This is a genomic window from Staphylococcus sp. Marseille-Q1834 (assembly GCF_916858875.1).
Taxonomy (GTDB): Bacteria; Bacillota; Bacilli; order Staphylococcales; family Staphylococcaceae; genus Staphylococcus; species Staphylococcus pragensis.
The window spans coordinates 1499458-1557128 of sequence record NZ_CAKASN010000001.1 but is presented as its reverse complement, the minus strand read 5'-3'; the positions used below and the strand labels follow the sequence as shown (position 1 = coordinate 1557128).

The 57671-nt window shown below is 33.6% G+C and carries 58 protein-coding genes and 1 pseudogene (2 of these 59 only partly in view); 26 read left to right on the top strand and 33 right to left on the bottom strand.

Features of this window, described 5'->3' with window-relative positions; all coding sequences use genetic code 11:
- The 5 genes from LIX58_RS07615 to LIX58_RS07595 form a co-directional block, all read left to right on the top strand.
- Positions 1 to 140, top strand: the 3' portion of a protein-coding gene (locus tag LIX58_RS07615; protein WP_126565843.1) for a DUF4870 domain-containing protein. The gene continues 289 nt to the left of window position 1, outside the view; the window shows 140 of its 429 coding nt (coding positions 290-429); its start codon lies off the left edge, out of view; it ends in the stop codon at positions 138 to 140.
- Between the two features lie 325 nt (positions 141 to 465).
- Positions 466 to 1176 (top strand): CHAP domain-containing protein, encoded by a 711-nt coding sequence (locus LIX58_RS07610; RefSeq protein WP_154837727.1) that lies wholly within the window; start codon positions 466 to 468, stop codon positions 1174 to 1176.
- A gap of 146 nt (positions 1177 to 1322) precedes the next feature.
- A complete protein-coding gene (locus LIX58_RS07605) occupies positions 1323 to 1652 on the top strand; it encodes a DMT family transporter (protein ID WP_126565845.1) in 330 nt (109 codons plus the stop codon).
- A gap of 1 nt (position 1653) precedes the next feature.
- Positions 1654 to 1968, top strand: coding sequence for a DMT family transporter (locus LIX58_RS07600; protein ID WP_154837730.1), 315 nt, complete (start codon positions 1654 to 1656; stop codon positions 1966 to 1968).
- Positions 1969 to 2046: 78 nt separating this feature from the next.
- Positions 2047 to 3003 (top strand): 2-hydroxyacid dehydrogenase family protein, encoded by a 957-nt coding sequence (locus LIX58_RS07595; RefSeq protein ID WP_154837732.1) that lies wholly within the window; start codon positions 2047 to 2049, stop codon positions 3001 to 3003.
- Positions 3004 to 3066: 63 nt separating this feature from the next.
- On the opposite strand, the gene LIX58_RS07590 is transcribed toward LIX58_RS07595, so the two are convergent.
- The 7 genes from LIX58_RS07590 to LIX58_RS07560 form a co-directional block, all read right to left on the bottom strand.
- The gene (locus tag LIX58_RS07590; RefSeq protein ID WP_154837734.1) at positions 3067 to 4191 is read right to left on the bottom strand and encodes an FAD-dependent monooxygenase; all 1125 of its coding nucleotides are present in this window, start codon (positions 4189 to 4191) and stop codon (positions 3067 to 3069) included.
- A 161-nt stretch (positions 4192 to 4352) separates the two neighbouring features.
- Positions 4353 to 5138 (bottom strand): N-acetylglucosaminidase, encoded by a 786-nt coding sequence (locus LIX58_RS07585; protein WP_154837736.1) that lies wholly within the window; start codon positions 5136 to 5138, stop codon positions 4353 to 4355.
- A 24-nt stretch (positions 5139 to 5162) separates the two neighbouring features.
- Positions 5163 to 5384 carry a hypothetical protein gene (locus LIX58_RS07580; RefSeq protein ID WP_126565852.1) on the bottom strand — a complete coding sequence of 74 codons (222 nt, stop codon included), beginning with the start codon at positions 5382 to 5384 and terminating at the stop codon, positions 5163 to 5165.
- Between the two features lie 174 nt (positions 5385 to 5558).
- A complete protein-coding gene (locus LIX58_RS07575) occupies positions 5559 to 6032 on the bottom strand; it encodes a DUF1641 domain-containing protein (protein ID WP_126565850.1) in 474 nt (157 codons plus the stop codon).
- Entirely contained in the window at positions 6032 to 8986 is a 2955-nt protein-coding gene (gene fdhF, locus LIX58_RS07570) for a formate dehydrogenase subunit alpha (RefSeq protein ID WP_154837738.1), read from the bottom strand. The genes LIX58_RS07575 and fdhF overlap by 1 nt, the downstream gene beginning before the upstream one ends.
- 312 nt (positions 8987 to 9298) lie before the next feature.
- Positions 9299 to 10246 carry an LCP family protein gene (locus LIX58_RS07565; protein WP_154837740.1) on the bottom strand — a complete coding sequence of 316 codons (948 nt, stop codon included), beginning with the start codon at positions 10244 to 10246 and terminating at the stop codon, positions 9299 to 9301.
- 115 nt (positions 10247 to 10361) lie between these two features.
- Entirely contained in the window at positions 10362 to 11153 is a 792-nt protein-coding gene (locus LIX58_RS07560) for an inositol monophosphatase family protein (protein WP_126566445.1), read from the bottom strand.
- A 553-nt stretch (positions 11154 to 11706) separates the two neighbouring features.
- Between LIX58_RS07560 and LIX58_RS07555 the strand changes: the two genes are divergently transcribed.
- From LIX58_RS07555 to LIX58_RS07530, 6 genes are all read left to right on the top strand, one after another.
- Complete coding sequence (locus LIX58_RS07555; protein ID WP_154837742.1) at positions 11707 to 12396, top strand: helix-turn-helix transcriptional regulator; 690 nt, start codon at positions 11707 to 11709, stop codon at positions 12394 to 12396.
- 98 nt (positions 12397 to 12494) lie between these two features.
- Positions 12495 to 12863, top strand: a complete 369-nt coding sequence (locus tag LIX58_RS07550; RefSeq protein ID WP_154837744.1) for a hypothetical protein — start codon at positions 12495 to 12497, stop codon at positions 12861 to 12863.
- Between the two features lie 103 nt (positions 12864 to 12966).
- Positions 12967 to 14034: a MupG family TIM beta-alpha barrel fold protein gene (locus LIX58_RS07545; RefSeq protein WP_154837746.1), complete on the top strand. Its 1068-nt coding sequence runs from the start codon at positions 12967 to 12969 to the stop codon at positions 14032 to 14034.
- Positions 14022 to 14909, top strand: a complete 888-nt coding sequence (gene murQ, locus LIX58_RS07540) for an N-acetylmuramic acid 6-phosphate etherase (RefSeq protein WP_154837748.1) — start codon at positions 14022 to 14024, stop codon at positions 14907 to 14909. The genes LIX58_RS07545 and murQ overlap by 13 nt, the downstream gene beginning before the upstream one ends.
- A 13-nt stretch (positions 14910 to 14922) precedes the next feature.
- Positions 14923 to 16359 (top strand): PTS transporter subunit EIIC, encoded by a 1437-nt coding sequence (locus LIX58_RS07535; RefSeq protein ID WP_126566434.1) that lies wholly within the window; start codon positions 14923 to 14925, stop codon positions 16357 to 16359.
- On the top strand, positions 16360 to 17232 hold the full coding sequence (locus LIX58_RS07530) for a MurR/RpiR family transcriptional regulator (RefSeq protein ID WP_126566431.1): 873 nt from the start codon (positions 16360 to 16362) through the stop codon (positions 17230 to 17232).
- A 206-nt stretch (positions 17233 to 17438) separates the two neighbouring features.
- On the opposite strand, the gene LIX58_RS07525 is transcribed toward LIX58_RS07530, so the two are convergent.
- Positions 17439 to 18827 carry an amino acid permease gene (locus LIX58_RS07525; protein ID WP_154837750.1) on the bottom strand — a complete coding sequence of 463 codons (1389 nt, stop codon included), beginning with the start codon at positions 18825 to 18827 and terminating at the stop codon, positions 17439 to 17441.
- A 405-nt stretch (positions 18828 to 19232) separates the two neighbouring features.
- On the opposite strand from LIX58_RS07525, the gene LIX58_RS07520 reads away from it, so the two are divergent.
- Positions 19233 to 19583, top strand: a complete 351-nt coding sequence (locus LIX58_RS07520; protein WP_154837752.1) for a hypothetical protein — start codon at positions 19233 to 19235, stop codon at positions 19581 to 19583.
- Entirely contained in the window at positions 19583 to 19771 is a 189-nt protein-coding gene (locus LIX58_RS07515) for a hypothetical protein (protein ID WP_126566425.1), read from the top strand. Before LIX58_RS07520 ends, LIX58_RS07515 begins: the two co-directional genes overlap by 1 nt.
- A gap of 62 nt (positions 19772 to 19833) precedes the next feature.
- Here the strand turns inward: LIX58_RS07515 and LIX58_RS07510 are convergent, their stop codons facing one another.
- Positions 19834 to 20025 (bottom strand): hypothetical protein, encoded by a 192-nt coding sequence (locus LIX58_RS07510; protein WP_126566423.1) that lies wholly within the window; start codon positions 20023 to 20025, stop codon positions 19834 to 19836.
- Between the two features lie 6 nt (positions 20026 to 20031).
- The gene (locus LIX58_RS07505) at positions 20032 to 20676 is read right to left on the bottom strand and encodes an HAD family hydrolase (protein ID WP_154837754.1); all 645 of its coding nucleotides are present in this window, start codon (positions 20674 to 20676) and stop codon (positions 20032 to 20034) included.
- Positions 20677 to 21005: 329 nt separating this feature from the next.
- Here LIX58_RS07505 and LIX58_RS07500 point away from each other — a divergent pair, with 329 nt between their 5' ends.
- Positions 21006 to 21536 (top strand): hypothetical protein, encoded by a 531-nt coding sequence (locus tag LIX58_RS07500; RefSeq protein WP_126566418.1) that lies wholly within the window; start codon positions 21006 to 21008, stop codon positions 21534 to 21536.
- Positions 21537 to 22022: 486 nt separating this feature from the next.
- On the opposite strand, the gene LIX58_RS07495 is transcribed toward LIX58_RS07500, so the two are convergent.
- A complete protein-coding gene (locus LIX58_RS07495) occupies positions 22023 to 23633 on the bottom strand; it encodes an alpha-glucoside-specific PTS transporter subunit IIBC (protein ID WP_154837756.1) in 1611 nt (536 codons plus the stop codon).
- Positions 23634 to 23829: 196 nt separating this feature from the next.
- Between LIX58_RS07495 and LIX58_RS07490 the strand changes: the two genes are divergently transcribed.
- Positions 23830 to 24591, top strand: a complete 762-nt coding sequence (locus tag LIX58_RS07490; RefSeq protein ID WP_126566413.1) for a MurR/RpiR family transcriptional regulator — start codon at positions 23830 to 23832, stop codon at positions 24589 to 24591.
- A gap of 73 nt (positions 24592 to 24664) precedes the next feature.
- Here LIX58_RS07490 and LIX58_RS07485 read toward each other — a convergent pair whose 3' ends face one another.
- The 6 genes from LIX58_RS07485 to hutG form a co-directional block, all read right to left on the bottom strand.
- Positions 24665 to 25180 (bottom strand): SRPBCC family protein, encoded by a 516-nt coding sequence (locus tag LIX58_RS07485; protein ID WP_103329242.1) that lies wholly within the window; start codon positions 25178 to 25180, stop codon positions 24665 to 24667.
- A 140-nt stretch (positions 25181 to 25320) separates the two neighbouring features.
- Complete coding sequence (locus LIX58_RS07480; RefSeq protein ID WP_154837758.1) at positions 25321 to 26616, bottom strand: Na+/H+ antiporter NhaC family protein; 1296 nt, start codon at positions 26614 to 26616, stop codon at positions 25321 to 25323.
- Between the two features lie 225 nt (positions 26617 to 26841).
- Complete coding sequence (locus LIX58_RS07475; RefSeq protein WP_226386227.1) at positions 26842 to 27723, bottom strand: SDR family oxidoreductase; 882 nt, start codon at positions 27721 to 27723, stop codon at positions 26842 to 26844.
- Positions 27724 to 27851: 128 nt separating this feature from the next.
- A complete protein-coding gene (locus LIX58_RS07470) occupies positions 27852 to 28979 on the bottom strand; it encodes an amidohydrolase (RefSeq protein WP_226386226.1) in 1128 nt (375 codons plus the stop codon).
- On the bottom strand, positions 28976 to 30157 hold the full coding sequence (locus tag LIX58_RS07465) for a SulP family inorganic anion transporter (protein WP_154837762.1): 1182 nt from the start codon (positions 30155 to 30157) through the stop codon (positions 28976 to 28978). The genes LIX58_RS07470 and LIX58_RS07465 overlap by 4 nt, the downstream gene beginning before the upstream one ends.
- A 503-nt stretch (positions 30158 to 30660) precedes the next feature.
- Complete coding sequence (gene hutG, locus LIX58_RS07460; RefSeq protein ID WP_154837764.1) at positions 30661 to 31596, bottom strand: formimidoylglutamase; 936 nt, start codon at positions 31594 to 31596, stop codon at positions 30661 to 30663.
- 257 nt (positions 31597 to 31853) lie between these two features.
- Between hutG and LIX58_RS07455 the strand changes: the two genes are divergently transcribed.
- The gene (locus LIX58_RS07455) at positions 31854 to 32897 is read left to right on the top strand and encodes a CPBP family intramembrane glutamic endopeptidase (protein ID WP_154837766.1); all 1044 of its coding nucleotides are present in this window, start codon (positions 31854 to 31856) and stop codon (positions 32895 to 32897) included.
- Between the two features lie 165 nt (positions 32898 to 33062).
- Here LIX58_RS07455 and LIX58_RS07450 read toward each other — a convergent pair whose 3' ends face one another.
- The gene (locus tag LIX58_RS07450) at positions 33063 to 33749 is read right to left on the bottom strand and encodes a ribose 5-phosphate isomerase A (protein WP_126566396.1); all 687 of its coding nucleotides are present in this window, start codon (positions 33747 to 33749) and stop codon (positions 33063 to 33065) included.
- A 157-nt stretch (positions 33750 to 33906) separates the two neighbouring features.
- Between LIX58_RS07450 and LIX58_RS07445 the strand changes: the two genes are divergently transcribed.
- Entirely contained in the window at positions 33907 to 34569 is a 663-nt protein-coding gene (locus LIX58_RS07445) for an MOSC domain-containing protein (protein WP_154837781.1), read from the top strand.
- A 62-nt stretch (positions 34570 to 34631) separates the two neighbouring features.
- Here the strand turns inward: LIX58_RS07445 and LIX58_RS07440 are convergent, their stop codons facing one another.
- From LIX58_RS07440 to LIX58_RS07420, 4 genes and pseudogenes are all read right to left on the bottom strand, one after another.
- Complete coding sequence (locus tag LIX58_RS07440; RefSeq protein ID WP_226386225.1) at positions 34632 to 35651, bottom strand: aldose epimerase family protein; 1020 nt, start codon at positions 35649 to 35651, stop codon at positions 34632 to 34634.
- A gap of 29 nt (positions 35652 to 35680) precedes the next feature.
- Positions 35681 to 35946: pseudogene (locus tag LIX58_RS07435) on the bottom strand (hypothetical protein); the annotation flags it as partial.
- Positions 35947 to 36222: 276 nt separating this feature from the next.
- Positions 36223 to 36957, bottom strand: a complete 735-nt coding sequence (locus LIX58_RS07425; protein WP_154837785.1) for a hypothetical protein — start codon at positions 36955 to 36957, stop codon at positions 36223 to 36225.
- Complete coding sequence (locus LIX58_RS07420) at positions 36941 to 37147, bottom strand: helix-turn-helix transcriptional regulator (RefSeq protein WP_103365562.1); 207 nt, start codon at positions 37145 to 37147, stop codon at positions 36941 to 36943. The genes LIX58_RS07425 and LIX58_RS07420 overlap by 17 nt, the downstream gene beginning before the upstream one ends.
- A gap of 229 nt (positions 37148 to 37376) precedes the next feature.
- Between LIX58_RS07420 and LIX58_RS07415 the strand changes: the two genes are divergently transcribed.
- Positions 37377 to 37985 carry a DNA-3-methyladenine glycosylase gene (locus LIX58_RS07415; protein WP_154837787.1) on the top strand — a complete coding sequence of 203 codons (609 nt, stop codon included), beginning with the start codon at positions 37377 to 37379 and terminating at the stop codon, positions 37983 to 37985.
- Positions 37986 to 38204: 219 nt separating this feature from the next.
- Positions 38205 to 39416, top strand: coding sequence for a sodium/glutamate symporter (gene gltS, locus LIX58_RS07410; RefSeq protein WP_126566381.1), 1212 nt, complete (start codon positions 38205 to 38207; stop codon positions 39414 to 39416).
- A gap of 210 nt (positions 39417 to 39626) precedes the next feature.
- Here the strand turns inward: gltS and fni are convergent, their stop codons facing one another.
- Entirely contained in the window at positions 39627 to 40676 is a 1050-nt protein-coding gene (gene fni, locus LIX58_RS07405; protein ID WP_154837791.1) for a type 2 isopentenyl-diphosphate Delta-isomerase, read from the bottom strand.
- Between the two features lie 44 nt (positions 40677 to 40720).
- On the bottom strand, positions 40721 to 41668 hold the full coding sequence (corA, locus tag LIX58_RS07400; RefSeq protein WP_154837793.1) for a magnesium/cobalt transporter CorA: 948 nt from the start codon (positions 41666 to 41668) through the stop codon (positions 40721 to 40723).
- A gap of 124 nt (positions 41669 to 41792) precedes the next feature.
- On the opposite strand from corA, the gene LIX58_RS07395 reads away from it, so the two are divergent.
- Positions 41793 to 42272: a thioesterase family protein gene (locus LIX58_RS07395; RefSeq protein WP_154837795.1), complete on the top strand. Its 480-nt coding sequence runs from the start codon at positions 41793 to 41795 to the stop codon at positions 42270 to 42272.
- 2 nt (positions 42273 to 42274) lie between these two features.
- Complete coding sequence (locus tag LIX58_RS07390; RefSeq protein WP_154837797.1) at positions 42275 to 42691, top strand: hypothetical protein; 417 nt, start codon at positions 42275 to 42277, stop codon at positions 42689 to 42691.
- A 16-nt stretch (positions 42692 to 42707) separates the two neighbouring features.
- Here the strand turns inward: LIX58_RS07390 and LIX58_RS07385 are convergent, their stop codons facing one another.
- Entirely contained in the window at positions 42708 to 43607 is a 900-nt protein-coding gene (locus LIX58_RS07385) for an alpha/beta hydrolase fold domain-containing protein (RefSeq protein ID WP_154837799.1), read from the bottom strand.
- 174 nt (positions 43608 to 43781) lie between these two features.
- Between LIX58_RS07385 and LIX58_RS07380 the strand changes: the two genes are divergently transcribed.
- Complete coding sequence (locus tag LIX58_RS07380; RefSeq protein ID WP_186805197.1) at positions 43782 to 44453, top strand: hypothetical protein; 672 nt, start codon at positions 43782 to 43784, stop codon at positions 44451 to 44453.
- Between the two features lie 152 nt (positions 44454 to 44605).
- Here LIX58_RS07380 and LIX58_RS07375 read toward each other — a convergent pair whose 3' ends face one another.
- Both LIX58_RS07375 and LIX58_RS07370 read right to left on the bottom strand, forming a co-directional pair.
- Entirely contained in the window at positions 44606 to 46693 is a 2088-nt protein-coding gene (locus LIX58_RS07375) for a DHA2 family efflux MFS transporter permease subunit (RefSeq protein ID WP_154837803.1), read from the bottom strand.
- A 12-nt stretch (positions 46694 to 46705) separates the two neighbouring features.
- Positions 46706 to 47353: an HlyD family efflux transporter periplasmic adaptor subunit gene (locus LIX58_RS07370; protein ID WP_154837805.1), complete on the bottom strand. Its 648-nt coding sequence runs from the start codon at positions 47351 to 47353 to the stop codon at positions 46706 to 46708.
- A 129-nt stretch (positions 47354 to 47482) separates the two neighbouring features.
- Between LIX58_RS07370 and LIX58_RS07365 the strand changes: the two genes are divergently transcribed.
- Entirely contained in the window at positions 47483 to 48034 is a 552-nt protein-coding gene (locus LIX58_RS07365) for a TetR/AcrR family transcriptional regulator (protein ID WP_154837807.1), read from the top strand.
- Between the two features lie 59 nt (positions 48035 to 48093).
- On the opposite strand, the gene LIX58_RS07360 is transcribed toward LIX58_RS07365, so the two are convergent.
- The 3 genes from LIX58_RS07360 to LIX58_RS07350 all read right to left on the bottom strand — a co-directional run bounded on the left by LIX58_RS07360 (position 48094) and on the right by LIX58_RS07350 (position 51423).
- A complete protein-coding gene (locus tag LIX58_RS07360; protein WP_154837809.1) occupies positions 48094 to 49302 on the bottom strand; it encodes a multidrug effflux MFS transporter in 1209 nt (402 codons plus the stop codon).
- Between the two features lie 104 nt (positions 49303 to 49406).
- A complete protein-coding gene (locus tag LIX58_RS07355; RefSeq protein WP_154837811.1) occupies positions 49407 to 50783 on the bottom strand; it encodes a zinc ribbon domain-containing protein in 1377 nt (458 codons plus the stop codon).
- 181 nt (positions 50784 to 50964) lie between these two features.
- On the bottom strand, positions 50965 to 51423 hold the full coding sequence (locus tag LIX58_RS07350; RefSeq protein WP_226386223.1) for a MarR family winged helix-turn-helix transcriptional regulator: 459 nt from the start codon (positions 51421 to 51423) through the stop codon (positions 50965 to 50967).
- A gap of 160 nt (positions 51424 to 51583) precedes the next feature.
- Between LIX58_RS07350 and LIX58_RS07345 the strand changes: the two genes are divergently transcribed.
- The gene (locus LIX58_RS07345; RefSeq protein ID WP_226386222.1) at positions 51584 to 52540 is read left to right on the top strand and encodes a YdcF family protein; all 957 of its coding nucleotides are present in this window, start codon (positions 51584 to 51586) and stop codon (positions 52538 to 52540) included.
- 60 nt (positions 52541 to 52600) lie between these two features.
- On the opposite strand, the gene LIX58_RS07340 is transcribed toward LIX58_RS07345, so the two are convergent.
- Positions 52601 to 53266, bottom strand: coding sequence for an ABC transporter ATP-binding protein (locus LIX58_RS07340; protein WP_154837817.1), 666 nt, complete (start codon positions 53264 to 53266; stop codon positions 52601 to 52603).
- Positions 53266 to 54321 carry an ABC transporter permease gene (locus LIX58_RS07335; RefSeq protein ID WP_154837819.1) on the bottom strand — a complete coding sequence of 352 codons (1056 nt, stop codon included), beginning with the start codon at positions 54319 to 54321 and terminating at the stop codon, positions 53266 to 53268. Before LIX58_RS07335 ends, LIX58_RS07340 begins: the two co-directional genes overlap by 1 nt.
- Positions 54322 to 54458: 137 nt before the next feature.
- Here LIX58_RS07335 and LIX58_RS07330 point away from each other — a divergent pair, with 137 nt between their 5' ends.
- Positions 54459 to 55133, top strand: coding sequence for a response regulator transcription factor (locus LIX58_RS07330; protein WP_154837821.1), 675 nt, complete (start codon positions 54459 to 54461; stop codon positions 55131 to 55133).
- Positions 55126 to 56499, top strand: a complete 1374-nt coding sequence (locus tag LIX58_RS07325) for a sensor histidine kinase (protein WP_154837823.1) — start codon at positions 55126 to 55128, stop codon at positions 56497 to 56499. The genes LIX58_RS07330 and LIX58_RS07325 overlap by 8 nt, the downstream gene beginning before the upstream one ends.
- Before the next feature lie 61 nt (positions 56500 to 56560).
- Here the strand turns inward: LIX58_RS07325 and mqo are convergent, their stop codons facing one another.
- Positions 56561 to 57671: the 3' portion of a malate dehydrogenase (quinone) gene (gene mqo / locus LIX58_RS07320; protein WP_154837825.1), read on the bottom strand. The gene runs 368 nt beyond the window's last position; the window shows 1111 of its 1479 coding nt (coding positions 369-1479); its start codon lies off the right edge, out of view; it ends in the stop codon at positions 56561 to 56563.

Sequence of the window (57671 nt, the reverse complement as noted above, 5' to 3'; positions counted from 1 at the left end):
TAGGGTTAGTAGTAGTGATTTTATGTATAGCACTTTTTGTTCTTTCTATCTTATATTTCATCTTCCATATTGTAGCGTGTGTGAAATATTTTGGTGGTAAAGAATATGTTGTTCCACTTTCTATTCGTTTTTTTAAATAGAATATTATAGACCTTATTTATTACAATACTTTGTAATATTAATAAACTCTATGTAAGTTAAAATTATTCAATTTTCGTAGGAATCGCGTGCTTTCTACGTTTTATTACAGCTTGTAACCTTGAACATGCTTCTATTACGAAGTTGTTCAAGGTTTTTGTATTTCATTTACGAAACCGTAACATCGCCCATAGACTCAAAATATTCTGCTAAAGTATGTGTTGTCGTTGGGAGCGACAATTAACTATTAAATTTTAGATTTAAAGTTTCTTCAACATATCGCTAATCAATCTATTGTTGAAGATAAACTTGGGAGGACTTTTTACTATGAAAAAAATTATCACTATTTCAACATTAACAGCTGGCATCGGTGTTTCGGCATTAGGATTGAATGCAAACCATGCTGACGCTGCCGAATATAATCATAATCCAGTACCACATCAACATTCACAATTCGGAAACCATCATCAATCACATGCTCAATTTATGCCACAAGATGATCAAAATTATAATAATAATAACGGTCAAGGGCATCCGCAGTTTAATCATCAACAACCAAGTGGATATCAACAACCACAATTTCAACAACAATCATTCTCTAATATACAAAGCACATCAAATACAACGTCTAGTACGAGCAATTCATCAACAAGTGCTACTACTAATAGTTCAACTACGACTTCAACTTCAACACAAACAACCTCTTCAACCTCTGGCAACTTATATACAGCAGGTCAATGTACTTGGTACGTGTATGATAAAGTCGGCGGTAAGATTGGTTCAACTTGGGGCAATGCGAATAACTGGGCAAGTGCTGCTCAAGCAGCAGGTTATACTGTAAATAATACCCCTGCTAAAGGTTCTATATTACAAACTACTCAAGGAAGTCTTGGACATGTCGCTTATGTAGAAAGTGTGAATAGTGATGGTTCTATCACAATTTCTGAAATGAATTATACTGGTGGACCATATGTAGTAGACACACGTACCATTTCATCAAGCCAAGTAAGTTCATTTAACTATATTCATTTATCTTAAACTTTATAAATATAAATAACTATCTTTTATAAATTCAACCTTCTCTTTTGAAGCTTTCATCTTCAAAAGAGAAGGTTGTTTTGAATTTGCATATAAATTTTGAGAAAATATGTCTATCACTATCTAAACTGCAAGGAGGTTATACGATGCAGTGGTTAAAAGTAATATTCGCCGGGTTAATAGAAGTGGTTTGGGTAGTTGGATTAGATAACGCTCATAATTTTCTCACATGGCTGTTTACTCTAGTTTTTCTATCTCTTAGTTTTTATTTAATGTTATCTGCTTCTAATCACTTACCAGTAGGCACAGTTTATGCCGTGTTTGTCGGTATAGGCGCTGCAGGTACAGTGATTACTGACATGATATTGTTTAATCAACCATTTTCCATCACTAAAATTGTACTACTTATATTACTCCTTATAGGTATTATTGGTCTAAAACTTTCTACTAATAATCAAAATGAAGGAGGAATATAGTATGGCCTGGATAAGCTTAGTGGTCGCTGGGTTATTAGAAGTGTTAGGCGTTGTATGGTTAAATGAGTTTGCTCGCACAAAAAGAAAGTGGCTCATTATCGTCATGGCTATCACATTTATATTTAGTTTCAGCTTTCTTAAAATGGCAATGACGTCGATTCCAATGGGCACCTCGTATGCTATATGGACAGGTATAGGAACTGCGGGTGGCGCTATTGTAGGTATGATCTTTTATAATGAATCTAAACATTTTATGCGCCTCTTTTTTATTTCATTGATTTTAATAGCAGTAATAGGGTTAAGACTTCTCCAATAGTATGTAAAATATTTAATTTGTATACGTTTTCTTCTTTTATTATACTTAAAGAGAAATATACATTAAGGAGTGAGTTTGATGGAAAAAGTTTATATTGCTGGGGCAATTCCAGAAGTGGGATTAAACTTATTGAAAGAACACTTTGAAGTCGAAATGTATGAAGGCGACGGTATTATAGATAAAGAAACACTTAAAGAAGGTGTAAAGGATGCTTCCGCTCTCATCAGTATTCTATCTACTAACGTCGACCAAGAAGTGATTGATAGCGGTAAAAATCTTAAAATCATTGCTAACTATGGTGCAGGTTTTAACAATGTTGATGTTAAATACGCTCGTGAAAAAGATATTGATGTTACAAATACACCAAAGGCTTCTACAGCTTCAACTGCTGAATTAACTTTCGGCTTAGTACTTGCAGTAGCACGTCGTATCGTTGAAGGGGATAAATTATCACGAACTGAAGGATTCGATGGTTGGGCACCTTTATTCTTCAGAGGACGTGAAGTTTCAGGTAAAACAATCGGTATTATCGGTCTTGGAGAAATTGGCGGCGCTGTAGCTCAACGTGCCAAAGCTTTTGATATGGACATCCTTTATACAGGACCTCATCAAAAGAAAGAAAAAGAACGTGAAATTGGAGCTAAATATGTAGATTTAGATACATTACTTGAAAATGCAGACTTCATTACTATCAATGCTGCATATAACCCAGATTTACACCACATGATTGATACTGAACAATTCAAAAAAATGAAATCAACTGCTTATTTAATTAATGCTGGTCGTGGTCCTATCGTCAATGAAGAAGCTTTAGTTCAAGCGCTTAACGATAAAGAAATTGAAGGTGCTGCCTTAGATGTATATGAATTTGAACCTGAAATTACTGAAGGCTTAAAATCATTAGACAACGTTGTAATCACTCCTCATATCGGTAACGCTACATTCGAAGCTAGAGATATGATGTCTAAAATTGTCGCAAATGACACGATTAAAAAATTAAACGGCGAAGAACCACAATTCATTGTTAATAAGTAATTAAAAAGAAAAGGATTGAATCAATAGTAATTTTAATACTATTGACTCAATCCTTTTTTCATTTTATTTCTTTTTCGCTTTATATAAGAACTTTGTTTGGCCACTTACCAAACGAGTAGGTGTCATTTTCATTACACGATTTCGTACTTTAGTTGTTAAAGCACCCTCTTTTTGTGCGATGCTCCCTATTTTACGTGAACGTTTAATTACTTTAGCAGTATGCTTCACACGCAATTTATCATAACGTGCTAACGCTTTTTCAAAATCATAAGAACTCAAGCAATTAGCTAATACAATAGCATCTTCCATCGCTTGACCAGCGCCTTGTCCCATATTAGGTGTCATAGCATGAGCTGCATCGCCTAATAAGACAGTACGCCCATATACAAATGTTTTTAATGGCTTCATATCATATAAATCATTTTTGATAATATCTGTTTCATTTTGTTTATCTAATATTTGACGTACTTCATTGGGATAGTTATTAAAATATGCTTGTAAATGTGGCTTTTCAAATGAGCGGAACTTAGAATCTTTTTCCGAAGCATTAATCGTAATGAACCAATAGGCTTGATTATTGATCAATGGCACGATTCCGACGCGTCCTCTTTGGCCCCAATACTCATTCGCACTATCAATGTGCTTCAAGTCCGCTTCATCTACTAAACCTCTGAAACATGTATAACCTTGATATAAGATTTTAGCTTCCGGTTGAACTGTTTGTCTAACTGCAGAATGGATGCCATCAGCGCCAATACACATATCAAAAGATTGGCTCGCATGATTTGAAAAGTGAACCATCACTTGTGTTTCTTCATTATCCACTTTCACCACTTGATAATCTGTAAAAATTGTATCAGGTTGAACATAAGATTGGATTAGTTCAATCAGTGTTTGACGAGGTAAAGTAACATTCAATGTATTTTCCTTTAATTTCGCAGCAGTTAAAAGTGTTCCTTTACCATCATACACATTCATTGAAGTTAAATTTTGACCTGCATTTTTAATACCTTTCGCTAAGTCATGGTTACCAAGTTTTTGTAAAACATTATCTCCAATGCCGATGCCTGCACTCACTTCTTGAATGGTTGATCTCTTTTCAAAAACTTTGACATCATGTCCTTGCTCTTGTAATAGTGCAGCAGCAGTAAGCCCTCCAATACCTGCACCTATAATTGCAATTTTCATTTATTTACACCTCAGAATTTAAATTCTTATTCATTTTAACATATTGCCTTATACCCTTAATATGCTCTAGGTAATTCAAACTTTCAATGATATTAAAATGTAAAAGGAGCTTGTTACATTTAATCATGTCACAGGCTCTTTTCACTTTAAATTACTCATTTTCAATTTTTGGATATGTAATAGTTACGTCTTATTTTATCTTTTTTAATGCCAAAATGGTCATAATATTCTTTCATGTACGTAGCTATTTTATCTGGCCATTCAATATCACTTGCATATTGATGCTGTCCTGGATTCTGTGGATTCCAACGCATTTGATAGAGCGTACGTTGTTCATTGTCAAAATAAGTTGAGCGAATAAACTTAGCACCACCTAAAATAGCTTTACGCGGTGACGTCCACTCTTGTTCTTTGGCATAACTCTTACCAGTATGCACAGCGGCTTCATCGAAAGCGCCAATACCAAAGAAATTATAGTATTCATTATCTCCATCTTTAATTCCTTGAGCAAGCTCAGAGTTACCATTACCCGTCTCCACTCTTGCGTGACTAATTAAATAAAGAATATTCACACCATATTTATCTTGTGCTTCTATAAAAGCATTCGCTTGATTCTCTAAAATACCTTTACCTTTAAGTATATGCGTCACTTCTTCTTTCGACATTGGCACTGTCTGGTAAAGGTCCATATATTTTAAATCATTATCATGTTTCTTAATTTGCATCGCTTGTTTCACTTCAGTATCACTTGCTGCAGTAAAATCACCATTTTTATCGATTGTATTGGTGAGATCTGATTGTGTTTGTTTACTTACTGCTTCCTGAAAATGATAATTAAGATCACTTCTTAAAATATTTTTTTTATTAAAAATCAATAATACTACTAAAGCAATTAACACCAGTACTAACAATATCATGGGAAACTTCAAATGGTTATATTTCTTCATAGCTACGTTAATCTCCTGTTTAGCTTATTTAGATAAAAAGAAATAAGCAATCATTATAACAATCACTACAATTGCAAAAGATAGATTAATTACAATTTTCATACCTGTACGATCACGAAACATGACGTTAAATATGACTAAACTAATTGCTAAAGATACTGCAAACATTGAAATAGCCAAAACCAATTGCATCATAATTAAAAAAATAATTCCTAATACGATAAAAATATTAGAAAGAATTGTCATCATTTTAAGTGCTTTTGGATGAATAAGTCCTCACCCCTTTATGTAAATTCATATATAACCAACCATACCACAATTTATGTCTCAATGGTTTACAAAATAATGAAAAAGAAACCCTTATTAAGAGTGAGATACTTAGCGTACTACTCCTAAAAAGGATTTCTTATGTGTATTGAATTAGTCTTCGCCTCTAGACATACCTTTAAGCAAATTCAACATATAAGTTAAACTACGGTTCATATCATCATCTTTAAGCACACCCATTAAACCACGTACAGACGTTTTAGCATTAGGGCTAGCTTGGTTTGCCACGTGAAGACCTTTATTTAATTTATTCAAGAATTGGCTTAACTCTTGAACATTTAACTCACCTAACATAAAGACCATAGGCGCTAAGTTAGTAATTAACCCAGCATATAAATCTTTATTAAGTTCAGTCATAAATTTATTGATAATTACTTGACGGCCTCTAATTCCACCATTCATTAAATCAAGAATTTTAGCTTCGTCAAGTGCTTTAACAATACGTATTGCTTTTAAAATACTATCTTTATTTTCAGCAATTGCGTCTGTTACTTCAATTAAACTTTCTTGTTTAATTTGCTCTTCGGACTTTTCTAAACGGTTAATTTTAGTAATTCTTTCAGCCATTATTTATCCACCACATTTCCTGGGAAAACATAATCTGGACGTTCCCATTTTTTCTGTACTTGGACACTATATTGCGGATGACGGTGTTTATCAACACGGAAGTTGGTTGGATTCAATGGTGATTTACCTTTACGTGTTAATACTTCCATACGACAACTTGTACGTTTATATGATGGTGTATCAGTATATTTATCAACATCACTGTTTGTTAATTTATTGATAGCACCTAAGTCACCGTTAGACATCGCATCGTTATTTAATGGAATGTAGATTTCTTTACCTTTTACGCGATCTGTAATTGTTGCGATTAATGTTGCTTCGCCAGTTTCTGAAATTAATCTTAATTCAGCACCTTCGTGAATATCACGATCTTTGGCAAGTTCTGGAGAAATTTCAACAAATGCGTTAGGCATTTTGTATTTAACCATTTCAGTTTGATAAGTCATATTACCTTCATGGAAGTGTTCAAGTACACGACCGTTATTTACGTGTAAATCGTAAACTTCATCTTCTTTGAAGAAGTTATCAAATGTTAATGGGAATAATTTTGCTCTTCCATTTTCAAAGTTAAAGCCGTTCATATACAATGTCGGTTCATCTGTGCCATCTGGAGCAACAGGCCATTGTAAACTATTAAAGCCTTCTAATCGATCATAACTTACACCTGAGTAAGAAGGGGTTAATCGTGCAATTTCATCCATGATTTCTGAAGGATGTTGATAGTTCCAATTTGCACCCATTCTTTGAGCGATTAATTGGAAGATTTCCCAGTCTGGTTTAGAGTCGCCTAATGGTTGTAAAGCTTTATTAATACGTTGAATACGACGTTCAGTATTAGTGAATGTACCGTCTTTTTCAAGTGATGGACTTGCTGGTAATACCACATCAGCATATGTTGCTGTGAATGTTAAGAACTCATCTTGTACAACTAAGAAGTCTACTTTTTCTAATGCAGATTGTACGAAGTTGATGTTTGAGTCTACAATACCAGTATCTTCACCGTATAAGTATAATGATTGAATTTCGCCGTTATGGATACCTTCCATCATTTGGTGATTGTCGCGTCCTGGTTTAGGATTTAATTTCACACCATATTCTTTTTCGAACTTAGCTCTTACTTCATCATTATCTACTTTTTGATAACCTGGGAATTGGTCCGGCATACTTCCCATGTCACTCGCACCTTGTACGTTATTGTGACCACGTAATGGATATGCACCTGAACCAGGTTTTCTATAGTTACCCGTTACAAGTAATAGGTTTGAGATTGCCGTACTAGTATCACTACCGATATCTTGTTGGGTAACACCCATAGCCCAACAAATTGACATTGATTCTGCTTTAGCCGCTTCTTCAGCAAAGCTAATGATTTGTTCTTTAGGAATACCTGTTGCCTCTTCAGCAAATTTCATTGTAAATAGATCTAATGATTGATAATACTCATCAAAGTTATCTACCCAATCATTTAAGAATTGTTTGTCATGTAAGTCATTATCAATAATATATTTCGTTGCAGCACCTAACCATACTAAGTCAGTACCTGGTTTAGGTTGATAGAATGCATCGGCACGTTCAGCCATTTCATGTTTTCTGATATCAAATACATGCATTTTTGAGCCAAATAATTTTTGACCGCGTTTAATACGTGAGGCAATTACTGGATGTGCTTCTGCAGTATTTGTACCGATTAATACTGTCATAGCTGCTCTTTCTAAATCATCAATTGAACCTGAGTCACCGCCATGACCAACAGTACGGAATAATCCTTTTGTTGCTGGTGCTTGGCAATATCTAGAGCAGTTATCAACGTTATTTGAGCCAAATACTTGGCGAGAAAGTTTTTGCATTAAGTATGATTCTTCGTTTGTACCTTTAGAAGAAGCGATAAATGCTAAATGATCGCCACCGTATTCGTTTTTAATACGTTTGAAGTTTGTTTCAATTACATCTAGTGCTTCATCCCATTCAACTTCATGGAATTCGCCATCTTTTCTAACAAGTGGTTTAGTCAAACGTTGATCTGAATTGATGTGACCCCAAGAGAATTTACCTTTCACACATGTTGCAATTTTATTTGCCGGTGAATCGTGTGACGGTTGCATTTTTAAGATTTCTCTATCTTTCGTCCATACATCAAATGAACAACCTACACCACAATATGTACAAACTGTTTTCGTTTTCTTAATGCGTTCTTTACGCATTTCTGCTTCTGAATCTGAAACTGCGAATAATAAACCATCGCCTGGTTCAGCTTTCTTAGTTAAGTCGATCATAGCTGCTAATGAACCTGGTTCAGTATCAGTCATATAACCTGCATTACCTTCCATATTAACTTCCATCATTGCGTTACATGGACAAACTGTTGCACATTGACCACAAGATACACATGAAGATTCGTTAATAGGTACATCATTATCCCAGATTACACGAGGATGTTCACGATCCCAGTCGATTGAAATTGTTTCGTTTACTTCGATGTCTTGACATGCTTCGACACAACGTCCACATAAAATACATTGGTCTGGATCATAACGATAGAATGGACCATAATCTTTTTCATAAGGTTTTTCTTTATATTCATATGATTGTTCTTGTAAACCCCATGCGTCCATAGCATTATGAATTTCACAGTCGCCGTTGTTATAGTCACATACTGTACAATACAACATATGTTTTTCTAAGATTCTATCTAATGCTTCTTTTTGACTTACTTTTACATCATTATTTTGTGTATTAACTGTCATAGGACGATCTACAACCGTACTACACGCACGTTCAATTTTGCCATCGATTTCAACCATACATGTATCACATGTTTGAATTGGTCCCATCGATTCGTTATAGCAAATTGAAGGCACGAAAGTATCACGAGATTTAATGAATTCAAGTAAATTCGTTCCAGGTTCCACAAGATAATCTGTACCGTCAAGCGTTACGATTAAATGTTCTTGCATACTTTCCACCCCATCTATATTTTTTACCGTAAAATTAACTAATTAAAAAATATTCCATTCCAATACCCCACATATATTGAACATAGAATTACTTTAATTGTATAACTATTTGTGAATAATGTTAATAGTTTCATAAATTTTTTCAATATTTAAAGTTTTAAAATATGATAATAATTAAGTTTATTTAAATCACTTTACTGTACCTTTTTTGTAAAATTACAAACTATATTTTCATAAAAAGTAAAAAAACAAACACGCCTACTCTTCGTTTAAAAGTAAAGTTAGAGCAAGCGTGTTTATGAAGTTAACTAGTTAGTTATTTAAATTATTATTGAGTATATCTGAAGCTTGTTGCTTAGACGAATCATTTGGAATAAAGTACCATAAGCCATCACTTTGAATGCCACCTTGGCCATCTAATTGATGACGATTGACAGTATTATTGGCATCTTTGTAATTACTTCTAATTGCATTCATGTCACTTAACGTTAAGTCTGTAGTTACATTCTTTTGAATTTCTCCTATTAATGAAGGGAAATGTGTCAATGCAGAGGCGCTAGTCATTTTATTAGCCATCGCTTGTAAGACCAATTGTTGACGTTCTTGACGACCGAAGTCTCCACCTGCACCTTCTTCTTTACGACTTCTGATAAATTCCATAGCAGTTTTACCATCTACGTGCGTTGTTTGACCTTTAGTAAACTGAGTACCATTGAAAGAAAATGTATCGTTACTTACTACATCGACGCCACCTAGAGCATCAATCATCTCATGTAATCCATCCATATCTACAGTGGCATAATGGTCAACAGGCACATTCATTAATTTCTCTATAGATTTAACTGCCATTGTTGGTCCACCATAAGCATAGGCATGATTAATTTTTTCAGTAGTGTTATGTCCTACAATCTGTGCTTGCGTATCACGTGGGATACTTACAATTTCTGTAGTCTTTTTAGCTGGATTTATAGATAGCAACATGATTGTATCACTACGTTCTCCATCATTGGCACTTTTACGTTGGGCATCAGAATCGACACCAAATAATGCAATTGTAAATGGATCACCGTTGTTTAAATTAACATTTTTAGTACGCAATTCTGAGTGCTGACGATTTAAAGGGTTATGAATTTTGTCACCAGTAATATAAATACTGGCTCCTATGAATATAACTGCTGCAATGGCTAATACTACTAAAATTCCAATTAGCCATAGTAGAATTTTGACGGGCAGGCTCATTTTATTTCGAGTGCTACGCATCCTACCACTCCTATCTTATTTTGTGAATTATATATCTATATCATTATATATGAAAATTATTTATTTTCTATACATCTCAAGTTGTAATTTTCACTAAAATAAGATAATCTATCAGCTATTTCAAATAACCGCTTCCTTCATTTAAAATAGATAACATTTCTTCATGACATCCTTTATTACTAATAATAAATGGTCCGCCTTTAGCATAATCTAAAGGTCCACCATCTAGGCGTGTTATTTTTAATCCTAATTGTTCAGCAAATAAGAATTGTGCTGCGATATCCCATGGCTTAGGATCTGTATTAAAGTGTGCGCCAAATTGACCTTTAATGACACGTATTGAATCTAATCCACATGCACCAATGTATCTCACACCAAATGCCGCTTTATATAACGCTTTATTTGCACGATCATTAATATATTCTGAGCCAAAAGAAATAATTGCATCTTCCAATTTTACTTCTTTTGGTGCTTGTAAAGGTTGTCCATTCACATAAGCGCCTTGACCTTTAATCGCTTTATAAAGTTTCCGATGTGGATAATCATAGATATAAGAAAGTTGTGGTTCGCCATTTTCAAAGTAAGCTAAAATAATGCAATACTCTTCTTGCTGTTTAACTAAATTAGCCGTGCCGTCAATTGGATCCATAATCCATAAGTGACCTTCATAAGGTTTAATTGAATCATTATTTTTTTCTTCGCCCAATAACTGATGGCCAGGAAAATGTTCAACAAGGTAGTCCTCAAATTGTTGTTGTAATTGTTTATCTACATTGGTTACTAAATCAAAGCGGTCTACTTTAGTATCGGTAGTCATTTCAGCAATTAAATTAGGTATCACATTGTCTAAATGTTCAAGCCATTGTGCAATGTGTTGATCGATATGTTGAAGTTGGTTTAGTTCCATCTCTTGCACCCCATTTATATTATTTCATTTTATTTTATCTTAAAATTCTATTTCTTTATAGGTTAAGTTACATAAATAAAAAAAATCGGCTAGTCATCTGCTAGCCGACAAATAGAAAGGAAAGTAAGTAATAAATATTGAAGATGTTTCGATGTAACCCGAACGATTCACAATAAGCTATCTGTTATATAGCTTCTACCCCTTTGTCTGAATTCGTTCTCCCCTGTTACAAATATTATATTAGCATAAAAAAACTATATATGTAAGCGTTTTCCAAATAAATTATGTTTATTTTTACACTTAAAATCTACTATAAGTGATTAAATGTCTTCTATCTCAGTCTTATGTTATAATTAATGTAATAAGTAACGCATAATCGATATTAAAGTAACCTTAATTATAAAGGCTGAAAGAAAACCTTTATCAGTCAAGGAAACGAAATGCGTAACGATGGGAACTTACTATTCTTAAGTGACCGATGTGACGTATGAGGTGACGATGAGTGAAAGGGTTTGTCTCCAGCCTGATATGTAATGTCCAGGCGGTGAAAATATTGAATAAACAAGAAAGACAGAATCAAATTATTTTAGCTATTAAACAAGGACACAAAGTCAAAGCTTCAGAATTAGCGCAACAATTTAATGTTTCAGTGCGGACAATCACTCGAGATATGGCTGAATTAGAAGCAAAAGGCGTTCAACTATACACTTCTAAAGGTAAACGCGGGGGTTACGAAATACATAATAATGAAGGAAGTATTCAGCTCAATTTAAACGAACAACAGATCATTGCCTTATTTTTAACCTTAATAGAAAGCAAATCATATTCAACGCTACCATATTCAGAGTCAATCGAAACTATTATCAACCAATGCCTGAATTTATCTAATGTGCGACTTCGTCATTCATTAAGACATATGAATGATTTCATTAAATTTGAAGATACTCAAGATATTACCTTGCCTAAATTATTCGCCGACATTTTAATTTATAGCAATGAACGTCACGTCATGTTAATTGATTTTCAAGAAGATAATAAGTTTATTGCCGAAAATGTTATTTTTATAGGCTTACTTTGTCGCAATGGTATATGGTTAGCTATCATTTATGAAATCGGATCTGGGCGTACACGTGAATTACCTGTACTTGATATCTATGATATTTCTTATTCTTTCGAAAAAACGATTAAAACTTACGACATTACTATTCATAACTACACTGATTTTTTAAATCCAGCAGAGTAAGAAGAACACTAACTACTTTTAAAGCGTTCTTCTTACTCGATTATCCTATATTTCATCTCCGCTTTACTCTCCCCCATTTTCCTAAAAGGAGTAACTCAATGACCAACTCACAATTACCTATTAACTATCAACATAATTTAATAGACTTACTGACACTTGTTGAAACAATAAAATATTATTATTTCATGGAGCCAAAACGACTCATTCAAGCTATTGAACAATTCAATATAATCGTCGACACTTATTATTCGGAAGCTAATTTGCAACAGCACGAGGATATTGCCAATCCCACTATACATCTATCTCCCGCTTCGGCATTTACTACTTATCAGAAATTACTTCATTCCCTACATCAACAACCTCTTCATCACTTTCAACAGGGAGAATTGCTGTGCGATTTACATGAACGTCATCGTCGCATTTATCAAACTTATATCACTATCCAAAGCATATTTAATGAATTATAAACCTCCACCTATTTTGAAAAGAGGTTGCCCTTAACGTAAATTGTCTTTACACTAGCAAAACGATATAATGAGGCTAGATTAATGTAACTTAGGAGGCAGCTATATGTTGGGTTTCTCAGTGTACTTAGGTGAACCATTAAATAAAGAATACATCTTAAATATGATAAGCAAAGGTTACCGTTATATATTTACATCTTTACAAATTCCTGAGGAGAATGAAGAAACAAAATTGACATATTTGGGAGAATTATGCCAATTATTACAGGACACGCCTGTAACCTACATTATTGATCTCCATCCTTCTTTACTTAATCAACAACTTTACAGTTTTTTACAACAGTATCCAAATGGGGATTTTGCGATCAGAATAGATGACCATTTAAATATGGCTCTAATACATGAACTTTACACACATAATTTAAAATGTTGCTTAAATGCTAGCACAATAACTTCAGATATACTTAAATCAATTTACACGCAAGAACATTTACCTGAAATACTATACTGCCATAATTATTATCCGAGACCAGATACGGGCCTATCACTGAGTAGTGTACAAGAACGTAACCAATTAATTACTCAATATGATAAGGAAGCGCAGATTATTGCTTTTATTCCAGGTACCATACTAAGAAGACCTTTATTTAAAGGTTTACCTACTATTGAACACCATAGATCAACACCTACATTATTAGCTGCACACTCATTACTTACTATCGGTATCCATCACATTATGATTGGTGATTTAGCTATTAGCGATGATAAAGCTAAGGCTTTAGCTCAAATGATACTTCATCGTCATTTCGTTATTAACGTTTCATCTTACTCTTCTGCCTATGCAGAACTCATATTTAGAACTCATACATCGCGTATCGATGCACCAGAACATCTTATTCGCTCCAAAGAGGCGAGAGCGATAAATCATCTTACTATTGAACCAGATCATCACCATGATGGTGTACGTAAGAAAGGTACCATTACCATCGATAACCTTTTAAATAAGCGCTATGAAGGTGAACTTCAAATTATTAAATCAGAATTACCTAGTCACCCCAATATTAATCATGTGGCTACTGTATCTTCTGAAGATTTATACATTCTTGATTTGATTCAACCGGGCGACACATTTGATATTATTTCTGAAAAGGAGGACTGTCTATGGAACACTTAACAACTGAAAGCAGAAATCAGCACACGATGCATTTAGATGAAATGTCTATCTCAGACGCACTTAATACAATGAATCAAGAGGATCAACAAGTGGCACAAGTCGTAGCACAAATCCTGCCACAATTACGCGACGTTATTGAACAAACGATACAACGTTTCCGTAGTCACGGTCGCCTTATATATATCGGTGCAGGCACTAGTGGTCGCCTAGGCGTATTAGACGCTGCTGAGTGTGTACCTACATTTAATACTCAACCTACAGAAGTGGTGGGAATTATTGCAGGTGGACAACAAGCAATGACTGAAGCTGTAGAAGGCGCAGAAGATAACTTTGAAATGGGCGCTAATGATTTAAAGGATATTCATTTAACTGAAAAAGATGTAGTAATCGGGATTTCAGCGAGCGGTCGTACACCTTACGTTAAAGGCGCACTTGAGTATGCAAATTCATTAAATGCAATGACAGTTGCATTATCATGTAATACCAATAGTGAGATGAGTAAATTAGCTCAGTTTCCTCTTGAAGTACCAGTGGGTCCTGAAGTATTAGCTGGCTCCACCCGATTAAAATCTGGTACTGCTCAAAAGCTCGTTCTAAATATGATTTCTACATTAACTATGATAGGCATTGGAAAAGTATATGATAACTTAATGGTTGATGTGAAACCAACAAATTATAAATTAGAGCAACGTTCGATTCATATTATCGAAGATATATGTGGCTTAAATTATGACGAAGCTTTTGATTTATATGAACGCGCTGATTCTAATTTAAAAGTAGCCATTGTAATGAACTTATGTGATACCACTAAAGAAGACGCTAAATTAAGATTATTAAATCACAACGGAGTGATTAAACAAGCTATCAAATCTTAAGGAGGCACTGCGCATGAACAAAGAACAACAACTCGCCCATCGCATTTTAGATGCTGTGGGAGGAATTGAAAACGTTAGTAATATTATTCATTGTATGACACGTGTACGTTTAAAAATTATTGATGATAACAAAATTGATTATACTGAGTTAAAGAAGATAGATGGTGTGCTTGGAGTTGTTAAAGATGAACGTCTTCAAATCGTCGTCGGCCCTGGAACTGTAAATAAAGTCGCGCAAGAGATGGCTAAAGTAAGTGGCACACAATTAGGCGAAGACATCTCTCATGAACAAAGTCATCAGCGACGTATTGAACAACAAGCACAAGAAAATAAAGCGTCGTATACTAGCAAACGTAAACAAAGCAAAATGAATCAAATTTTAAAAACGATTGCCAATATTTTTATCCCTTTAATTCCAGCTTTTATAGGTGCTGGTTTGATTGGTGGTATTGCTGCCGTTCTAAATAATTTCATCACAGCTGGTACGATTTCTGCTGATTGGGTGAAACAACTCGTTGCGGTTTTAAATGTGATTAAAGATGGGATGTTAGCTTACTTAGCCATCTTTACTGGTTTCAATGCTGCTAAAGTCTTCGGAGCAACTCCAGGTTTAGGTGGCGTTATCGGGGGTACCACATTACTAACAGGTATTACTCCAGAACACCCTATAAAAAATATTTTTACCGGGGAACCATTACTTGCCGGCCAAGGTGGGATTATCGGTGTCATCCTAGCGGTATGGTTACTAAGTTTAATTGAAAAACGATTACATAAAGTAGTCCCAAATTCAATTGATATTATCGTAACTCCTACTATTTCACTATTAATAATCGGTCTATTAACGATCTTTGTTATTATGCCTATTGCTGGCTTCATTTCAGATGGTTTAGTTGGCGTTGTCAATTGGGTCATTGGCGTAGGTGGACCATTTAGTGGCTTTATCATTGGTGCTTTCTTCCTACCACTCGTGATGTTAGGATTACATCATATTTTCACCCCAATACACATCGAATTGATTAATCAATCAGGCGCTACATATTTATTGCCAATAGCAGCTATGGCTGGCGCTGGACAAGTAGGCGCTGCACTTGCCCTTTGGGTGAGATGTAAAAAGAATACAACCTTACGCAATGCTATTAAAGGTGCTTTACCAGTCGGCTTCTTAGGTATTGGCGAACCCCTTATTTATGGGGTAACGCTTCCATTAGGTCGCCCATTTATTACGGCATGCATTGGTGGTGGTATTGGAGGTGCAGTAATCGGAGGCATCGGTCACATTGGTGCTACCGCTATTGGACCTAGTGGTATCTCTTTATTACCTTTAATCGCACACCAAAAATATCTTGGCTATATTATCGGCTTAGTTTCTGCCTATATTGGAGGATTTGTATTCACATATTTCTTCGGTACGACTAAAGAAATGAGAAACTTAGACAAATTAGGTGATTAGATGACAAATATTTTATATATCATTGATGAGAATTATAATTCATTTTCTAAAAATGAGAAAAAATTATCACGTTTCATATTAAATTCACCGCATGCCCTCTTACGGATGTCCAACCAAGAGGTCGCTGAAGAACTAGACATTAGTGTCTCAACGCTAAATCGTTATAGTCAGAAATTGATTAATGCAAGCTTTCAAGTACTTAGAAATGAATTAAAAACTTTATTTCCTAAACAAGTGACACCTTATAATATAGAACTTGTGAACAATGAACCTGTCGAGACATTGAAAAAGAAGCTATGTGCACGCGCAGAAGAAGCATTAAAGAAGAGTGCGAGGTTTACAGATGATAGCACTATTGATAAGATTTGCGATAAATTCAAACAATCAGAAACTATCTTTATCTTCGGATACGGTGCTTCATTCGTTTGTGCCACTGATTTATATCAAAAATTGTCACGCGTAGGTTTAAATGTTCAACTTATTCAAGAAACACATCTGTTTACGACAATGTTATCAACGCATAGTAATAAAGATTGTGTGATCTTTATTACAAATAACGGTGAACAAAGCGAATTACAAGCGATGACGAAAGTCGTTGCTGACTATCATATTCCTATTATTGCTATTACAAGTTCTGATAATAATCCAGTAGCACGTCAATCTGAGTTGGTATTAACTTACGGTCATTCTGATGAAAATGATTTACGCATGGGCGCAACCACTTCTTTATTTGCACAAATGTATACGATTGATGTACTGTTTTATCGCTATGTGGCGTTAAATTATCAGTCTTCATTAGATTATATTACTCAATCGAAAATGGCTTTAGATAATTATCGAAAACATTTATCAAATATAGAATTTAAACATTAAGACAGTATAAAAAAGGGAGTGGGACAGAAATTAAATAAATTTCGTCGTCCCACCCCGGCAAAGATGACTAGATTTGAAAAAAGCTTGATTTAAGCGTATTTTCAAACCAGTCAGCTACTGCCAATATATTAGCAAAGGCTGAGACATTTTTATTTGTCTCAGCCTTTTTTGAATAATGTGTTGTTTATAGTTTATTTTCAGTTTTATTATTTAAGATTGCGTGATGTATCATTTTTGTGGTGTCCACGGATGAAATAGTAAACCGTTACGCCTGCTAAGAAAATAATACCGATAATAACAGATACTACAGTATCTTTGTTGAATAACATACCTACAAGTACTACTAATAAGAAAATAATAGTAATGATACTTGCTGGAGTACCACCAGGCATTTTGAATGGATGCCCTTCAACTTTTTCAGGATGTAATTGTCTGAAACGAATATGACTAATTAAAATCATAAACCAAGGAATCATACCTGGTAAAATTGAAGCACTATATACATATACGAAAATGCTGTCTGCACCTTTAATGAATAAAGGAAGAATAACATTTAATAATGCACCGATTAAGATACCAATAGCAATAGCTAGTACTGGATAGAATGGCACACCGTTTTTCATTACGCGAGTGAAGATTTTAGGCATTTGACCTTTTTGAGCTAATGTGAAAATCATACGACTCGCACTGAAGATACCTGAGTTACAACCTGATAATGCAGCTGTTAATACTACAAAGTTGATTAAACCTGCTGCGAAAGTGATACCAATTTTAGCAAATGTTGCTACGAATGGGCTACCAATGTTTCCTAATTGATTCCAAGGGTATATAGAAACAATTACAAAAATAGCACCAATATAGAAGATTAAAATACGCCAGATAACACCGTTAACCGCACTTTTAATATTCTTTTGAGGATCTTTAGTTTCCCCTGCAGTAATACCAATCAATTCAACACCTTGGTATGAACCAATAACGATTGATAATGCAAAGAAGAATCCTACTAAACCGTTTGGCATGAAGCCACCATGAGACCATAAATTAGAAATACCAATTGGATGGCCGCCGTTACCAATACCAAAGAAGATTAAACCAAGACCTGCAATAATCATTAATAAGATTGTTACTACTTTAATCATTGCAAACCAGAATTCAAATTCACCAAATGCTTCAACAGACGTTAAGTTTGCTGCTAATAAAAGTAATACCGCAATCACACCTGGAATCCAACCTGGTAAATGTGGGAACCAATAGTTCATGTATTCACCAACGGCAATAACTTCACTCATACCTACAACAATCCACTGGAATATATTACTCCATGCTGTCATGTAACCAGCTGCTGGATGGATATAATCACTTGCAAATGTAGAGAAAGATCCAGTTGTTGGATTTAAGTAAATCATTTCCCCCATTGCTCTCATGATTAAAAATAAAAAGATACCTGCGATTAAATACGCAAAGATAACTGAAGGACCAGTCCACTTAATTGTACTAGTTGCTCCCATAAATAAACCAACACCGATAGTCCCACCAAGTGCGATCATTCTAATTTGACGTGCACTTAGCCCCCTATGTAATTCATTGTTATCCATATAAAATAACCCCATCTCTATTTAATCTAAGGTGGAATAGTTTTATTTTCAGAAAACCTCTTTTTGCTTTCCCTCTTTCCCTAAAAAAACATCCTTTACCTTATTGAAGTTATTATACTATAATTTGACAAAATTAAAACAAAAATTTTACAAATATTTGAAATCGCTTCCATTACTGTCATGATTAGTGTTTGCAAATTTTCAAAAACATTGATTTCAAGCCTTTTTAATGCGTTAAAGCGAGTTACTTTTTACTATTTTTTTAATTGAAAAATTTCACTTTTTACAAAATTTACTATCTTCTTATTAAATATGATGTTAAATTTTCTAATAATTAGATCTATCAATTTCGGTAAAATAGAATATGTTATACTCTTCATAGATTAATTAAGGGAGCATATTAACATGCAAGCATTAGCTAAAAAGAGTGCTACATTATCCGTATTCTTTGGTATTATATTTTTCTTATTAAATTATTTTTCAGCTAAACATGACACAATAAGTCCTCTACTTATTAGAACATTATTAGCTACGTTAACTTTTTTTGTACTATATATTATCGTTTTTTCAATATTTAATTCTGATGCGCGTAAAATTAAGTTTGGAATAACATTATCTATTTCAACCATCCTTTTCTTAATTATTGGTGCATTATTTTTCACAATTCAAATTGGTGTGATTATTGGATTGATTGTAGGTCTTATTGCTGGATTCGTATGGGAAATCATTGAAAAAAGAAATGGAGGTACACATTAATGTCAGTAACGATAGGTATTATCTTAATTATAGTTTTATTATTGCTTAGTTTAATTCCAAACTACAAAGCAATGAAACAAGCTCAATCTCAAGGAGTTAAAAGCACGCGTTTTACTGTAATGGTAGGTATTGATTTAATACTGATTGTACTATTAATAGTAACTATTATTTTAAAATTAATTATTTAAAAGCTATATTAAAAGCCTTAACCTCATTTCATATACATACAAAATGAGGTTAAGGCTTATTTTTAAATTCTACCTTGTAATAACAGGAAATAACCTATCGTGGCTAAAATTAAATAAATCATTGTACCTACTATAAACGAACGAAGTTGTACTTTAAATGGGATGTGCTTACTAAATATAGGGCCTAATACTAAATTACCAATACCAATAATGATTGGTCCCGCTAAGAAGAATAAGATAATTTGCCAAGACATATGCCCTTACTCCTTATCCTTTTCAAAAAAGCGTGCAATAATCTCATCAAAGTTTAAATCTTTACCAACATATGGAATGGATGAAAAATCTTGCGCTTCAGTCATTTCATTTGTATTAATAATTACATCAAGTCCTGCATTTGTAGCACCAGTGGCACCATTAGCTGAATCTTCTATAGCTAAACAATGTGCCGGTGAATAATTAAGCTGTTGTACTGCAGTTAAGTATAATTCTGGATCTGGCTTTACCGCTTCTACATCTTCACGCCCAACAATAACGTTAATATATTCGTCTAATCCTAACTTTTGTACAGTAGGCATAATATCCTTTTTGTAACTACTTGTCGCTATCGCCATTGGAATATGACGTTGTTTTAAATATGCCATTAATTTAGAGACTGTTTCTATCATTTCAAGTTCATGACTGGTTTGATTATGTTCATCGTAAATTTTTTGTTTATTATCTTGTCCTATTTGGTTCTCCAGATAATCATGCAATCCCTGGGCATGTCCACCAATATGACTACGGTAAAATTCTAATGTCACAGGTTCAACTTGATGATGGTTTAAATGTTTATTAATGATTTCATATAAATGTTTTTCTGTATCAATAATGGTGCCATCGAAATCGAATACGACTGCTTTATACATATAATTACTCCTTTAAACTATACAATTATAGTTAAGTTTAACATATGCAATTAACCAGTTCATGCTTCATTTTTCAAAACTAAACTTAAATATTTGAGTTTAATAAAAATCTGAAAATTTAATTAACTGTTATGTAATTATATCGAAACGTTTAAATATGGTTAAGATTATATTACAAAAAAATTAAATTAAAGTTCGTTCGAAAGTCCTAGTGATAATATTCAAAAAGAGTGATACAATCAGTGTGTATTAATGAACGGCGTACGATTATTTAAGTCTTTATAGCTAAATGCGTTCTACATATAATAAATAAATTAGGAGGTCATTGCATGTTGTTAGATAAATTTGAAACTTACGTGCTCAACATCGTAGGTCTGAAATCTAGATCAACTCGAAAAAAATTAATCAAAGTCTGCAAAGATGTTAAGTTTTGCGACTCTTTCCAATACTCTATTATTAAACACAATAATATTCCAGCTTTAGAAGTAAGCTTGCCTAAACAACAGCTTCCCTACTTCATTAGCTTTTTAAGTTTTTATCAATTCTCAATTTACCAAATTCTTTCACCTAAGCATTTAAATATGCTATTAGATTCAGAGCAATCTTATCAATCTTCTAAACGATTTGATGTCGCTATTGATGGCCTCCAAGATGCATTTATTAAAGATAAAGTAATTGATATTATGACTTATTTCTCAAATCAATTTGACATTAAATATACATTAAACAATAACTGTGCAAGTGTATGTTGCCCACCTGAAATTTTCACTAAATTACTACAAACGATTGCTTGTCGCAATATTGATATATTATCAGCTACGTACAAAACACATGTAATGCATAAAGCAAACATTTCTTAATATAAAAAACATATTAAGAAGCATTCACGACCATGTTATGAAATAAAAGGTCATTTCTATATAAATTATATAGAAATGGCCATTTTTACTTATAAGTAAATGGTACGTACTTTGCGACGCCTTTACGCTATTTCTAATAAACATAAGTGTTCATACACTTGCGTAAGTAGTTCTAAAATGGATAATAAAACGTAGTTGAGTAACGCCTGAGGTATGAGTTATTGATGAACGTAAGTGTTCACACACTTACGTAAGTAGTTCTAAGATAGATGACGAAGTGTAGTTGTGAAGACTCCTAGGGGAGCAGTGCTAGTCGAAGACTACAGGCTGAGACAGCACCTCAGGAACGCGTAGCAACTTAAGTGAGTTAATATCTATCTAAGAACGCCTTTACATGACTACAAGGTATTGTAAATAAAGAAGCCAGTAAATGAACTTATAAATTCATTTACTGGCTATTTATCTAAAAATTAAATCTAATTTATATTACTTTGATTTATTTTTATCATTTTCATCGTAAACAAGATGTTCGAATGCTTCACGTACTTGAGGTACTGTCATACCCACTACGACTTGCACGTTCTTACCACTTTTCACTAGGCCATGTGCCATTTGATCATGTGTAAAGTAGCTACTATCTTCTACTTTCGATTCATCATTTACTGTTAAACGTAGACGTGTTGTACAGTTTGTCACATCTTTAATGTTTTCTTTTCCTCCTAGACCTTCTAAATAGTAATGTGCTTTCGCTTCATATTCATTGTTTGGAATGAAACCTGCATTGTCAGTGTTTCCTTCACCTTTTTTCTCTTTATAATCTTTCTTAGAGAACAATTTAACTTCTTCTTCAGCACGACGACCTGGTAATGGAATGTCGAATTTTAATATTAAGAATCTAAATACGAAGAAGTAAATTGCAGAAAAGATTAAACCAATAATAACTTGGGCAACATAAGTCATCCAATGATTTTGACCTAATGGAATCCAGTTAGTAGCGATGAAATCTAATAAACCGCCACCCATGTTACCTACAACACCAAAACCATACATGATTGTATCCATTGTAGCTGCTAATAAAGCATGAATAACAAATAAATATGGTGCGATAAATAAGAATGTGAATTCTAATGGTTCAGTGATTCCTACCACGACTGCAGTTAAAGTTGCAGGAAGTAATAGTGCTGCCACTTTTTTACGATTCTCTTTAGGTGTTGTTGAGTACATTGCTAAAGCAATACCAATAGCACCAAATACTTTACCATTACCTTGTAACATGAATCCATAATGGAATTGATCTTTTAATGGTTTGCTACTTTCAGCAAATTGATTTAAGTGTCTGAACCATTCTGCTTTCAAACCATCTTTAGCTACAACTGGTCCAACCTCAATTGGTGCATAAATAAAGTGATGTAATCCTGTTGGAATTAAGACACGTTCTAAGAAATGATATAACCATACGCCAATATATCCTGATGCAATGATGAAGTGTTGCATTGATTCAATACCACTTTGAATGGTTGGCCATACAACACAAGTAATCGCAGCAATTGGTAGCATGACGAAGAACGAAATAGTGACTACAAATGTTAAACCTTGGAATACGCCTAACATTTCAGGTAATTTTTTACTGTAATATCTGTTATGTATCCAAGTTACAATCGCTGAAATGATGATACCACCTAAGATATTTGTGTCTAATGTTTCAATACCAGCAATTGCTTTTAATCCAGTTACATTTTCAACACCTTTTTCCAAGTTGGCACCGAATGTGTGCGGCCATTGTGTTAAAATCGCGTTGATAAATGTATTGAACATTAAATAACCCATTAATGCTGCTAATGCCGCATGTCCTGGCGCTTTTTTAGCTAGCGATAATGGTAAACCAACTACGAAGACAATTTCCATATGATTGAAGATGACCCAGCCACCTGATTCAATTACTGACCAGAACTTGAACCAGAAAGTGTGTTGATCAGCTAATCCACCCATTATGGTTGGGTTTTTAAATAATGTTGCAAATCCTAATACAATCCCAAAAAATGCAAACATTAAAACGGGAACTATCATTGCGCTCCCAAAACGTTTAATAGCATTCATATTTTTACCCCCATATCTTTCCAATCTATGTTGTGACAATATTAATATGTAAAGCGTTTTCTTAATAACTTATTCTATATTATAGTAAACGCTTTCATATATACAACGGCGTTGACTGATTTTGAAATATTTTTGTATAATCAGTTTATGTTTTCTATGAGTGAAAATATTTTCAGAAAAAATTAGAGGTGTAATTGTGCTATTAGATGAAAGAGTAAATGCCAATTTCGATAAACTAAATGATAATGACCTTCAAATTGCACATTTCGTTAATACCAATATCAATAAATGTAAAACGTTAAAAATTCATGAACTTTCTCAATATACGCACGCATCCAACGCTACGATCCATCGTTTTACACGTAAACTTGGTTTCGATGGCTATAGTGATTTCAAATCATATTTGAAATTTGAAAGCGAATCTTTGAGTCAATTGCCAACGGATTCAATAGATGCGTTTAAACAAGAAATTGAAACAACATTCAATTATTTAGACCGTGTTGATTATCATTTACTAACAGATAAAATTAATCATGCTTCAACTGTTTATTTATACGGCACAGGACGTGCTCAAAGAAATGTAGCTGAAGAAGCACAACGTATTTTATTAACTATGCATAAAAATATTATTGTGTTACATGATGAACATGAAATTAAAATGGTACTTAATCGTTCAGTAGATGAAGATTTGTTCTTTATCATTTCGTTATCTGGCGAAACATCACAGCTTACTGATATTACAAATTTGCTGAAGCTCCGTCAAAAGTACTTTATTTCTGTAACGACGATGAAAGATAATACGCTTGCACAACATGCCAATTACAATGTTTATGTCGCAAGTAATACATTCTATTTATATGATGGGACAGATTATTCTAGTTTTATTAATTATCATATCTTCTTTGAAACATTATTACGTAAATATAACGAGCGTAAAGAGAAAGGTGAATTAGCGTAACCCCTGCAACCCCTGCCCACTAAATAAAAAATAAGCGTCGAATAGTTATCTATTCGACGCTTATTTATTGAAATTATAATAATCCATTATCTTCAACGTACTGATGTAGAACTTCATGCATTTTATCAAACATTAATTCTAGACCATGTACAGTCGCATCATGATATTCTTTTTTCTTATGTTTATATTCTAATGCCGTTAAACGACGCTCTTTTTCAACTAAAGATTGATAAAAGAAGAACATTTGTGTTCCACCAGACTCACGCTCTTCAAACTCTACTTCAATTACATCTTCATTATCGCTTAACTCAGGCATGCCGATAGTCATTTTAATGTATTCATCTGAAACTAATTCTTCATATTTCCCTTGTATCACATTTTGTTTTCCATTACGAGCATCTACAATGCGATACTGGCCGCCTTCATGAATGTCTGCATCAAACACTTTATTTGTACGTTGCGTTGTCATAAACCATTGTTTTAATAAATTGACATCTGTCCATGCTTGATAAACTAATTCTGGCGAATATTTTAATAAGCGTTCAATATGAATTTCGACATGTTCATTTTCCACGTTATACTTTGCCACTTGCTTCACCTACTTTCACTCTTACTCTTATTTTAACGCATTTATAAATAGTACCAAACTTTCAACTATTAAAATGTTTAAATTATTTGTTTTTCATTTTGAAAATTAAAAAATAAAACTAGCTCGTCATAATAATTACGTTAAGCCTTAGGTTTAACTCTTGGATAGCGCAAAATAATAGCAATTACGCCACAGACGCCTAACATAATTGAATAAATACAATAAGGCATTACACTAAACGGCGATATACTTGCCACTGCGGCAGCAGCAATAACTTGAGGACTGTATGGTAAGAAACCTTGGAAACAGCCTGCAAAGATATCCAGTAAGCTAGCCGATTTACGAGGATCAACGTCATATTCATCAGCAATATTCTTCGCTAAAGGACCAGCCATAATGATTGAAATTGTATTGTTTGCTGTCGCAATATCCGCTGCACTTACTAAGCCAGCGATACCAAACTCAGCACCACGTTTAGACTTAACTTTCGATCTTACAAAGTTAAGCAACCAGTCAACGCCACCATTATGTTGAATAATACCAACTAGCCCGCCAATGAGTAAAGCTATAATCGCAATATCTTCCATACTCATAATACCTTCAGACACTGCTTTTAATAAACCTTGCCAGCCAAATGAACCATCTATCAGTCCAATAATACCTGATAACAATGTACCACCGATTAATACAATGATAACATTAACGCCTACCACCGCTAAAATTAAGACTAAAACATAAGGAATAACTTTCAATAAATTATAGTCATAGCTTTTTGAGTGATCAATGGTTACACCGTTCGTTAAGAAGAAAAGCACAATAATCGTTAAAATAGCACCAGGTAATACGATCCAAAAATTCACTTTAAATTTATCACTCATTTTAGTTTTTTGCGTACGTACTGCCGCAATCGTTGTATCTGAAATCATTGATAAATTATCACCGAACATTGCCCCACCGACTACGGTACCCATCGCTAACGCAGCAGAAATGTCAGTCGCTTGCGCAAAGCCGAAACCAACTGGAGCGATAGCTGCTACAGTACCAACAGAAGTTCCCATGGAGATAGAAACAAACATACATATGATAAATAATCCTACAATGATTAAATTCTGAGGAATCAAGGATAGACCTAAATTAACTGTAGACGTTACGCCACCCATTTTTTCAGTGGTTGTTGAAAAGGCACCAGCCAGAATAAATATAAATACCATTAAAATGATATTTGAATGTCCTGCCCCTTTCGTGAAAATCTCAACTTTATCTACAAACTTTTCTTTTCTATTCATTATTAAAGCAACAATCACAGTGACCGTGATTGCTACGTTAAGCGGCATACTTGTAAAATCACCTGTAATAGTACCTACACCTAAAAATAAAGCTATAAATAATACTAAAGGAAGTAATGCCCAGGCATTGCCTTTCTTCCTATCTTCCATATTTGACCTACTTTCTATAATCTGACATCAGTTTAACTTTAAAATTACAAGAATACTAATTTAACGTCAACCTATTTTCATGAAAATTACATATATTCGCCTCGAATAGTGACGTTATATATGTATCAGCATGTTATCATCCGAAACTAAAGCACTCATACACTTCTTTAAAATTTAAAAAAGCGAGAGCATCAACAACTCTCGCCTAGACTTAAAATATATTAATTAATTGATTTGAATACCGCCTGTCACACCAAATACTTGTCCAGTTGTGTAACTAGATTCTTCAGAAGCGAGTAATACATACGTACCAGATAATTCAACTGGTTGACCCGCTCTACCTAGTGGCGTTTCTTGACCAAATTTAGGAATGGCTGATTGAGGTTGACCGCCACTAATTTGAAGTGGTGACCAGAATGGCCCTGGTGCAACACAATTCACACGAATGCCTTTCTCTCCTAATTGTTCAGAGAAACTTTTCGTTAATGAAATGATTGCAGCTTTAGACGCCGCATAGTCATGAATGATTGGACTAGGATTATAACCTTGAACAGATGATGTTGTCGTAATTGAAGCACCTGGTTGTAAATAATCCAATGCTTTTTGAACTGTCCAGAAAACTGGATAAACATTCGTTTCAAATGTTTCTTTAAATGATTCAGTGTCGAAATCTTTTAAGCCATCATGATATTGTTGATGACCCGCTACTAAAGTCACATTGTCTAATCCGCCTAGTTCATCATGTGCTTTCTCTACTAAATCATAATTGAATTGTTCATCTCGTACATCTCCAGGGATAAGCACCGCTTTACGCCCTGCTTTTTCAATGACTGCTTTAACTTCTTGCGCATCTTGTTCCTCACTAGGAAGATAGTTGATTGCCACATCAGCACCCTCTTTCGCGTACGCAATTGCAGCTGCACGTCCAATCGCTGAATCACCGCCTGTTACAAGCATCTTGTAATCTTGCAAACGACCGTGACCTACATAAGATTCCTCGCCACAATCAGGTTGCGGAGTAAGCTCAGATTGTAAACCTGGCACCTCTTGTTCCTGTTTCTCATAATCTGACGTCTTAAATTTATTTCTTGGATCTTGTGCACCCATGTTAAATCATCTCCTATAGAATAATCACTCACTATTTACTCAACTTCATAGCTCTTTTAATCATTCTTTTTGAAAATGCACCACCAAACAGCACACAAAACAAATTATTCTATACCAATACACACCTTTTATGCATACTCAGCAAGTAATTGATGAATCAACGTAATGAAATACTCAGGCACCTTTTCCAAGATACGCTCATCAGGATCATATTTAGGATGATGCAAGTCATACTCACTATTAGAGCCAATAAACGCAAACACACCTGGATGATTAGCCAATAATCCTGAAAAATCTTCCCCAATAGTATAAGGTTCATCTAATTCAATGACGTTATAACCAACCTTCTTAACCGCTTCTTTCGCCTGCTCTGTTAAGAACTCATCATTCATCACAGCCTGTGGTAAATGCGTATAAACCAGTTCAATTTCTACATTAAAGAGTTGTTCAAGCCCTTTCGCAATATCAGTCATTCGTTGTTCAATTTGATCTTGAATTTCTGGTTTAAATGAACGCACTGTACCTTGAACATACGCGTTATCAGCAATGACATTCCATGTGTTACCTGAAGATACTTCGCCAATCGTAACCACCGCACTATCAAAGGCAGATAAATTACGACTCACTATCGTCTGTAAACTAGTAATAAGTTGACCTAACACCATGACTGGATCATTACCTTGTTCTGGTTTAGCTGCATGAGCACCTTTCCCACGAATTTTAAATTCGAAACGATCCACGGCTGACGTTATAGGACCAGACTTAATCGCAAATCCTCCTATATCTAAAGTTGGATAATTATGGAAACCTATAATCGCTTTGACATCATCTAGTGCCTCTGTTTCCGCCATTGCTAATGCACCCGTACCCACTTCCTCTGCTGGTTGGAATAAGAATTTCACTCGCCCTTTTAATTCAGATTCTTGTGCTTTTAATTGTGTCGCTACTGCTAAAATGCTTGCCATATGAATATCATGTCCACAAGCATGCATAGCCCCCTCATTAGAAGAGGTAAAATCGTGGTCTACTTGTTCTTTAATTGGTAAGGCATCTATATCTGTACGCACTGCAATGCAAGGTTCACCGTCACCCACTTCTGCTACAAACCCTGTTTCAAGCGGAATATCAATGATTTTAATATCATATTCTTTTAAAATTTCTTTTAAGCGTTGAGTGGTTTCAAATTCATTATTAGATACTTCCGGATATTGATGAAATAAACGACGCCATTGAACGTAATCTTTATATTCTGTCATATCGTGCTTCGTCCTCCCTTTTTCAAAATAAATTGAACAATATAGTATACGACTGTACCTGCTACAACACCGATTGCTAAATTATGCGTGGTTAAAACTAAAATAATGGTAACTAACATCACAAACGTACGTGTGACAGGTGCTTCGCGCAAATGCTTGAACGTCCGGCGATCAAATGTGTTAAGTGAAATAGTAATTAAGACACTAGCTAATACCGCCATAGGAATCAATCCAACAATCGGCGCTAAAATGAAAATACAAGATAGCAAGAGTAGTCCTGTTACTAACGTTGCTAAACGCGAAGTCGCGCCCATTCTATGATTAAACTTCGATTGACCTACAAGTGCACTACTGCCATATCCGCCAAATAATCCAACTAACATGTTTGATATACCTTGAGCAACCACTTCTTTATCTTTATCGGTAGGATTTTGAGTAATTACATTCATCATTTCGTTCGTTAAATTGGTTTGTACTACTGAAATAATAGCCATAGTCAAACCATATAAGACAATGACGCTTAAAGCATGATAATGAAATAATTCAGTAGGTAAAGTAAGCTTCGGTATAGCAATATGAATGTCAGCTAAGTCATGGACTAATTGGACATGAGGCTTAAATATATAACTACCTACCGATACAAGAATAATTGCAATCAACGGTGCTGGGACCGCCCGAATCAATTTAGAAGATAAAAATATAATGACAAACGTAGCAATTGCGACTATATAGGTCGCAACAGAGATACCAAATATATACTTAATTTGAGTAGTTAATAATAAAATACCTAAGGCATTCATAAATCCCATAACTACCGTATCTGGTATTAGTTTTAATACTTTATCTATATGACATAGTCCAAATATAAAAAGTACGATACCCATTACAATCGTTGCGGCAATTAAGTAATGCACATTGTAGTGCTCAACTAAAGGCGCGCCCACAATAGAAATACCACTACTTGGTCCAGAAACCATACTCAATCGTACACCTAGAAAACTTATGAAGAAGAGCATTAACCCGCAACTCATAATGCCGATAGTTGGACTTATGTGGACAATAAATGAGAATGCTATGGTGGTAGGAAGCAAGGCTAGTCCCATCAATATGCCTACTAAGATATTTTGTGAAATATCTTTATTCCATTGTTGTAAGTAGATTTGATATCTCTCCTGCATAGCGCTTCCCCCCTTTTTCTTTATGGTATCACAATTGTCAAATTTTTCTCACAATTATTTCTTATATTTATTCGGTATTAAAAAAGTCACTCTTCCACATAAGAGCGACTGAAATTTAATATAATAAATTATTTAGTTATGAGAGTTATTAAAAGCAATAATTTTAATGAACCTAAGTGTTCTAACACTTAGGTAAGTAGTTCTAAGATGAACTACGAATGGCGTTGCGTAACTCTTGGTGTTTTTTATATTGAACACTAGTGCGCGTGCACTTGTGTAAGGCGTTCTAAGATAGATAACGAAACGTAGTTGAGTGACGCCTGAGGGAGCAGGATAAGTGTCGAGACCAAGGCTCGACCCAGCCCCCTAGGCAAGCATCTCAACTTAAGTGAGTGAATATCTATCTAAGAACGACTTTATAAGACTACAGGCTTAAGCCTTTCCCACAAGAAAGCGTCGCAACAAAATGAGTAAATGTTCATCTAAGAATTTCATATAATTCTTTACACAAGGAAGTGATGAATTAAATTAGCAGCTAATCTTGATGTACGATCATCTACATCATAATCTGGATTAGTTTCTGCAATACTAATAGAAGAAACTTTCTCACTTAAAATCACACGTTTACCTATATCAAATATTGAATGTGGATATAAACCTAAGACGCTTGGCGAACTCACACCAGGAGCAAAGGCACTATCAATAACATCCATACAAATAGTAAACATAATTGTATCGTGGTCATGCATAAAGCGTTCAATTTTATCTTTAATCGTTGGGGAAACTTGATGTAAGAGTTCATCTGCATAGACATAAATAATTCCTTTTTCATCAGCATAATCATATAACGCTCGTGTATTACCACCTTGAGCTAATCCAAGCACTAAGTAATCCGCTTGTTCATCTTCCTCTAAAATTTGTCTAAACATCGTACCTGAAGTTGGTGTCTCATCTGGACGTGTATCAAAGTGTGCATCAATATTAATAATGCCAATAGACGCATCAGGATAAACTTCTCTTGTAGCCAAATATTGCGCATACGCTATATCGTGTCCGCCCCCAATTAAGAAGGTTTGATTGTGGTTTTTAATCACTTGAGCTGAGAATTTAGCCATCTCCTGTTGTGTTTCACTTAGTTCACCATCTTCATATTCGACATTTCCATAATCAATTAACGCTTCACATTCGCTTAAATCAGGCAATTTAGCAAATTCTCGTTTTACTGCATCCGGGCCCTTTTTAGCACCCACTCGTCCTTTATTCAGTTCAACGCCTTTATCTACAGCATAACCTAATAAACCTACACCCGATTTATCTTCGTTCGTATCCATTTTTTCTAAATTAGCAAATTTTACTGTTTGAAAATGTCTAAACTGTTTTGGATCAGTTTCACTATCAATTCTACCTGTCCATAGTTTTGGATTACCTTGTGTATACATTAAGCTACCCCCTAAAAAATAAATATTATATTTAAATCATACATTATTTAATTCAATCATGTCATTATCGCCTTGTATTTGTTTAATACCCAATTCTAATCATTTTAAGACATTAAAAATTGTTTTCAATAAGATAAAAATAATTCAAGACTATTACATTTTAATGATATTTGAAATGGACAATTTATTTATACCCAAGTAATATGTATAATATTAAAGAAAGAGTTTATACGGTTACCCTAATGGAGGCTACATAAATGAAGACTAATCGTATTTCAGGATTTCAATGGGCGTTAACAATCTTCGTGTTTTTCGTTGTAACAATGACGCTATCCATTATCCTACGAGATTTTCAAGCTACAATCGGTATTAAACGTTTCGTTTTTGATATTAAAAATATAACACCAGCTATAGCCGCAGTCATTTGTATTGTGGCATTTAAAAATAAACCAGTACAACTTGCTGGTTTGAAGTTATCAATTGATATCAGAGTAGTGGAACGTATGTTACTTGCATTAATTTTACCTCTAATTATTTTCATTATTGGTATGTTCAGCTTTAATGCATTTGCAGACAGTTTCATCTTACTTCAATCTTCTGATTTATCAGTTTCAGTATTTACTATTATAATTGGACATATTCTTATGGCGTTATTCGCTGAATTTGGTTTCCGTTCTTACATTCAAAATATTACAGAAACTAAAGTGAATACATTTTTCGCTTCTATTATCGTTGGTTTAATGTATTCTGTATGGACAGCGAATACGACTTATGGTACTGAATACGCTGCTTACCATTTCCTTTACACATTTATGTTCTCTATGATTATTGGTGAACTGATTCGTGCTACGCGAGGCCGTACAATTTATATTGCGGTTATCTTCCACGCAGCGATGACATTTGCGCAAGTGTTCTTATTTAGCGAAGAGCTTGGCGATGTCTTCTCAATGAAAGTAATTGCTTTAAGTACAACAATCGTAGCGGTTGTCTTTTACTTATTAAGTTTAATTGTTCACTTCATTTTCTATAGAAACACGAATCAATCTTTAGATGAAGTTGAACCTAATAACTACTTAGATCATATGGACGACGATGATAACTCTACTTCTGAAGATGAAGGCTCAGTTACACATCAGAATAAGAAGAATCATTTGTCTGGCGCTAAGAGAACAACAAATTCGACTGACAGTGCGTCACGAGTTAAAGATGATTTAAAAGAAAGTGCTTCTTATGAAAATGATAGACGTTCATCAGTAGTAGATAATGCTAAAGATCAAATTGACAGCACTAAAAACAAGTAAATCGTGTATTATTAAAGCCACTTCATTATTCGCTATGAAGTGGTTTTTTTATATCTATGTAGTTCTAATTATCTAATGTTAGGTAAAAAAAAATAAGACACTTCATACGAATTAATATAGAAGAATTAACTTTATTAATGAAATGTCTTATTACCTTACTATTTGTTATTTATTAATGATTTGTACGCCTTGTTGTGTCCCTACAATGACTTGGTCTGTGATGTCTAAGAAATAACCTGTTTCAAGGACACCTGTTAAATGAATAAGGAATTCATGGAATTGATAAGGGTCTATTTTTTCATTTAATTGACAATCGATAATATAATTACCATTATCGGTAATAAATGGGATATCACCATTCATGCGGCGTTCAGTTTGGATATTGCCATATGATTCAATCTTTTTAGTAGTATGTAACCAATTAAATTTATCTACTTCAATTGGTAATTTAAAGTTTTCACCTAAGTAATCTACCATTTTCCCTTCATCGACTAAGACAACAAAACGCTCAGCCATTTCATCGATGACTTTTTCTCTGAATAGCGCTCCTCCGCCACCTTTTACTAAGTTAAGTTGAGGATCTACTTCATCTGCCCCATCAATCGCTAAATCTACATAGGAAACATCGTTAATATCTACAATATTTATATTTAATTGTTTAGCAAGATATTCACTTTTATTAGAGGTGCAAACACCTGTAATATTAAGTTGTTCCTCTTTTATACGTTCTGCAATTTTAGGAATCAATAATTCAATGGTACTTCCAGTTCCGATGCCTAAAATCATGTTATCTGTAATTTGAGCAACAGCATCATCAACTGTCATTCGTTTAAGCTCTTGCGAATCTTTCATGTTTACTGAGACCCCTTTACATGTTTACTTACTTATTATTTTACATGACATAATAAGAAATATATAGCACTTGTAGAGATTTATTAGTGATTATCCCTTATCTTTTCAAATAAAATATAGTAAACTTTTGCTTAAAACAGTGTTAGGAGTGACATATATGATTCCTATCTATGCGATTTCTACTGGAAAGGTTGAAGAATTAGACTATGGGCAAAAGCGTCAAATGCTTTCTGCTTTAAATAAAGTCCCATTTTCAGGAAAAATGTGGTTATCTACATTAGGGTTTGTAGATGATGAACAAGCGTATAAAGATCACGGTGGGCCTCATAAAGCAGTGTGTAGCTTTAGTAAAGCAAACTATGCTATATATAAAGAAGACCTCTCGCACTTACCTGAATATGCGATGTTCGGTGAAAATCTTACAATAGAAGATTTAGACGAGTCTGAGGTGTACTTTGGCAATCAATACCGTTTAGGTGAAGCGATAATAGAAGTGTCAGAAATACGTGAACCTTGTTGGAAGATTCAAACTAAATATGGCATACCAGATTTGGTTAAACGAATGTCTGCATCTGGAAAGACAGGTTTTTACTTTAGAGTCATTAAAGAAGGCTTTGTTAATGAGGATGACAATTTAGAATTGCTTCAATTGGCTGATGCTGATACACGATTGTCTGTCCAAGAGCTCAATGACATTTATTATAATGACCGTAAAAATTTAAAACGCTTAAATGATGCACTTCAAAATCCATATTTATCGCCACATCGAATTGAAAAGTTAGAAAAAATGCGTAACGTCGCACTTAAAAGACACAAATAAAAAAACTCTGATTAGTTAAATGAGAATAAATGTCTCATTCCTAACTAGTCAGAGTTTCTGTTTTATTGTTCTTTCTTTTCAGCAATATGGTAAATCGTTTTTGAATAAAACTTCTCATTTGCCTTTAAGATGGATTTCGCTTGTGCTTTATCCATATTAATGTCATTAGGTAAAAATTGTGTTTCTAACGCTACACCTGAATGTGCTTTATAAATATTGAAATCACTTTTCCAATCTGACGTATGATTAAAAGTAAAAATAACCATGTTAGGCATTGTCGTTTTAACATCTAATGCAAATTCGTTATTTTCAATAAGAAATTGTTGATTGCCAATTTCAAAAGGATGATCTAACCCATTGTTAGCTTGAATCTGTTCAGTAATTAATGGATGATCAGATGAAAAAATATCTTTAAAATAAATACTATCACTCTTGAAAATATCTATTAAATCAATCGTTTGATCATTTGAAATTAAATGGGTATCGTCGATTGGATACATATTCAATTTGCTACTTGTAAGTTTATGGTTATCTATGACATTGTTATCTCTATTTAAGTTAAAGTAAACATGATTGGTTGGATTAAATGGGGTATCTTCGTTAGATTGAGCTTCGTATTCAATCCTCCATCTATGTTCCATATCATACGTATGAGTCACTTTAATTGTCATATCCCCTGGATAACCATCTTCTTTAGAAAGTAATTGCGTAGTAAAAATAATCTTTACATTCGTTATATTATCTATTACTTCATAATCAAATAAACGTTTATCTAAACCGTTACTACCTCCATGAAGCTGATGCGGTCCATTATTTGCTTCAAGCTGATAAGTTTGATTGTTTAATGTAAATGATGCATTCCCTATACGACCTGCGTATCGTCCAATTGTAGCTCCAAAGTTATAAGGGTTCTGAGGGTAGAATTCATCCGCCTCAACTCTATTGCCCAACACAATATTATTATCATGATATTTCCAAGATACAATGCGTGCACCATAATTCGTAAATACAATGTTTGTTTCTTCGTTGTCAATTTTAATTAAGTCAATACCGTGATTTTGATTCTCTACTTCAACTTTCATTACTTACGTCTCCCTCTTAACACGCTTAATCAGGCTCTGCTCGGTAAGATCATTACAAGTACACCTATGATACAAATTAATGCGCCAATTAAATCGTATTTATCTGGCGCTTGTTTATCAATAACATATGCCCATACAATACTCATGACAATAAATACACCGCCATAAGCTGCATAAACACGCCCGAATGTTGGAAATGACTGAATGTAGCGACGATACCATACATAATAAGTATGGCACCTCCTATTAACCCCAACCAACTTGATTGCCCTTCCCTTAACCACAACCAAATCAGATAGCCACCACCAATTTCACAGAAACCTGCTAATAAAAAGATAAAGATGGAATAAAGCATTTTTAAATCCTCCGATACAATGAACTTTATTAGTTGTATTGTATCAACTCGTAACGCTCTTTATCTAATTAATTTTAAGCACTGACTTTTTCACATACATATTGTTACACTTTTCTTAATAATATTCCATACATTTTATATAAATAAAAAAATGAAAACGCTATCTATAAAATATTTTTTGTAGATAGCGTTTTCTTGTTATATTTTTTAACGAAATTATTTTTTTAGACGATAAAATTGAATTGCTAATATTATTCCTGAAATCATTAAAAATATAATTGTAATAATTGAACCAATAGGCAAATGATGCATAAATAATTCCACAACACAATCAATTATCACAATGATAGTCAAAGAAATGATAATCCAAATATAATTTGATGCATATGTATTAATAATCGTTTGTTTTTGTTGCTCGTCAGCAAATCTGTAATTAGGAATGAGTCTGAGAATTCCTTTAGGATTAGCTTCTCTTTCTTCAATGCTTGGGACATATTGTTCAGTAATTTGAATACGTTTGTCATTTTCTAGCATAAAAATAATAAAATAAATTGGAAGAAAAATAAGAAGTATTGGGTTTATTTCCCATTTAATATGGCCTTTATATATCATTGGTACGATAAAATTAGTTGTAAATATCACAAAAAGCATCCATGTTAACCAAAACCAGAAACGTTTAAATTTGGATTGACGATTTAGTTTTCTTTTCTCTTCATGTGTTTTAACATAGATAAACAAATCATCCGCTGTTTCTTTATGAATAGTTAACCTACACACAATTACGATTAGAATGAAAAGACTCCCAATCAATAATGGGGATAAAAACGATCTTTCTAAATCGCTTATTGCCTCAAAAGAGACAATCGCACCTAGAAAGTTTAAACTAATAATGCCATGTTTAGCTTTAATTATTTGGTGTTGTTCGTCTATCCTTTCATCCGTCGCTGTCATCTTCTCCCTCCCAGAATAAGTCGTCTAATGTTACACCTAATGTCTTAGCGATATTAATACATAACTTCAATGAAGGATTATATTTATTGTTCTCAATCATATTAATCGTTTGACGTGAGACCCCAACTGAACGTGCAAGTTCTAATTGGGATATTTTACTTACTCCTCGATATTTTTTAACGTTATTCACTTTCCCTCACTTCTTTCAAGTTCCCATTTATTTAAAGCATAACGAGTTATCATAATAATTGTCAAATATATGTGACGTTATCCTTTTGATTTTAATTCATTTTATTTCATTGATACTTCAATTATAATTGCTATAATACTATACATTTAACATAGCGCTCTAGTCTTATATCTTGATGGAGTGCATTTTTTATTTTTCATTTTCAAAAAGATAGAAAGAAGGAATAATTATGGATTTCGTATCTAAACCAACGACAGAAACTGCTAAAGCATTATTAGGCGTTAAGATTATTTATCAAGATAACAATCAAACGTATAGCGGTTATATTGTAGAAACTGAATCATACTTAGGCTTTGATGATCGTGCTGCACATGGATTTGGAGGCAAGCAAACACCTAAAGTGACATCACTATATAAGCGCGGAGGCACTATTTATGGTCATGTCATGCACACGCATTTATTAATTAATTTAGTAACACGTACGGAAGGCGTACCTGAAGGTGTATTGATTCGCGCTGTTGAGCCGGAAGATGGTATTGAGGCAATGATTAAGAATCGTAATAAAAATGGATATGAAGTGACGAATGGACCTGGAAAATGGACGAAAGCCTTTAACATTCCTCGTGCAATTGATGGTTCCACTATTAACGAATGTCGTTTATCAATTGATGTAAAGAATAGAAAATATCCACGAGAAATTGAAGAAAGTGCAAGAATTGGCATTCCTAATAAAGGCGAATGGACGCATAAACATTTAAGATATACAGTTAAAGGAAATCCCTATGTATCTCGCGCACGTAAATCAGAATGTGTTAACTCAGAAGAAACTTGGAAATAGCGATATATTGGATTTAGTGATAGTTAAAGTGCCTTTTAAATTATTATATAAGTTACATTAATTCCATTTATATAAATAACTCCAAACCTTTATATATACTAAAAAGATATTATGCTTTCTAGAAATATATATTTTTTGTATGTATAATGGTTAATATGGATAATTTTAGCGCTTTCATTATTGATAAGTGTGCGAAATTATCAAAAGGGGGAATATAAATTGGAATTAGATGCAGTGACAACATTATGTCTCGCTTGTCTGCTTTATTTATTAGGCGAATTTATTGTTAATCACGTTTCCTTTTTACAAAGAGTCTGTATACCAGCACCAGTGATTGGTGGTTTAATATTCGCAATATTAGTTGCAGTCTTAGATACTTTTAATATTTTAAAAATTACACTCGACGCACAATTTATTCAAGACTTCTTTATGATGGTATTCTTTACGACCATTGGTTTAGGTGCATCATTTAAATTATTTAAAATTGGCGGTAAAGTGCTACTCATTTATTTCGGTTGTTGTGCCGTTTTAGCCATTTGTCAGAACTTTATCGGTATTTCACTGGCGAAGCTACTCCATATTAAACCTTTATTAGGCTTAACTGCTGGTTCTATGTCAATGGAAGGCGGACACGGCAATGCGGCGGCTTATGGTCAAACATTGGAACAAAGTTTCAATATTGATTCTGCAGTAACCGCTGCTTTAGCTGCTGCTACGCTCGGTTTAGTATTTGGTGGTTTAATTGGTGGCCCATTAGTAAAATTGATGATTAAGCATTATAACCTTAAACCTGGAAATAGTGATGATTCATTCAAAGATTATAGTAAGGTTGAAGAAAATGCCACATTACATAAGAAATATAAACCAACACAAGTGTTCTTTATTCAATTAACAATTATTGCCTTTTGTATGTCACTAGGTACATTTATAGGCGATCAATTTTCTAATCTTACTGGACAAAGTTTACCGATGTATGTAGGTTCTATGTTTGTAGCAGTAGCTATACGTAATATTTCAGAATATACTAATTGGAATATCATAGATTTGAAACTGAATGATCAAATCGGTGATGTCGCACTTGGTTTATTCTTATCACTTGCTTTAATGAGTATTCAATTAACACAAGTTTATTCATTAGCTTTACCATTAATTATTATTGTTTTAGTCCAAGTCGCTTTCATTTCACTCTTTGCTTTCTTTATTCTATTTAGAGTGCTAGGTAAAGATTATGATGCGGCAGTGATGGCCGGTGGTTTTATTGGTCACGGTCTGGGTGCGACACCAAACGCTATGGCAAATTTAGATGTGATTACTAAGAAATACGGTAGCTCACCTAAGTCTTACCTAGTGGTTCCAATCGTTGGTGCCTTCCTTATTGATTTAGCTGGCGTACCTATCGTGATGGGCTTCATCAATATCTTTGGTAGTTAACCCTTGAAAATGAAAAATAAACACCTACACAATAAATAAAGAGGCTGAGACAAATTAAAATGTCTCAGCCTTTACTAATATATTGGCAGTAGCTGACTGGTTTGAAAATGCGCTTAAATCAAGCTTTTTTCAAATCTAGTCATCCTTGCCGGGGTGGGACGACGAAATTTATTTAATTTCTGTCCCACTCCCTTTATTATTTTCACTTCATTATCCTCTATGAATATCTAGTCCACGTTGTTCAATCCAAGACATTAATTTTTGATCAAATACTAACTTACTATGTTGAAGCTCGCTAATGTCTTTAGCATTTAACATAGTCATAATTGATTTCATATGTTCAATAAATGATTCAACATAGTCAATTGTGCTCGTGATGCCCCCATTTTCAACATGATTTAAGAATGGACGTGACATACCTACGGCTTTCGCACCTAATGCTAAGCTCTTAACAGCATCTAATGGCGTACGTACACCCCCACTCGCAAATACATTCAATGTGTCTTGGTAAGCAGCGCTTTCAAGTAGAGATTCTACAGTAGATTGTCCCCAATTTGCTAAATAGTCCATATCTTTATTAGAGCGACGTTCGTTCTCAATGGTTACAAAGTTCGTACCACCTCTACCACTCACATCAATATACGTTACTCCTGCATCAATTAAATCTTTATATAATTCTTTACTCATACCGAAGCCAACTTCTTTGATAATGACTGGCACGTCTACGCGTTGTACAATTGCTGCTACATTATCAATCCAAGTTGAGAATTCTCTATTACCTTCAGGCATTACAAGTTCTTGCGGTGCATTCACATGGATTTGTAAAGCTTGTGCGTCTAATAAACTCACCGCTTCTACTGCTTTATCTACAGGTACATCAGCACCGACATTACTAAACACGAGACCTTCTGGATTAGTTTGGCGCACAATGCTAAATGATTCAGCCATTTTAGGATTTCTAAGTGCCGCATGTGTCGAACCAACCGCCATCGCTAAACCTGTTTCACGTGCAACGACCGCTAATTTTTCATTAATTTTCTTCGTCCAATCACTGCCACCTGTCATTGCGTTAATATATAAAGGATATTTCATGTCAAAGTTGGATGTATGACTTGTTAAATCAATTTGATCTACATTTATGTTCGGAATCGAGTGATGTACAAACCTCACACGGTCAAAGTCCGATTGAGGCGCGTCATGTTGTGCCATTGCAATCTCAACATGTTCATTTTTCCTCTGTTCTCTTTGCATATCGCTCATGCTACTACCTACCTTTGCTTAATTTATAATATTGATACTCTCTACTAGAACCATTTTTTTCTTTTGAAAAAGATAATTAACGCTACCGCTATGATTAACATGACTAACATACATATAGGATAACTATAATGCCATTTCAATTCCGGCATATATTCAAAGTTCATTCCATATACACCAGCGATAAATGTTAATGGCGAGAAAATAACGGATACAAGTGTCAACACTTGCATAATACTATTCATTCTAAAAGAAGAATACGATTCAAAGTTCTCCCTAATCTCATTCGTCATTTCTTGCGATGTACGGATAATGTTATTCTGTTTAATCAAATGGTCATCGATATGTTGAATATACATGGAATGTTTACTATCGACAATTAAATTACCTTCTGTTTTAATCGTATTAACCAATTCTTGCATTGGGAATAAAACGCGTTTGATTTTAATCAAGTCTGAACGTAATTTAAAGACATTGTCCATTACTTTTTTACTATGCGTATCATCAACATGCGCATCCTCAAAGTTATAGACTTTCTCTTCAATTGTATAAACAAAATCAAAATATTTATCTACCATCATGTCCAAAATATGTATCACTATATCTGCACAGTCTAGATCTGGATCATGATTATTAGAGTTCATTTCCGCGACATTATTTAGAGATTCAAAATGTTTATCATGATATGTCACTAATACCTTATCATTTACAAAGACGTTTAATGCTATAGGAGAAAAATCATCTTTATACATACTATGAAATACCATGTATTGATAATCTTTATACGCTTTGTATTTAACACGTGGCACGCCACTGATAGCATCTTCTAACTCTAAATAGTTAAAATTGAAATTCTCAATTAAATAATCATTTTCTTCGGATGTAGCTTTCTCAAAATCAAACCACACGATCGTCGCGTCCTGTGGAATGTCTTTTACTGTATCAACTTGGGTAAGTGACTGTTTTGAAGTTTGATACCGAATTATCATCGTCATTTTATATGTTACCTCCTATAGAACCATACGTCTTACATTCTACCATGAATTAAATGTCGTGTATGCGTTATTTTAATTTAGTAAAATGAATTTAGAAATATAAATTGAAAGGACGTAACTATTTATGAATTATCCATTTATTGTTAGAAAAAAAGTAGAACAATCTCAAATCGATCACAATAACCACATGCACGATTCTGAATATAATGCCGTCTTTAGTGAAGCCGTGAATGAATTTAATTATGCTAATGGTCTATCATTAGAAGAACGCAAAACGTTAAATTATACGATGTTCACTTTAGAAGAACATACGACTTATTTATCTGAAATGTCTTTAGATACAGCATTTCATATTATAGTAAACATCTATAATTATGATGATAAACGTGTTCACTTCTTTTTATCTCTATATACAGAAGATGATGTATTAGCCGCTACTAATGAAGTTATGATGATGGGTATTGATGGTGAACAACGTCGGTCTGCCCCTTTTCCAGAAAAGTACAAAAAGAATGTTGAACAATATTATAGTATTCAAGGAGAGGTAGAATGGCCAAAACAATTGGGCCATCAAATTGGTATACCTACAAAAAAGGATGATTAGAAATGGCGCAAACGTTAAGAGATTCAATTACAGAAAAAGTATATGATTTGTATGATGATTTAAAAGTGCAGTTAATCGAAATAAATCAGTCCAAGCAATTATTTATGAACGGACCAAGTCAAGAATTAATGAAACGCGCGTTTAATATTAGTTATTATCAAGGCCAAAAACAGGCAATTGAAGCGATACAGAAAATAATCGATGATAACGAAGAAGCACATACACTAGTTAAACAGTTTCGTGATTATCAAACACGCGTTAAGGATAAGCAAATCAATTTGTCAGAAGTGATGCAGCTTATAAGTCAGCCACAGTCTAAACTTGAAGAAGTATTAGATCAACATTACCACTACATGGGGCAAAGCTACATCATTACACAAGTAGAGAATAAGATTAAAGAGGTTTCAGAATCATTCTGAAACCTCTTTTCAGTAATTATTGATCGATTGTCTTAGTAATCTGTTTAATGACTTTATGTGATTCACGAATTGGATATAACGGGAAATCATGAAATATTTTAGGATAATCAAAGAATTGAATATCGTGATTCGCTTCTTCTAATGTATAAGCCAATTGTTGAATGTCTGGATAGTAAATCTCGCGACCTCCTCCGAACATGACAATGGGTGGCAAATGTTCTAATGAGCCATATAATGGAGAAATACGTGGATTTGCGAGTGCATCTCCATTACTCCATACGTTTAAAATACGTTGTAATCCATCAATATTTACAAAGCGGTCTTTATTAATTAGACTATCTGTTATTTGAGGGTTTGTCATCGTTGCATCCAACATAGGTGAAATTAAGAATAACTTCTTAGGTACAGGGCGTTGTTGTTCGACAAGTTGTTGAACAAAACTTAATGCAAGTGCGCCGCCAGTTCCATCCCCCATAATCACTATGTTCTGTGGCTCTACTTCTTCTAAAAGAGAATCATAGACATCACTAATGGCTTTAAAAGTATCTTCTATATGGTATTCCGGCGTCTTAGGATAAATAGGTAGTACGACTTCATACAAGGTATTTAATACAAGTTTATCCATAAATCTCCAATGAAATGGTGAAGGTTGTAATGTATTATAACCACCGTGAATATATAATATTTTCTTCTTCGTTTCATGACGGAAATTAAATCTAAATACCTGCATTTCTCCTAAAGAAAGTTTGTCAAGATTCGCTTTAACATTTAATGTTGAAGGTTGTTTATGTTTCGCTCGATTGGCATCTTTACGTCGATCCATAAATTGGTCAAATGCAGCTTGATTATCAAATAATATTGAGCGGTTGTGTAACAAATACTTATTCATAATTCTATTTACCATATGAGATCTCATGATAATTTATAACCTGCCTTTTTATTTTTTAATGAGATATATTTGAAATACTATTCTGTTAAATATAAAAAACGATATAATGAAAGGTATGTTGTAAATTTAGTGTTAAGAATAATTAATATACTAGTTATTTTGCATTAAACCCAGTATAAAATAGTCAATCTTATAACACAAATGAATAAGAATAAAGGAGGTCAAAAAGTGTCAAACTATCGCAACGATAATTATGAAGAAAATAAATATACAAATAATCATCAGTTTAGTCGTTCTAATCGCTCTGGCAAGAAAAAACGCTCTTGGGTAAGTTTAATTATTCATATTATTATTTTAGTGTTAGTAGGTATCACTGGTTATAGTATGTACAGACAACCAATATTTAATCTTGTCTTTGCAAACCAACCTATAAATTATGAAGGCATTAAAGATTTTCAAAATTTGGTCACTCAAATTGGTTCATTAAATATTAACTTTGGCCAGCTTGCAAACATTCAAGATATTGCAGACAAATTAGTCATAGTCTTTAATATATTTTTCATTTTATGCATCATTAGTATGATGATTTCGATCATTACTATTCTCTTTAATCGTACAATTTTAAAAATAATTAATTTCATTATTATAGCCATTCTGTTAGTAATGTCTTATTACTTTGGTTATGCCGTTCAACTTATTGGGGAACGTATTTCCGACAAGTTACAAGATTTCTATTTAAAGGTGGCACCAACTCAAATTGTTTCTGAAGCAGATGCGATTCACAATGCGCTTATCTTATTGGTATGTAGTCTAGCATTGCTCATCATCAGCTTCTTCTTTAGAAACCGTCGCCCAAAAACGAAACTTAAATAGATTTAATTATAAAAAATCATCAAGAAGTGTGAAATTCTTGATGGTTTTTTATTTGGTTCTATCTTTTCCAAAAAAATAAAAAAAGTATCGATAACACTCCATGTGTACCGATACTTTAAAAATCATGCCCCCACAACACAATTTTATTTGAATTATTTTAATTGTTTATTTTGATCTGCTTTAACCATTCTGTCATGTTCTGCTTCTGCGCCTTTTTTACCTTTTAAGAATAAACTTAAAATAAACGCTAATACTGCTAATCCAGTAGCAATCCAGAATGCATCGTTAATACCTTCGATATATCCAAGTTTATTAACATATTTTAAGATTGCTTGCATAGCATTTGATTGACCACCATATTGCATAGCCATTTGACGAATTTTATCGATAATCATTGGATTAGTTTTATCCATTTCATTCGCAAAGTTAGCAACATGATTAGTTGTTTGAGTTGTCATAACTGTAACGAGAATGGCTGTACCAATAGAACCAGCTAATTGTCTCATTGTATTTAAGAATGCATTACCATGAGAAATTAATCTTGGTGGTAAAGCGTTGATAGCTGCTGTCATTAAAGGCATCATTACAAACGCCATACCAAATGAACGGATAATATAAATACTCATGATATGGAGATAAGATGTATCCATATTTAATCGAGTAAGTTCCCAAGTTCCGTATGCCATTACGGCAATACCGAATAGTGCTAATGGTTTTAGACCAATTTTATCTAATAATCTACCAGTAATTGGTCCAAGAAGACCCATTACTAATGAACCAGGTAATAAAAGTAAACCTGAATCAAGGGCTGAGAAGCCACGTAAGTTTTGTAAGTAAATTGGTAATAAGAGCATACCACCAAATAAACTCATCATTACTACCATGTTAATAATTGTAGTAAGTGTAAATGTTGGTGATTTTAATACTTCAAGATTTAACATTGGCGCTCTCATTGTTAATTCACGAATGACGAAAGCTGCAATGAAGATAACACCAATAATAAACATAGCGATGATTTCACCTGAGCCCCAACCTTTGTTACCAGCTTCACTGAATCCATATAATAAAGCACCAAAACCAATTGTACTATATACAATACCTTGGTAGTCGGCTCTAGGATTAGTTGTTTTTTGGTAAAGTCTGAACCAGAAGAAACCAATAATGATAGCAATAATACCTAATGCTGTCATACCATAGAACATTATGTTCCAGTGATAATTTTGAACGATATAACCAGATAATGTTGGTCCAATTGCTGGCGCAAGAATCATGGCAATACCCATGGTACCCATTGCTGCCCCACGTTTTTCAGGTGGGAAGATTGTAACGATAACGTTAGAACCTAATGGCATCAAGACACCAGCACCAATGGCTTGTAACACACGTCCAGTCATCATAATCGGGAAGTTTGTAGAAATCGCACAAACTAAAGAACCGAGTGTGAATAATACAAGCGCAATAATAAATAATCTACGATAAGAATATTTATTAAATAGGAATGCACTAATTGGAATTAGGATACCATTTACTAACATGAAACCTGTCATCAACCATTGACCAGTTGATGCAGAAATATTAAATTCAGTATTAATTTTAGGTAAAGCAACGTTTAATAGTGTTTGGTTTAAGATGGCAATAAACATACCAAACAGTAATGCTGCTAAAATCATACCTCTAGTGGTATTTTTGCCGAACACGAAATCAGCTTTTTGATGTTTAATCTGCTCATTTACGCGTCCTTCTTGGGTGTTCGGATTAATCGGCTCATAAATTGAATCTTTAGGTAAATGTTGATTATTAACATCTTCTTCATCTCTTGACTCTCCAACAGCTTCTTCACTGTTCATGTCTGAAGCATCGTCTGAATAATGTAAGGAATGTGATACTTGTTTTTGTTCAGGATGAATTTTTTCAGATGCAGAATCTTGTTGATCTTGTTCGCTTTCGAAATGATCTTTACGTTTGTCATTATCAAAACGATGATTGTCTTCGTTCTCAAAGTGACGACGCGCTTCTTCGTCACGATGAGAAGAAGTTGATTCGTTTGACGCTTTATCTCGGTCTAAGTCATTTATTTTAAATTTAGATGGATTACTTTGACTTTTAGATTCTTCATTTACGTGTTGTCCCTTAGATTGGTTTGATTTAGCGTTTTTACGTGATTTCATTAGTAAAACATTAATCAAACCAACTAAAATGATCGCTACAACTATATAACCAATAATGAAGGTCGCTGTCATTCTATGACCTCCTTAGTCTTTATGGATTTTTACTTCAGCGTTCATTCCAGGAACAACGTTTTTAGATGGTACAGAATCTAAAGAAATTTTAACAGGTACTACTTGAGAAACTTTAGTGTAGTTACCGTTAGCGTTAGATGATGGCATTAATGAGAAGCTAGCTGCAGTTGCTTGACCTACTTCTTCTACTTTACCATCGATATCAGAATCTTGACCGTCAATTGAAACATCAACTTTGTCGCCTTTTTCGATACTGTTAACGTCTTTTTCGTCAATATTTGCTGTAATATATAAATCATCTAAATTGTAAGCGTAAGCTATTGGTGAACCTGCTTGTGCAACTGAACCTTCCATACCACTTGTTTTAACGATAGTACCGTTTTGAGGCATTTTAATGTCCATGTCTTTAGCGTCTCCGCCTTGACCTTGAGCACTTACTTCAGCTACTTTGTCACCTTTTTTCAATTTGTCGCCTTGTTTCACATCAAAAGATTTGATTTGACCTGAAGCAGGACTTGAGATTTGAATTTGATCTCCGTCAACTTTTGCATTATCAGTTGTTACATAACTTGTAGCATTGTGGTATAACATGAAACCTACAATACCAATAGCAATGATAACAATGATAGTGATGATATTAATTAACACCATTTTTTTCATTGAACTTTTCCTCCTATTTGCTTTTCAAAATTACTTTTAATATTATAAAGACATGTGAAGAAAAAAAACACCAACAATTACATTAAATTTGTTGGTTTCTTGAAGGTATAAATATATAGGTGACGTATAATGAAGCAAAAAGCGAAATATAGAATTATAAAAAGTTTAATCGATTTATTAGAGCTCTATCCAATCGAGAATATCTCCATAAAGATGATTTGTGCTAATAGCAATGTCAATCGTTCAACTTTTTATGCTAATTTTCAAGATAAATATGATTTGCTTGATAAAATCCAAAGTTATCATCTAAATAAATACGAAAAGTTATTACATGCTTTCGCTAATAATTTTGAAAGTATTAAAAAGAATCCTGAGAAAGTACACAAGTTCTTCTATATTATATTGAAGTATATATATAGGAAGAAAGCGTTCTACCATGCTATATTTATATCTCATCCTAACAAGGAATTAGTATTAGATTACTTTGACATTACTAAGGATTATTATTCTAAAATTTTAGGTGAACATGAAACTTCTATTCAAAACAAAACATTCTTTATTACGTATACTATGAGTGGACAAGCTGGCGTAGTTTTAAGTTGGCTAAGAAGTGGCTGTAAAGAAAGTCCTGAGATAATTGCAAATGCTTTATTAGCCAATACAATTAAATTACAACGTTAAAGTAAAGATTAAAGGAGCAAAGACTTAACTAAAAGTCCAAGCTCCTTTTATTATGTGAATTATTCTGGTTTTGTTTTAAATACTTTAATATTTAATAGTTGTAAAACAATTAGTACAACTGCTGTGATACAAATAATAATGATATAAGGCGTACTATTATATTCCCCTTTAAGATTTACAAGTGGCGTTACTATACCACCTAGTAGTGATTGCAGTAATCCTAATAAACTTGAAGCACTGCCGCTTCCAGTTGTACGTTCTTCCATTGCAATAGAGAATCCCAAAGTCGCCACGCCTGTTACTGGCGCTACTAAAATAATAAATCCAATGACTAACATTGCAAAGTGCCAATGATTAATAAGCGTTAAAGTTACGACAATGACACCTATAACTTGAATAAAAGTCATAGCACGTAACAACTTCTGTGGATGAACATAATCGACTAGCTTACCAGCCAATTGGCTCGAGATAATTAATGTAATACCTATTCCTGCAAACATCCAACTAAAATGTAAAGCTGAGACACCGTATATTTTCTGAACTAAGAACGGTGATGCAGAAATATAACTAAATAACATAATAAATGTAACACCTTGAATTAACATAGGTAAGACAAAGCGTGGTGTAGAAAATAAGCTCTTAAAATTTCTAAATATTACCCCTATTCCACTGCTGTCTCGATGTTCAATAGCTAATGATTCAGGTACTTTAACTACAGATCCCATTACCATTAATACACCAAATATTGTCAAAATAACGAAGACCATTCGCCAGACTGCCACACTAAGAATTAAACCTCCGAGTGCAGGAGCAAGTACAGGAGCCACACCATTCACTAGCATTAATAAAGCTAGAAATTTAGTTAATTCGTTACCATTGTACATATCACTGGCAATCGCTCTAGAGATAACTGCGCCTGCACCTCCAGTGAAACCTTGGATAAAGCGCAGAAATACCATAATCCATATATTATGGACAAAGACGATACCTAAACTTGCTAATGTGAAGATAACCATAGCAATTACTAAAGGTTTCTTACGCCCTATACTATCTGAAATCGGACCTACAAATAAATTCCCCAACCCTAAACCAATCATAAATAATGATAAGGTTAATTGGGCATTTGAAGTTGTAGTATTAAAATCTTTCTTCAATTCAGGTAACCCTGGTAAAAACATATCTATGGATAATGCACCTATAGCTGTTAGTGCACCCAAGATAATGATAAACAATAACGAATGTTTATTTTGTCTCTGTTCCTCATTCATATAAAAGCCCCCGTCTTTAATTTAATAGGAAAAGTCATTATTTTTTATATGTATTTAAAAAAAGAGTGGGATTAGATTCTTTAATGAATCTTTTTTCCCACGCTTTATTTTGCTTTCACAAGTTGTAGTGATCCATCATCACTATTTTCAGTTAGTTCATAATCAATAGTTTGAAATTGTCCATTTTTATTTAATTCTTGTACTTTTGTTTCTATTTTATCGCCTTTTTGTGAAGCACTTAGTATTTGTGGCTGTGTTAATCCGGGATTTGACCCTAGATTATTTTTAATATTTTTATAGATATCTGATTTATCTTTTAAAAATGTACTTACCAAATCAAAGTTCTTACTCGCAATTGCAGTATTTAAAGAGAGTGAATAATCACTGAAAAAGTTACTCAATTTATTTTTTAAACTGTTTTCTTCTTTTTCCTTCTCCTCAACATAATCACTAATCGCTTCATCATCAAATTCTAATTCGACACTATTAATATTCCCTAAATCTTTTGCTCTCATTGTTTTAGTTTCTGACTTGAAAGTTTTTCCTTTTGCTTTGCCAGAAGCAGAAACAACGATATCTTTATTTTGAGGATAAGGACCATATTCTCTAGAAGTTGAATATTTCATTTCTTTATCATTAATTTTTACTTTCAGTGAATCATCGTCTAAATCACTTTTACCTTTTAACTTCACTGTAAGTAGCGCTTCATTAAAGTCCTCGTTAACTTCTACTGTATTGCCTTTACCATATCTAAAGTCAAATTTTAATTGACCCGTGAATTTACCATATTCTGTTTCTTTTTCCGCATCTATTGAATAGACACCTGGGATAAACTTACCTAAAGATGTTGTTTTATTTGCATCAGCAACTACTGTTTTATTTTTACCCCCAGCTCTAAATTCATATTTTGTTTCTAATTTAGGGGTTACCACAGCCTCTCTCGTCGGTGCAGTATAACTCATATTATCAAAGATTAAAAAACGCGTGCCGTTTTTACTTACTCTCAAGACATTGTTCCCAACTTGTGTTTTGATATACGCCGCTTCTTTAGATTCACTTTTATTCAATTTCTCAACGTTATCTTTAAGATCATGAATAAATTTTTTCATGCCTACTTCACTTTTCACGTACGCAATATACTCATCCGCTTCCTCAGCATCGACATGCGTTTCTTTAGTACTTAATAACGTTGCAACTTTTTGTGAATCATTATTAGCAATCGCATTAACAAGAATCTTAGTTTGAGCTTCTGGAGAATTATAATTCCTTACTAAAAAGAAGACAATAACCAATAAAATAATAATAAATATAACAATCGCCCATGGAATAAATTTCCTAAGTCTAATATTTGAGGATTCTGTTTGAGGGGCTTTATTTTGTCGTACTTTGATCTCTTTTCCATCGACTTGTTCACCACAATTTGGACATTGTCGCGTATCCTTACTTCTTAGTTTCTGACCACAGTTAGGACATTGTTTCATTTAATCACCAACTTCCCCTCGCATGATGTTAATTATTTCTTAATCATAATTTTATTATAATATAGATAGTTTATATAGGAACACTTATACGTTATTTTTATTCTGCCCAATCATTTTCTATCTAAGTATTATAATCATTTTTTTCAAAATTGTAATATAGTTTGGAATGTCCGCCAATTTTTTAAATTTTTGCATTATACTTTTTCAAGCGTTCATCAATGACATACAACACATTTAATGCCTTTTCAATATCCTGACTTGATAAGTCTTCCACCATATAATTAACAATATTACTTACAATTTCATTATTTTCTTCAGTGTATTGACGTCCTTTTTCACTTAAAACGACATATTTTAAACGTTGATCTATTTTATCATTAGGCTTTTGCAATTTTACAAACCCACTATCAATAAGTTTCTTAATACGACGACTAACCGTCGCTTTATTGACGCCCTGCTTTTCCGTAATTTCTGTAATAGATAAGGCTTGATGAGGACTCAATAGTCGCAATACATTAGATTGTTCCATTGAAATACCATATTTAATTTGCTGGTCTTTCAATAATTTAGCAGTTAACGTATTTGTATCATCAATAAATCGTTTCATAAATTCGATATGATTTTTCGAAATTCTGCTCATGGCCTAGCTCCTTGCTGATAAACTCAAATAATTTCTATATATTCTGTTAAATAATATCAATAATCGGTACGCTTGAAAACTATAATTCAGTAATAATAGTTGCTAAAATATTAGACTTTCAATTACATTTAAATAGACAAATATATAAGAGGTCTTAATTATGCTTGCAATTCTTCTTTCAATCATAGTTTTATTCATCATGTTAGGCGTGTTATTAAATATTAATTATTTACTTAATTTGCCTGTGTTTATTTTAACAATCATTTTATGTTTTATTATTAACATAATTAATCTACTCACAATGACGTTATCGCTTGGTTTATTCATCATTATGATTATCGCAATTTTTGGCTTATTTATTAAACATAGTCATCTTTTCACTTTGAAAAAGGGGGCTAAATTTCTTCGCAACATGATGAAACATTTAATACATGGTGCCTTAATTATTGCGATTTTATTTTATATTAGCACCATCCCTATTCCAATTGTAAATGGTATCTTTTTATGGTTATCTATGATTGCTTTTAGTGCGTGTTATGCTTTTACGCTTTACATGGTATGGTCTTCAGCGTTTGGCCGTACTATCACAACAAAGCAATATGATTTAATCATGATTCTAGGGGCTGGCATTTTCTCAGAGCAAGTGACACCTATGTTAGCGGATCGTTTAGAGCGCGCACTACATGTTCTAGAAAGCCAGTCAGCAAATTGTAAGGTCTTAGTCAGTGGTGGTAAAGGTCCAGATGAACCAATTACAGAAGCTTTGGCTATGCAACGTTATTTAATTGACCGCGGCGTTCCCGCTTCTTCTATTATCATGGAGGACCAATCTACAAGCACTTATGAAAACTTTGTATTTTCAAAAGATATTATCGCTGATCACTTTTCACGTTCAGCTAAAATGCTTTGTGTTACAAGTCAATTTCATATTTTAAGAGGCTTGTACTTTGCACGTACTGTTCGATTGGACATGGAAGGTATTGGTAGTCATACGCCTTATCACTTTTTTGATATCGCTTTAGTGCGTGATTTCTTAGCCTTAATGTATCAGTATAAATTACTCCTTGGTTTTTATTTTGCGATTACATTCTTTATTTCGATTTTAATCATATTCTAAGTACAAAGTACATAACAAAAGCCCATAGATGACGGCACTGCATCTGTGGGCTTTTTAAATTTATGAAGTTATTTTTCCATCTTCAAGTTGGATTATGCGATCAGCATAATCAAATAATCGTTGGTCATGCGTAATCATAATGCCAATAATATTATGACTTTTAACGCGATTTTTAATCATTTCTACTACACTTAAAGCTCGCTCAGCATCCAAACTAGCAGTAGGTTCATCCGCTAACAATAGTTTAGGTTGGTTCATAAGGGCGCGCATAATTGCTACACGTTGTTTTTCCCCGCCTGATAACATATGCGGATAAGCATCTAATCGATGTTTTAATCCTATTTCATTAAGTAATTGCTCTGCACGTTGTTTAGCTGCTTTAGTAGATTCTCCTGCTTCTTTAGCCACAATAGTCAATTGCTCTTTAACTGTAAGATATGGCACTAAGTGAGAAGATTGGAAGATGAAGCCAATTTCTTTAAGTCGTAACATTGTTTTGTTTTTATTTTTTGAAAATAAAGGCTCGTCATGAAATAGAATGTCGCCTTCTGTAGCACTTAGTAATCCACCCAATATATTAAGAAGTGTAGACTTACCTGAACCAGAAGCCCCATTTAAGATAACGAATTCTCCAGGTTGAACAGTAAAGTTAACATCTTTTAAAACTTCGGTTTGTGAACTACCTTTACCAAATGATTTAGTGATATGTTCAATTTGTAATGTCATTATTCTCCCCCTCCAATTGCTTCGATAGGATCTATTCTCAAAATTTTAAAGAATGAAAGAATGGTTCCAATAAATCCAACGATTAAGAATATCGCTATCATCATGACAATGTTTATATTGTTCAAATAAAATGGCATAGAGACTGGCATCACTAATTGTAAGACTTCAATAAGAAGCACAGCTAGGAATACCCCAATCAATGTAGTCATCAAAATTTGTAATACAAGCGTTGACAGTAGATGACGTGTTTTAATACCTATTGCTTTCAAAATCCCTATTTGAGAAACCTTTTGAATGGTCATTACATAAAAGAAAGCACTTAAAACAATAGCTGTAATAATAAATAAACTTGCAATCATCAGATTAAGTGGTAATTGTTCAGCTTTATAACTTGCAATATTATCCGTTAATGTTGGTTGTGTACTCACTTTTACATCTTTCAATGAATTGATTTTTTCTAATTGTTGTTTATCTAAATCAGTTACTGGATAAAATGTTGAAACTTGTTGATTGAGTTGGTTAAATCCTTTTTTTGTCATTAAAATCATCGAACTGTGCGCGTACATCGTGTCCTCAATAATGCCACTCACTTTAAACTGCTGATGATGTCCTTTAAAAGATACTTTATCTCCTACTTTAATATCTTCTCCCGTTAATTTTTGATTAATAGCAATTTCATCACTTTTTTGAGGATATGAACCCTTTTCAAGTTTAGGTTGCAACTTTGATGATGTCGTATAAGTTAATACATCTTGATCTTGGTTTTGAAGTTTCAAAGTTTGAGGCCCTATTGAAGTTGGCTGTTGATGAATGACATCCTCAATTTGACTTTGTTGTTTTGTTGTTAGATGAGAACTTTCAATTTTAGGTTCTTTCATATCTTCGGTAATAAAATACCGTGCGTTCGTATTGTCTAAAAATGAGATGTTTTCACGGGCTAAGCCTTGTGCTAAACCGCTAATGAATAACACCATAATTCCTAATAAAAATATAATTAACATGATTAAAGCATATCGAAATTTATAAAATCTCATTTCTTTCCATGCTAAGTTCATATATTATTCCTCCCCACTACGACTTTATGTGCATAGCTTAATTGACGAATGTGAACTGAATATGAACGATAAGAGGAATTGTCTTCTTAATTAGTTATTCGTATAATGAGTCTAAAATATAAAGGAGAAGAGCAAACATGGTGAAATGTTTAATTGTAGATGATGATTTAAAGTTATTGCATTACGTTTCCACACATTTAGAGGCAAATCATATCCACACGATTACTCAATCAAGTGGAGAAGCGGCGCTTGATTACTTAGATACGCATCAAGTAGATATTGCTGTGGTGGACATAATGATGCCAGGTATAGATGGCTTTGAACTTTGTAAGACGTTAAAGAATAATTTCAACCTCCCTGTCATTATGTTGACGGCAAGAGATGCATTAAGTGATAAGGAACATGCTTTCGTAAGTGGGACAGACGATTATGTTACTAAACCTTTTGAAGTTAAAGAATTATTATTCCGAATTCAAGCTGTGCTACGTCGTTATCAGATTAATGCCCAAAGCGAAATTCAAATCGGTAATATAGTGCTAAACGAATCATATATGGAAGTCGCAGTACATAATAAAAAGATGAATTTACCTACGAAAGAATTTCAATTACTTTTCTTATTATGTAGTCAGCCTAAACAAATTTTTACAAGAGATGTATTAATCGAGAAGATTTGGGGCTTTGATTATGAAGGTGATGAGCGCACAGTGGATGTTCATATTAAACGCTTGAGACAACGTTTAGCTAAATTACAAGCAAATATACATATTCAAACTGTCAGAGGCCAAGGTTATAGGGTGAGTTATGATGTTTAAGACGTTGTATAGCCGAATCGCCATTTACACTATTACCGTGATTTTATTTAGTGCCTTAGTCAGTTTCCTTTTTACTAATGTTTATTATCATTTCAATTTAAAACCGAGTAACGACGCTAAGATTATGCGCACGTTAAAAGAAGCTCGTTCCTATAATGAGCATTTTGACGCTTCAAATTTAGACGCATATTTTCAACATTTAGGTCAAATGAACTATCAAATTGTGACAGTGGACAAACATCATCATAAATCTTTTTATGGCCATCCTTTTCGAAAAGATAACCTTAGCAAGGCTTCGATAGATAAAGTGTTGCAAGGTCAAGACTTTCATGGCATAAAAAATAAGCCTTATGAATTATTTGTCACAGGCTTTTTTGATAACGAGACTAATAATACCGTTGGCGTCAGATTTACGCATCAACAACAACCTATCGCAGTATTTATGCGACCTGATATTGGTCATACTTTTAGTGAGTTCCGTATCTTTTTGGGTGTACTTCTAGGATTACTGCTTATCATTTCTATCACGCTTGTTATCCTCTCAACATACTCGATTATCCGTCCGGTAAAACTTTTGAAAAATGCAACTGAGCGGTTGATCAATGGTGACTTTGATACACCTATTAAACAGACACGTCACGATGAAATAGGTACGCTACAATATCGCTTTGATGATATGCGTCAATCTTTGAAGCAAGTGGATGATATGCGCCAACATTTCGTGCAAAACGTTTCACATGAAATCAAAACACCATTAACGCACATACAACGACTATTAAGTGAGTTGCAAAAATCTAAAACTGAGCAAAATCGAAACATGTTGATTAATGATGTCCATTCAGAAGTCACACGTTTAAGCGATTTAACTAGAGAGTTACTTTTACTTTCTGAATTAGATAATGCTCAGCATTTAAAATTCAATGATGAGGTTCATTTAACTGCTTTGATTACTGATATTATTCGACATGAACAGTTTGCGCTTGATGATAAGAATCTCATGTTATTATCAGAAATAGAAGATGTTTATTTCCGAGGAAATAGTCGCTTATTATATCAAGCCTTTTTCAACTTAATTCAAAATGCAGTTAAATATGCAACAACCGATAGCACAATTGAAGTGATGCTTTCTTCTGACAATGAATCAATTACCTTTACAGTAACGAATGAAGGTACTTCTATAAATGAAGAAGCACAGCAACATCTCTTTGATCGCTTTTACAAACTTAATAACCATCAAAATAGTAATGGTTTAGGATTGGCAATTACAAAAGCCATCATAGAACTTCATAAGGGTACTATTTCAGTATCAAGTTCTGAACAAATAGGGACAACATTTACTATAAACCTATTTGAAAACGTACATTAATAATAAAGCGGATATCTATTTAATGAATTCACTTTCATTAATAGATATCCGCTTCTATTTATTATTTTATATTTAAATATTTTTGTACTTCTTTATGAACTGCTCTATATACATCTTCATGTTCAGTTAATTTCAATCCAAATGAAGGTACCATTTCCTTAATCTTTGGAATCCAACCTTTGAATTCTGCACCATAGCAACGTTGTAATAAATCTAACATAATATCTACTGCAGTAGATGCCCCTGGTGAAGCGCCAAGTAATGCAGCTAATGAGCCATCATCTGATGTGATAACTTCTGTACCGAATTGTAAGTTACCTTTACTATCTTCTGTATCTTTAATCACTTGTACACGTTGACCCGCTACAATAACTTCCCAGTCTTCATCTTTCGCATTTGGTAAGAAGACACGTAAGTCATTCATACGCTCTTTATGCGTTAACATAAGTTGAGAAACTAAGTATTTCGTTAAGTTAAATTCTTTTACACCCGCTGTTAACATTGTAACCACGTTATTTGGTTTAACAGAACGAATTAAGTCTAAGTTTGATCCTGTTTTTAAGAATTTAGGTGAAAAGCCTGCAAATGGTCCAAATAGTAATGAACGTTCTCCAATTACAAATCGAGTATCTAAATGAGGTACTGACATTGGTGGTGCGCCTACGTCTGCTTTACCGTAAACTTTCGCATGATGACGTTCAATGACATCTTTGTTTGTACAACGTAAGAACAATCCACTTACTGGGAAACCACCAATATGTTTAGATTGTTTAATACCTGTTTTTTGGAGTAACGGTAAACTTGCGCCACCTGCACCAATAAAGACAAATTCTGATTCATACGTATGTTGTTGACCAGATTTTAAATCTTTAACTGTCACTTTCCAGTTACCGTTATCTAACTTTTCAATATTTTCAACTTCTTGTTTATATTGCACTTCTACATTGCGTTCTTTTAAATTAGAAATTAATTTCTTTGTTAATGCGCCGAAGTTAACATCTGTTCCTGATTCATCACGAGATAAAGCAATTGGTACGTTAGAAGTTCTACCTTCAATCATTAACGGTACCCATTCTTTCATTTTTTCTCTATCTTCAGTAATTTCCATTTTTTCAAATAAAATGTTTTTTTTCAGTGTTTCCACACGGCTTTTTAAAAATCGAACATTAAAA

Excerpts from the sequence above, each read along its gene's own strand:
- LIX58_RS07610 (WP_154837727.1), top strand. The coding sequence starts at position 466 with ATGAAAAAAATTATCACTATTTCAACATTAACAGCTGGCATCGGTGTT.
- LIX58_RS07605 (WP_126565845.1), top strand. The coding sequence starts at position 1,323 with ATGCAGTGGTTAAAAGTAATATTCGCCGGGTTAATAGAAGTGGTTTGG.
- LIX58_RS07600 (WP_154837730.1), top strand. The coding sequence starts at position 1,654 with ATGGCCTGGATAAGCTTAGTGGTCGCTGGGTTATTAGAAGTGTTAGGC.
- LIX58_RS07595 (WP_154837732.1), top strand. The coding sequence starts at position 2,047 with ATGGAAAAAGTTTATATTGCTGGGGCAATTCCAGAAGTGGGATTAAAC.
- LIX58_RS07590 (WP_154837734.1), bottom strand. The coding sequence starts at position 4,191 with ATGAAAATTGCAATTATAGGTGCAGGTATTGGAGGGCTTACTGCTGCT.
- LIX58_RS07585 (WP_154837736.1), bottom strand. The coding sequence starts at position 5,138 with ATGAAGAAATATAACCATTTGAAGTTTCCCATGATATTGTTAGTACTG.
- LIX58_RS07580 (WP_126565852.1), bottom strand. The coding sequence starts at position 5,384 with ATGACAATTCTTTCTAATATTTTTATCGTATTAGGAATTATTTTTTTA.
- LIX58_RS07575 (WP_126565850.1), bottom strand. The coding sequence starts at position 6,032 with ATGGCTGAAAGAATTACTAAAATTAACCGTTTAGAAAAGTCCGAAGAG.
- fdhF (WP_154837738.1), bottom strand. The coding sequence starts at position 8,986 with ATGCAAGAACATTTAATCGTAACGCTTGACGGTACAGATTATCTTGTG.
- LIX58_RS07565 (WP_154837740.1), bottom strand. The coding sequence starts at position 10,246 with ATGCGTAGCACTCGAAATAAAATGAGCCTGCCCGTCAAAATTCTACTA.
- LIX58_RS07560 (WP_126566445.1), bottom strand. The coding sequence starts at position 11,153 with ATGGAACTAAACCAACTTCAACATATCGATCAACACATTGCACAATGG.
- LIX58_RS07550 (WP_154837744.1), top strand. The coding sequence starts at position 12,495 with ATGACCAACTCACAATTACCTATTAACTATCAACATAATTTAATAGAC.
- LIX58_RS07545 (WP_154837746.1), top strand. The coding sequence starts at position 12,967 with ATGTTGGGTTTCTCAGTGTACTTAGGTGAACCATTAAATAAAGAATAC.
- murQ (WP_154837748.1), top strand. The coding sequence starts at position 14,022 with ATGGAACACTTAACAACTGAAAGCAGAAATCAGCACACGATGCATTTA.
- LIX58_RS07535 (WP_126566434.1), top strand. The coding sequence starts at position 14,923 with ATGAACAAAGAACAACAACTCGCCCATCGCATTTTAGATGCTGTGGGA.
- LIX58_RS07530 (WP_126566431.1), top strand. The coding sequence starts at position 16,360 with ATGACAAATATTTTATATATCATTGATGAGAATTATAATTCATTTTCT.
- LIX58_RS07525 (WP_154837750.1), bottom strand. The coding sequence starts at position 18,827 with ATGGATAACAATGAATTACATAGGGGGCTAAGTGCACGTCAAATTAGA.
- LIX58_RS07520 (WP_154837752.1), top strand. The coding sequence starts at position 19,233 with ATGCAAGCATTAGCTAAAAAGAGTGCTACATTATCCGTATTCTTTGGT.
- LIX58_RS07515 (WP_126566425.1), top strand. The coding sequence starts at position 19,583 with ATGTCAGTAACGATAGGTATTATCTTAATTATAGTTTTATTATTGCTT.
- LIX58_RS07510 (WP_126566423.1), bottom strand. The coding sequence starts at position 20,025 with ATGTCTTGGCAAATTATCTTATTCTTCTTAGCGGGACCAATCATTATT.
- LIX58_RS07505 (WP_154837754.1), bottom strand. The coding sequence starts at position 20,676 with ATGTATAAAGCAGTCGTATTCGATTTCGATGGCACCATTATTGATACA.
- LIX58_RS07500 (WP_126566418.1), top strand. The coding sequence starts at position 21,006 with ATGTTGTTAGATAAATTTGAAACTTACGTGCTCAACATCGTAGGTCTG.
- LIX58_RS07495 (WP_154837756.1), bottom strand. The coding sequence starts at position 23,633 with ATGAATGCTATTAAACGTTTTGGGAGCGCAATGATAGTTCCCGTTTTA.
- LIX58_RS07480 (WP_154837758.1), bottom strand. The coding sequence starts at position 26,616 with ATGGAAGATAGGAAGAAAGGCAATGCCTGGGCATTACTTCCTTTAGTA.
- LIX58_RS07475 (WP_226386227.1), bottom strand. The coding sequence starts at position 27,723 with ATGGGTGCACAAGATCCAAGAAATAAATTTAAGACGTCAGATTATGAG.
- LIX58_RS07470 (WP_226386226.1), bottom strand. The coding sequence starts at position 28,979 with ATGACAGAATATAAAGATTACGTTCAATGGCGTCGTTTATTTCATCAA.
- LIX58_RS07465 (WP_154837762.1), bottom strand. The coding sequence starts at position 30,157 with ATGCAGGAGAGATATCAAATCTACTTACAACAATGGAATAAAGATATT.
- hutG (WP_154837764.1), bottom strand. The coding sequence starts at position 31,596 with ATGTATACACAAGGTAATCCAAAACTATGGACAGGTAGAATTGATAGT.
- LIX58_RS07455 (WP_154837766.1), top strand. The coding sequence starts at position 31,854 with ATGAAGACTAATCGTATTTCAGGATTTCAATGGGCGTTAACAATCTTC.
- LIX58_RS07450 (WP_126566396.1), bottom strand. The coding sequence starts at position 33,749 with ATGAAAGATTCGCAAGAGCTTAAACGAATGACAGTTGATGATGCTGTT.
- LIX58_RS07445 (WP_154837781.1), top strand. The coding sequence starts at position 33,907 with ATGATTCCTATCTATGCGATTTCTACTGGAAAGGTTGAAGAATTAGAC.
- LIX58_RS07440 (WP_226386225.1), bottom strand. The coding sequence starts at position 35,651 with ATGAAAGTTGAAGTAGAGAATCAAAATCACGGTATTGACTTAATTAAA.
- LIX58_RS07425 (WP_154837785.1), bottom strand. The coding sequence starts at position 36,957 with ATGACAGCGACGGATGAAAGGATAGACGAACAACACCAAATAATTAAA.
- LIX58_RS07415 (WP_154837787.1), top strand. The coding sequence starts at position 37,377 with ATGGATTTCGTATCTAAACCAACGACAGAAACTGCTAAAGCATTATTA.
- fni (WP_154837791.1), bottom strand. The coding sequence starts at position 40,676 with ATGAGCGATATGCAAAGAGAACAGAGGAAAAATGAACATGTTGAGATT.
- corA (WP_154837793.1), bottom strand. The coding sequence starts at position 41,668 with ATGACGATGATAATTCGGTATCAAACTTCAAAACAGTCACTTACCCAA.
- LIX58_RS07395 (WP_154837795.1), top strand. The coding sequence starts at position 41,793 with ATGAATTATCCATTTATTGTTAGAAAAAAAGTAGAACAATCTCAAATC.
- LIX58_RS07390 (WP_154837797.1), top strand. The coding sequence starts at position 42,275 with ATGGCGCAAACGTTAAGAGATTCAATTACAGAAAAAGTATATGATTTG.
- LIX58_RS07385 (WP_154837799.1), bottom strand. The coding sequence starts at position 43,607 with ATGAGATCTCATATGGTAAATAGAATTATGAATAAGTATTTGTTACAC.
- LIX58_RS07380 (WP_186805197.1), top strand. The coding sequence starts at position 43,782 with ATGAATAAGAATAAAGGAGGTCAAAAAGTGTCAAACTATCGCAACGAT.
- LIX58_RS07375 (WP_154837803.1), bottom strand. The coding sequence starts at position 46,693 with ATGACAGCGACCTTCATTATTGGTTATATAGTTGTAGCGATCATTTTA.
- LIX58_RS07370 (WP_154837805.1), bottom strand. The coding sequence starts at position 47,353 with ATGAAAAAAATGGTGTTAATTAATATCATCACTATCATTGTTATCATT.
- LIX58_RS07365 (WP_154837807.1), top strand. The coding sequence starts at position 47,483 with ATGAAGCAAAAAGCGAAATATAGAATTATAAAAAGTTTAATCGATTTA.
- LIX58_RS07360 (WP_154837809.1), bottom strand. The coding sequence starts at position 49,302 with ATGAATGAGGAACAGAGACAAAATAAACATTCGTTATTGTTTATCATT.
- LIX58_RS07355 (WP_154837811.1), bottom strand. The coding sequence starts at position 50,783 with ATGAAACAATGTCCTAACTGTGGTCAGAAACTAAGAAGTAAGGATACG.
- LIX58_RS07350 (WP_226386223.1), bottom strand. The coding sequence starts at position 51,423 with ATGAGCAGAATTTCGAAAAATCATATCGAATTTATGAAACGATTTATT.
- LIX58_RS07345 (WP_226386222.1), top strand. The coding sequence starts at position 51,584 with ATGCTTGCAATTCTTCTTTCAATCATAGTTTTATTCATCATGTTAGGC.
- LIX58_RS07340 (WP_154837817.1), bottom strand. The coding sequence starts at position 53,266 with ATGACATTACAAATTGAACATATCACTAAATCATTTGGTAAAGGTAGT.
- LIX58_RS07335 (WP_154837819.1), bottom strand. The coding sequence starts at position 54,321 with ATGAACTTAGCATGGAAAGAAATGAGATTTTATAAATTTCGATATGCT.
- LIX58_RS07330 (WP_154837821.1), top strand. The coding sequence starts at position 54,459 with ATGGTGAAATGTTTAATTGTAGATGATGATTTAAAGTTATTGCATTAC.
- LIX58_RS07325 (WP_154837823.1), top strand. The coding sequence starts at position 55,126 with ATGTTTAAGACGTTGTATAGCCGAATCGCCATTTACACTATTACCGTG.